Consider the following 56,404-nt stretch of genomic DNA (forward strand, 5'->3'; position numbering starts at 1 on the left):
CTCCCAGCAGGAGGACTACCAGGAAGGCTGCGGCGTGCAGGACCGCGACCACGCGCAGGGGACCGACCCGCTCGGCGCGCGGGATGCTGCGCGGGTCGCTAACTTTTCCCGAGCGGGTAAGGAAGGCGAGGTAAACGAGAGAGAGCCCGCTCGTGAGAAGGACGCACAGCAGGGCCCAGAGCAGGCCTTCAGTGCCGGCCGCCTCCGCGCCGACGGCGAAGAAGAGCGGGACCGCCAGCAGGGGCAGGCGGGTTACGGCTGAGACGAGGTGGGCGATCCTGTCGGGGCGCAAAGCCGGTGGATTGTACAATGCCGGTCGTGACCCGTGCGCGCGACATCATCGAGGCCGTCGAACGGGTAGCGCCGCCCTCCCTGGCTGAGGACTGGGACAACTGCGGGCTGCAGGTCGGGAACGTAGACGCCGGGGTAAATCGGGTCCTGGTCGCGCTGACGCCGCTCCCCGAGGTCTTCGAGGAGGCCGCCGAGGTCGGGGCGGACTTCTTGCTCTTTCACCACCCCCTGATCTTCTCCCCGCTAAAGAGCGTGGATACGAAGTCTTATCCGGGAAACCTGCTGGCCAGGGCCATAAACGAAGGCCGGACCGTCTACGCCGCCCATACGAGCTACGATGCGGCCCCGGACGGCGTCTCCGTTGTCCTGGCAGAGACACTCGGCCTGCGCGGTCCGTTCGGGATCGTCTCCCCAAGAGGCGCCCTGCGCAAGTTGGTAGTCTTCGTGCCGGAGGGGCACGAGGACGCAGTGGCCGAGGCGCTCTCGGGGGCCGGGGCCGGCGTGATCGGGGACTACACCCAATGCACTTTTCGGACGCCCGGTACCGGCACCTTTCTCCCGGGTGAGGGTAGCGACCCGTACCTGGGAGAGAAGGGCACGCTTCAGAGGGAGGCCGAGATCCGGGTCGAGACGGTGGTCCCCGCCCACCTGGCGCGCGCCGCCGCGGAGGCGGCGACAGCCGCGCACCCCTACGAGGAGGTGCCGATAGACACCTACCCCGTCGAGGGCTTCCCGCAGGGCTGCGGTTACGGGAGGATCGGGGACCTCCCTGAGCCCCTGACGGCGGAAGGCCTGAGCCGGCGCGTCTCGGCCGCTCTGGGCTCCCCCGCCCGCCCGGTGTCGGACCCCGCCCCGGAACGCGAGGTCGGGCGCGTGGCCGTGCTGGGAGGGTCGGGCGGCTCGTTTATCGGGGAGGTCGCGGCCTCGGGCGCCGGGGCATACGTGACGGGCGACCTCGACTACCACGACGCGTTGCTCGCCGAATCGCTGGGCCTCGCCGCGATCGACGCGGGTCACGCCGCCACGGAGCTCCCGTCCCTGAAACCTCTCGCCCGACGGCTCGCGGAGATGGTTGATGTGCCGGTCTCGGTAAGCCGCATCAGGCGCTGAGGGAAGCACGCCCCCTTCGGGGACTCTCAGCGCGCTTCGGTCTGCTTCGCAGACCTCGCTTTCAGCTTGTCAGCTTTTTCTGCGGTTCGAAACTGGAATCCGTGGTGCCGGAAGCCTTGGACGGGTTCACGGGCGGCATCGGCTACTTCGTATCGGTCTGCGGGGGGTTCCAATCAGCCCTTCGATATGAGCTCGTCGAGTTCGTCTTTTGTGGGGAGGGCTCGCATGGCGCCGAAGTCCGTGCAGGCGAGGGCGCCGGCCGCGCAGCCTCGGAGCGTCGCCTCGCGGACGCGTTCTTCTTCGTCCAGGGGGCCGTCAGAGAGGTGGACCAGGGTGGCGGCGAGAAAGGCGTCACCGGCGCCGGTCGCGTCGATGATCTCCCCGACGTCGAAGGTCGGGACCTCCCCGCTAAAGTCGCGGGTCGCGTAGTAGGCGCCGTCCGGGCCTTTGCTGATCAGGACCAGCAGGACGCCGCGGTCGAGCAGCGTCTTCGTGGCCTCTTCGGCGTCGTCCGTGCCGAGAAGCGGCTCGAGCTCGCCGTCGCCGAGCTTCACGATGGTGGATAAGTCCAGCAACGGGTCGACGGCCTCGCGGGCGGCCTCGCGGCCCTCCCACAGGTGCTCGCGGAAGTTGACGTCGAATGCGACCGGGACGTCGTGTTCGCGGGCCAGCTCGGCGATGCGGCGGGTGGCGGAGCGGACGGGCTCCCGGATCAGGGGTATGCTCCCGAAGTTCACGAAGGAGGCGCCGGAGACGAGGTCTTCGGTTATGTCCTCGGGCGATAGAAGCTCGTCCGCCGCGGGGCTGGAACGGTAGAAGGTGAACTCCCTGTCCCCGTCTTCGCTTATCTCGACGAAGGCGAGCGAGGTGCGGGTCGGCTGCTTCTGGCGCCGGACGCCGGCCGTTTCGACGCCTTCGGACTCGAGCGCCCGCAGGATGAAGTCCCCGAAAAGGTCCTGGCCCACGCCGCCGACGAAGGCGGCCTCAGCCCCGAGCCTGGAGGCGGCGACCGCGACGTTCGCCGGCGCCCCGCCGGGCCGGGCGACGAAGCCGAGCTCGACATCCGACAGCTCCTCCCCCCTGTAGATGTCCGAGACTACCTCGCCGAGCGTAACTATCTTCCCCAAAGCTCTCCCCCGAATCCTCCGCCAACGCGGTTAGACTTCCACCTCGCCGAGGCCCCGGATCTCCCCGTCCGAGTGCCCCGCCTCCCGCAACGGCCCGACGACGTCCTTCTCCAGATCGGGAACGTAACAAACCACCACGCTCGCCTCCCCGTCGGGGACGACCCCGACCTCCCCGATCGCGGCCGGCAGGATGCAACTCTCGGCCCGCCCGAGCGACCCGACCCCGCCCCCGTACCGGAGCTGCACGCTGCCCTCCCCAACGTTCGAGAGGATGAGAGAGCGATCCGGACGGGACGGCGCGCTGTGGGCCTCCCGGAGCGTCCAACGCTCCAGGGCGAAGTGCGGCCCGGCGCAGCAGAAAACCCTCCGGTTCGTCCCGTCCTCCAGCGCGAGGCCGGGGTTCGGGCGGGGCATGAAGTCCGTCTTCAGCTCGTCCAGGGTGGCTTCGATGTTGGCGTTCCACTGGTCTTCGTCCAGGCGGTTGCCGTATAGGTCTTCGGGCATGACGAACTGGCCGAGGTCGGAGGTCTGCTGGACCTCGCAGATCAGGGTCCCGGGGCCGAAGGTGTGGAGGATCCCGCCAGGCACGTACACCGTGTCGCCGGTCCGGATGCCGTACCGCGGCATCACGGCGTCGTAGTCCTGGCGTTTGAAGGCGTCGAAGAGGTCGTCCCTGGAGAAGCCTTCTTTTATGCCGGCCAGGATCGAAGCGCCGGGCTCGGCCCAGAGGATGTGCCAGGCCTCGCTCTTGCCGTGCGGCTCGCCGTGTTTGGTCCTCGCTGTCTCGTCGTCCGGGTGGAGGTGGACGGGGAGCATGTGCGAGGCGTCGAGGAACTTGAACAGGATCGGGAAGTGCGGCCCGCGCCAGCCCTGTCCCACGAGTTCGTCCGGGAACTCCCCGGCCAGGTCATGGAGGGTCCTGCCGGCGTAGGGGCCGTTCGTAACGGTCCCCGTGGTGTCGCGGTAGTCGCTGATCTCCCACGTCTCCGCGACCACGCCGTCGGGCAGGTTCTCCTTGCCGAGCTTCTCCGGTATGAGCCGCTCCCCGAAGGAATACTCGCGCACGTGGTAGGTCAGCTTTATGGGGTAGGATTCCATCTCTCCCTTTCCGCCACGCTCTCACTTCCCCGATGTTTCCATTCTACAGGGGCGCGACCGGCGGTTCTTCTAGAACGGTGCCGATGCCGGCACACCCGGGATCGAGCCAAAAAGAAAAGTCGCGCCCCGGGGCGTGGCCCCGGAGGCGTCCAGATCGAGACGGTCGGCCCGGCGACACCCTTGCGCTTGACGCAGGCGTGGCATGGGGCTAGTGTGTGATCTATTACCGGTAAAGGGGTGCCGGTAAGGGTGAGGGACAGTGGAATACTGGTTGCCGTCGCACGTCGCGTTGGCGTGATCGGGAGGAGTTCGGGATGGATCGTTGGGTCGTCCGGGTCGCCGGGCTAGCCGTCGTCGTGGCCCTGGTCTACGGTTGCGGGGGTGGCGGCGGTCTGCTGACGCTGGATCGCATAGGCAGGGAAGACGCCCCGAACACGATGACGGTGCAGCTAAACAACAGCTACACGCACCAGTCCTCCACGCCGAGCTGGGCGGACGGGTTCGAGAGGCTCTTCACCAGGTTCGCCGAGGACCACCCGGACTGGCGGTTGGACCTGAAGATCGTCCCGGACGAGCAAAGCACCCAGGCGCAGGCGCGCCTCCTGGAGCAGGCCAGGGCCGGGCGGGCGCCCGACTGCGCGAACGTGGACTCCTTCGTGGTCGCGCAGTTCATCGAGCAGGACGCCCTGCAGCCCATGGACGAGCACTTCGAGCAGAACGATATAGACGGCCTCTTTCCCTTCGTCAAGGACGTGGTCGTCGGGGACGACGGCAGGCTGTACGCGTACTGGTGGGCGACGGACCTGAGGCTCCTGTACCGCAGGACCGACCTCGTCCCCGAGGCCCCGAGGACCTGGGACGAGCTCATCCAGGCCGCCAAGGAGGCCGAGCAGAAGGACCAGAAGGTGGACGGCTACCTCTTCAACGGCGGGCGTTGGGAGGGGACCGTCTTCGACAACCTGGCCCACTTCTGGAGCCAGGGCGGCGAGCTGGTCGACGATCAGGGCAGGCCCATCTTCAACGAGGGACAGAACCGCGAGTACATGCTCAACACCGTAAAGTTCCTCAAGGAGACCGTGGATTCCGGCGCCTCGCCCAAGCGGGTGGCCACCATAAAGGACTACAGCGAGTTCGAGTCCGCGGCGCAGGCCGGGACGGTCGCGATGTTCCAGGGCGGGGACTTCCAGTACCCGCCGCTCAAGGAGACGCTGCCCCCCGAGGAGTTCAAGAAGTGGGAGGTCTCCTTTATCCCGACTATGAACCGGAACGATCCCCAGAGGACCGGCACCGGCGGCTGGACGATGGGCGCCTTCTCAGACGATCCGAAGAAGGTGGAGATGTGCGCCGAGTTCACCAAGGAGGTCTTCGTCGGCGCGGGGAACCAGGTCACGGGCCAGTTGCCGACCAACCCGGAGATCTTCAACACCGAAGACAGGTTCCAGGACCCGATCTACGACACCTTCCGCGAGGGGCTGAAGGAGGGCGAGGCCAGGCCCGGCGTCCCCGTCTACCCTGAGATCTCCAACCAGCTCCAGATCGCCATCGGCACCGTCCTGACCGGCGAGGCGACGCCCGAAGAGGCCCTCGATAACGCCGCGGAGGCCTCGATGAACGCCTACGAGCAACAGAGCAACTAGGGACTGGCCGGGAGCAGGCATGACGCCAGCTACCAAGAGAAGGTTCTCGCCGCGGGGGCTTATGGGCGAGAACCGCCCGACGCTCTGGTTGGCGCCGCTCCTCGCCGTCGTCACGCTCTTCTACCTGTACCCGGCCTTCGAGGTGCTCCGCTACAGCATCACCAACGCCTCGCTCCTCGATCCGGACTACGAGTACACGCTGGAGACCTTCACGCGGGTCCTTGGCGACCCGGTCCTGTACAAGGTGTTGCGCACCACGGCGATCTTCGTCGTCGCCAGCATAGTGTTGCAGCTTCTCTTCGGGCTCGTGATAGCGGTCGCCGTCAACCGGGCGAGCAAGCGGCGCCTGCCCGGCATGGTCTTTATGCGCTCTTTGGTCCTCTCGGCGTGGGTGATGCCGGGCGTCGTCATCGGCATCGTGTGGGCGATCATCCTCAACGACGCCGACTACGGGCTCGCCAACCTGCTCCTCGGCACGGTCGGCCTCGGCAGCGTGCCGTGGCTCTCGACGCCGAACACCGCGTTGATGTCGGTGATCATCGCCAACGTCTGGCGGGGGACTGCTTTCAGCATGATCCTGCAGTACGCCGGTCTCCAGTCCATCCCGGAGGAGCTGTACGAGGCGGCCGAGGTGGACGGTGCCGGCACACTCCAGTCGTTCTGGTACATCACGCTACCGCAGCTACGGCCCATACTCATGATCAACATAATCCTAATCACCATCTTTACCCTGAACACGTTCGATATGATCCTGCCGCTCACCGGCGGCGGGCCAGGCCAGGCGACGGAGGTACTCGTCCTTAGGACCTACAACGTCATCTTCCAGAACTTCAGCCTCGCCGGCGGCTCTGTGCTCGCCGTGGCGATGCTCGCCATAGCCATGGCCCTCACCCTTATCTACCAGCGCCTCCTGCGCTCGGAGGGGTCGCTGTGAAAAGCCGCAAAGCCCAGAACCGCCTCGGCGACGCCATGACCTACCTGGTCTTCCTCTTCGCGCTGCTCTTCTTCGGCGGGCCGCTTCTGTGGCTGCTCTCGCTCTCGATAAGGACGCAGCAGGAGATCTTCATAACCTCCCTGCGCCTGATTCCCGAGGACCCAACCTTCGAGAACTACACCGAGGTGCTCTACACCGCCCAGTTCTCCGTCTTCCTTATCAACTCGCTCAAGCTCGCCCTCGCCGGGAGCATAGGGGCGCTGGTGGTTTCGGCGCCCGCGGCGTACGCCTTCTCCCGCCTGACCTTCCGCGGCAACAAGCTCTTCCTCGTCGGGGTGCTCGGGCTGCAGATGATCTCGCCGCTCGTGGTCGTCATCCCGCTCTACCGCTACTTCGACCGGCTGAACCTGGTCGACTCGCACTTCAGCACCGCGATGGTCTACATCGCCATCCTGATACCGCTCGCGACCTGGATGCTCAAGGGCTTCTTCGACGGCGTCCCCCCCGCCCTCGACGAGGCGGCGATGGTGGACGGCTGCACCCGCTTCGGCGCGTTCCGGCGGGTAACGCTGCCCCTGATCCTGCCGGGCCTCACCTCCACGTTCGTCCTGACCGCCATCCTGGCCTGGGGCGAGTTCGTAGTGCCCTACGTGCTCCTCAGCGAACCATCCCTCTTCCCCATCTCCATCGGCATCTTGAATTTCCAGGGCAACTACGCGTCCAACTCCACGAACGTCCTCGCCGCGGGCGGAGTGCTGGCGATGCTGCCCGCCATCGCCACCTTCGTCATCCTGCAACGCTTTATAGTTCGCGCCCTGACCTCGGGGGCCATTAAAGGCTAGAGGCTTCAGGCATCAGGTTTCGGGTAGCCGGCGAGGGTCCGTTGGCGTTGCCGGGGGGGATTGTTGGGGAGGATCTGTTTTTTGGCGGGTTTGGGGGAGGCTCTTTGATAGTTCACATGATCGGCAACGCGCATATCGACCCGGTCTGGCTGTGGCGCTGGCAGGCGGGGGTGGACGAGGCGCTCGCCTCTTTCCGCTCGGCGGCCGACCGCTGCGACGAGTACCCGGAGTTCGTCTACACCCGCGGGGAGGCGTGGCTCTTCGAGCAGGTCGAGAAGATAGACCCGGAGTTATTCGAGCGGGTATGGCGCCACGTAAAGGAAGGACGCTGGCACATCACAGGCGGCCAGTACCTCCAGCCGGACCTCAACGCGCCGACGGAGATCGGGTTGCGGCGTCAGATCCTGCGCGGCCGGCGCTACTTCGAGCAATGTTTCGGCGTGAGCCCGAAAGTCGGCTACAACGTGGACTCCTTCGGCCACCCGGCTACTCTGCCGGACATACTCGCGGACTTCGGGTACGAGGGGTACGTCTTCCACCGTCCGGCGGCGCACCAGGTCGAGCTTCCGGCGCAGACGTTCCGGTGGCGGGGGAGCGGCGGCGGGGAGGTGATCGGGTTCAGGATAGCGCCAGCCTACGTAACCCGGACCGACGACCTGTACGGCCAGATCACCATAGCCCTCGACGCCGCGGACCGGAACCTCGGACATACTATGTGCTTCTACGGCGTCGGCAACCACGGCGGCGGCCCGACGAAGGGCAACATCGAGTACATCCTAAAAAATCGGCACTCCTTCCCAGACGCCGAGCTTCGCTTCTCCACACCCCAGGCCTTCTTCGACGCGATATCCGACCGTCGCGAAGACCTGCCGGTCGTTACCGAGGAACTCCAGCGCACCTTCCCCGGCTGCTACAGCGTGATGCACGACGTAAAACAGGAGCAACGCCTCGGCGAGCACCTACTCGACCAGTCGGAGCGGATCGTTGAGAACCTGGTCGAAGACGAAAACGAGAAGCGGGACCTTCTCGGCCGGATCGACGTGGCCTGGGACGACCTGCTCTTCACTGCATTCCACGACATTCTGGCTGGGACGAGCATACCGGCGGCCTGGAGGTCGGTGCGGGCGATGCAGGGGCGGGCCAGGATCGTCGGCGAGGAGGTGGCCGTGGAGGCCACGCGCCGGTGGGCCCGGCGCGCGCTGCCGCCGGTAAACCAGCAGCAGATCGTGGTCCTGAACCCGGACGAAGGGCCGTGGGAGGGCCTGGTCGAGCACGAGCCTTACCTGGACTTCGACGCCTGGGGGAACCGCTGGTTGAGCGATACCGGAGGAGGCCCTGTGGACTTCCAGCTCATCCAGCCCGAAGCCGGGGCGCACGTGGAGCGCATGATCTTCCCCGCCTCGATCCCGGCCCGCGGCCACGCCCAGATCCTGGTCCGCGACGACGAACCGCCAGCCCTCTGGAAACCCCTAACCGACCTCGAAGCCTCTCCCGACCACATCTCCAACGCCCACCTGCGGGCGGATCTAGACAACTCGGGCATACGAGCCTTGACGGTGGACGGACGAAACCCGCTCGGCGGGGGCGGCATGAGGCTGCACCTGCGCGAAGACCACACGGACACCTGGACCTTCCACACAAACCGCTTCGACGGGCCGGTATCGGGGGTCTTCGAGGGCGAGGGATGGGTCGTCGAGGAATCTGGCCCCTTGAGGGCCCGCGTCCGCCTCGACGGTACTCTGGGTGGGTCGCGGGTCCGCTGGACGCTCACCCTGCACCGCGACGACGCGCGGCTGCGGGTCGGGATCGAGGTCAACTTCAACGAGCGCTTCGAGCTACTGCAGATGCCGGTGCATCTCGCAGACCCGCCCGCACGCCGCACGGACGGCCTGGCCGGCGGGCAGGTGGACCGCGCCCCCGGACCGACGGAGTGGCCGGTGCAGGGATGGTCCAGGGTGGACGTGGCGGGCGGGCAACTCGCGCTCGTGACCGCCGACGCCTACAGCCTGAGCGGGGACGGCGACCTGTGGCAGTGGACTCTCTTGCGCAGCCCCAGGATGGCGTGGGGCGGCGGGGAGCCGCTCGTCTACGGCGGCCGCGACTGGCACACGGACCAGGGGCCGCACGCCTTCGAGTTCGTGCTCCTCACCGGGGAAAGCCTGGACGAGATCGCGCTGCGCGCCACGGCGCGCCAGCAGGCGCAGCCCCCGATCTTATTCGACCGGTACGAGGGCATGGACCGCCCGCCGTGGGGCAACAGCCCGCCACGTGGCCTGTGGCTCGAAGCGGAGGAGCGGGCCTTCGCCGACGGTAGACTTCCCGAACTGAAAGACAGCTTCGAGGCGGGCGCGGCAAGGCCCCTCTTCGAGAAGACCGAGCAAGATAGGGAAGGATGAACAGCTTGCGCGTACTCCTCACCGGCGCCACCGGTTACATCGCGGGTCAGCTCCTGCCGGCCTTGCGAGAAGGCCACGATCTGCGCCTGATCGACGTCCGGGATACCGATGGTTCGGGAAATAGGATCGAGGGCATCGAAATTCTCGACCTCCTCTCCGCGGACGAAGCGGAGCTCGCCCCCCTCTTCTCCGGCGTGGACGCGGTCGTTCACTGCGGCCACTCCAAGCCCGAGGGTGAGTCTCCCCGGGCCCAATACGAGGGCGAGCGGCGCAACCTGGACATGATGCAGCGCGTCTACCAGCTCTCCCTGGACAACGGCGTCCGGCGGGTGGTCGCCGCCAGCACCAACCAGGCCGCGAAGTGGTACGAAAATCCATACTACGCGGGCCTCAAGGACCGCGTGGGCCCGGAGGACTACCCGCGCCCCGATTCGTTCTACGGCTGGGCCAAGGCTGCCTGGGAGCCGCTCGGGTTCCTGTACGCCTGCGGCAGCCTGGGACGCAAGCTAGAAGTCGTCCAGATCCGGATAGTCGTCCCCCGCGAGATCGACGCGTCCATCTTCGAGGATGCGCCACCCGAACGCTACGTCCGCGAGCTGGCCGGCTACATAAGCGAGCGGGACATGCAGCAGCTCTTCCTCAAGTCCATCGAGACGCCTAACATAGAGGACGAGCACGGCGTCCCGTTCCACATCTTCTACGGCGTCTCGAACAACGCCCGCCGGTTCTGGAGCATAACCAACGCCCGCAAGGTCATCGGCTACGAGCCGCAAGACGACTCCGAGGTCCGCTTCGCGGACGACATCGCCCGCCTGCTACACGGCAAGACCGGCGCGTAGAAATCCTCGAAAAGCAGGATGCTATCAGACGATCACAGACCTCATGGATCTCCCTGACATACTACCCCTTCCCCATCTTCGGGCGACACTTACGATCCTCCCGCAACAACACCCATGCAAGGCGTACCCAATATCTCGACCAACGCGAGCAAAGCTGAAAGCTGACGGCTGAAAGCCAATAGCTCGGTTCGCTATCCGAACCGCTAACGCCGGGCCAGGTAGATCCCGAGCAGGATCACGGCCCCGCCGATTATCTTGTTCCATCCCAACGTCTCGCCGAAAAAGACGACCCCCGAGGTGACGCCGACCAGGGTGATGAGGTACTGGTAGACGAGAACCCTGTTGGCCCCGACGCGGCTGATACCCCTCTGCCACGCGGCGAAGGCGAAGGCCGTGGCGAACACGGCCGCGTAACCCACGGCCAAAAGCGGCCAGACCCCGACTTCCCCCCATCTCATACCGACGAGTTGCGGCGACGAGAGCAGCAGGAGCATGGGGGTTCCGAAGAGTACCGGGTACGTTGCCACCGCAAGCGGCGAGTGGCGCTCCAGAAGCGGCATGGAGAGCACGGCGTAAGCCCCGACGCACACCGCCGCCATCAGGACGAGGCCGTCGCCCAAAAGGTTCGTGTTTCCCGATCCCAGCCCTTCCGAGACGATGGCGGCGACCCCGGCGACGGAGAGGCCCACGCCGAGGACGTTCCTCGTCGTCGGCCGTTCGAGGCCGAGCAGGGAGCCGAGCAGGAGCCCCCAGACGGGGGCCGTGGCGAAGATCAGGCCCGTGCTGGCCGCGCCGGCGAGGCTGACCCCGAAGGTGAACCCGGTCTGGGCGGTCGCCACCCCGAAGCACCCGAGCGCGGCCATGGGCAGCAGATCCTTTTTCGAGAGCCGGCTCTTCGGCTCGAGGAGGCGCAGCACGCAGTAAAGCAGCCCTCCCCCACCGCGAAACGTATGCCCACGAGCACGAGCGGCGGGATGGAATCCGCGGCGTACTTGGTCGCGGCGAAGTTGAGGCCCAGAAGACGGCGGCGAAGACCAGCGCGACCTCGGTGACGACGGCCCCGCGGTCCATCCCTGGGGCTTCGGAGTCCAAGCGGGCTACTGGTCTTCTTTTTTGCCCGGCTTTTTGGCCCAGGCGCGGAACTCGCGGAGCACGTCCTGGAGGTGGTCGGCGGAGGTCTTGGACTGGGGCCGGCGCAGGACGGTGTCGAGGGTCTTTCCCACCTTCTCGCCGGCCCTGTAGCGGCTGGACCTAAGGAGGGCCTGGATGCCGTCGTCGAGCTGGCGCATCCAGGTCGTCAGGCGCTCCGCGTCGACGAGGGGCTGGTTGGCGGAGATCCTGGCGAGCCTCTCCTCCGTCCTGGCCGTCCTGCGCTGCAGCTCCGCGTACCGCCGCTCCAGAAGCCCGTTCTCGTGGCGTAAAGTGTTGTGTTCCCGGAGCAACTCCTCGTAGCGCTGCTCGGACTTTTGCAACAGCGGCGAGCGCTCCTCGAACGCGAGCTGCTCGTTGTAGCGGCGCTGGAGGTCCTCGTACTTGGCGAGCAACAGCCGGTTGCGCTCCTCGGCCGACGCGGGTTCGGGGGCCTCGCGGTTCGGGGCGTTCCGTAGTGGCACGCGGGCGCCGGCCTTCTTCAGGGCGCTCCTGGTCGCTTCGAGGTAGGCGCGACCGTGTTCGAGGTCGGGCTCGAGGTAGGTGCCCTCGCCCACTCGTTCCAGGCGTTGACGAAGACCAGCTGCTCTTCGGGGTCGTAGGCGGAGGCGGTCTTGCGGACCACGCCTTCGAGCCAGGCCCCGTAGAGCTCGGGGGTGGAGTTACGGATCATGCGGGCCCCGGTCGCCTTCCAGCGGGCCGTGTTGTCCCAGTGGGGTACGACGCAGGGGAACCGTTTGTGGTCGGGCCATGGGCGTTCGAGGTGGTTCGCGACGAGCTGGCGGTACTCGAAGATCTGGTTCTTCTCGTAGACCTCGCCGGGCTCCCTGACGCGCTGGATCATGGTCTCCACCGCGTGCGGCCAGAACTCCACCGACGCGTCGCAGCCGAACTCGGCCGGGTCCCTGAAGTCCCCGAAGGAATCGACCTTGCAGATGAAGGGCTCGGCCACCCCGGCCTTGCTCGCCTCCTCCCGCCACAACGCGAAGGTCCGCTTCGGGTCGGGGATGGAGGCGGTCCAGTAGATCAGGAACAGGGGGCGTCCGTTTACCTTTATGTACCGCTCGTCCTGGAACGCTTCGAGGAGGTAGCGGATGTGCTCCCTGTCGTCCTCCTCGCTGTAGTCCATCTCCTGGAGGCGGCCCTCCAGGCTGTGGTCCCGCTTCCAGGTCCAGCGGTGGTTGGCCCAGCACAGGCAGAACGGAAAGTCGGGCTCGCCGGTCCTCAAGACCTCCTCGAACGGGCGCTCAAGCAGCCGCCGGCCGTCGAACCAGTAGTGGTAGTAGACGAAGCCGTGCAGGCCGTGCGCCCGGGCCAGGTCCGCCTGGGCCTGGCGCACCTCGGGCAGCCTCAGGTCGTAGAAGCCGAGGTCGGCCGGGAGGCGGGGCTGGTAGTGGCCGGGGAACAGCGGCCTGGCGCGGACGACGTTCGCCCACTCCGTGTAGCCCTCGCCCCAGAAGGCGTTGTTCTCCGGGGTCGGGTGGAACTGCGGCAAGTAGAAGGCGAGCAGCCGCGGCGAGACCCCGCGCGCCGATCCCTCCGCCGGTCTCTGCGCCGGTCCGTCCATCTACGAATTCCCTCTCTTCTTGCCTAACGGGGACACAGCGCGCAAGTGTATCAGCACGTGCCCTTCGGGCACTTTCAGCCCGCTCCGGCTTCGCCTCCGCTCTCAGCGCGCTTCGGCCTGCTACGAGCAGGCCTCGCTTTCAGCTTGTCGGCTTTTTGGCGCTTCGGCGAACTGCTCTATACTCTCATGCGGTCTAACAGGACGCTTCTGACACACCGATGGAGGTAATCCGATGCGCGGTTCGGACGTGGATCTTCCCGCCAAAGCCTGGGACCCGGTCTGCGTGACCGGCATGCACGGCTCCGGCGGGCCGATGGTGGCCCAACTGCTGTACCGGCTCGGCCTCGACCTCGGCGACGCGCCGCTGGTAGCAGGCCCGGCCGACCCCGAGACGCCCTGGAGCAGCGAGGCCTTCGTCCGCGTCAACGAAGGCATCCTCAGGGCCCGGGGCGGCGATTGGGACGTGCCCCCCGCGCCGGGACGGGGGCAGGAAGAGGGGATCGGGGCCTTGCGGCGAGAGGCGGAGAGCCTTATCGGGGGGTTCTGGGGACGGGAGCCTTGGGGCTGGGAGGACCCGAGGAGCAGCCTGACGCTTCCCTTCTGGTTGGATCTCGTGCCGGAGATGAAGGTCGTGGTGTGCGTCCGGAACCCCCTGGAGGCCGCCGACGCGCTGCGCGAGCAGGGCGTAACGTCGCTCGCCTTCGGCCTCAACCTGTGGAAGGCGTACAACGAGCGGCTGCTCGAAGCCCTCCCCGAAGGAAGGTACGTCGTGACCCACCACGACGCCTACCTCTACAGGCCGCAGGCCGAGATCCGGCGGGTCCTCGACTCCCTCGGCATGACCGCCTCCGACCAGCTCATCTCCCTCGTCCGCTCGAGGGTGGTGCGGCGGTCCCGCTACCGCTTCTTCTCGCTGGAAGAGCTCGAAAGCTTCGACCGCACCGGCCGCCTGAAGGAGCTCTACCTGCAAACGTGCGACGCGGCCGAATGGAACCCCGACCCCACCTCCTCCCCCGTCTTGGCACGATAACTACCCGCGCCATCAGCTATCAGCCCGCTGCGGCCTGCTCCGCAGGCCTCCGCTCTCAGCGGTCAGCTCTTTTTGCCCTTGCTGATAGCCCCGATCTCAGGAGTAGCCGAAGTCTTTCAGGTTTACGCCGATAAGTTCAGAGGTGATCGCGTTGCTCTCGACGTAGCGGTCGCCGACCTCCTGGTCCACGAAGTCCCGCCAGCGGGCCTCGTGCTTTTTGAGCAGGTCCGCCGGCGCCACCTCGTCGAAGCGCCTGCACGCTTTGTGGAGGGTTTTGTTGATCCCCGGGCGCTCGAAGAGCGGCGCCGGGTTGAGGGCGTCCCTGACGAGGAAGCGGTTGGCCCTGCGCTTCAGCGCGAGCGAGAGGGCCGAGGGTGAGATGTTCGACCGGCTCGACGGCGGTTCCGCGTCGGGCAGCCCCAGGAGGCCCGTTATGTTGCCCAGAAATTCCGCGGGCCGCGTTCGGAGAAGTTCGTACGGCTGCGCGAGGACGTTCTCGGCGCCGAAGAGGCTCTTGTAGTAGCCGATCAGGTGCTGGTACTCGAAGAAGTCGTAGCGGAAGACCGGAACGCGCCCCTCGCCCGACACGGCGTTCAGAAACTGCCAGAAAGACGCGGCCCCGCCCCACCTGAGGTACTGCTTGTAGACGGACAGGATCATGCTCCGCTGCTCGCGGATCGTGACGAGGATCCGGGCGTCGGGGAACGCGGCGGCCAGGCGGTCGGCGGTGGCCTTGCTGTCGTGCCCGCCGGCGTAGGGACTACCCGAGAGGCGTTCGTGGGAGAAGACCGGGACGAGGCCCCGCTCCCCGGCCTCCTTCATGCTCCGCCGAAACCTCAGGCGCACGCGCGAGGGGTCGAAGCCGAAGGAGTTTATCCCCACGAACCAGAACCGCACGGGCAGGGGCCCGGCGACGAGGGAGAACCCGATCTCCTCGTCGATGAACACGTTCTTCTGTAGCCAGGTGGTGCCGGTCTTGTGGTAGCCGATATGCACGAGCGGCCGCACGGGCCAGCCGGTCTCTCCGGGATGCGTGGGTCGGTCAGGGTCCGTCATCAGGCCGGGATTCTAAACTAGCGGAAGCCGACGAACCAGGGGACCGGGGCCCGGACCGTTCCGCGAAGCCTTCGACCTCCGGGAGCACGGGGCGCCAGAGGCCTGTCAGGGGGTCGACGCGGCCGAGGCCGACGGTGCCCGCTCGCCTGCCCTCATCGACTATCCTGGCCTTCGCCTCTTCCGGCAATCTCTCGTACTCGACCTCGGGCACTCTGCGCGTTACGAGGTGGTCGTAGAGGATCTCGCGCAGCTGGTTTTGACCGACTTCGGGCGTGGGGTTGAGCGTGAAGTACAGGTCTTCCCAGCCCGTCGCCACGAGCGGCACGTCGAAGAGCTGGGGCTGCTCGAAGCCCACGAAGAAGCTCAGGTCCGGCACCGGCACCCCGTAGTACGCCTCGATGAGCGTTCCGCGGTCGGGCACCTCTGCGTTCTTTCGGAACGATTCGACGGCCAGGCCGGCTATGTTCTGGTAGGGGCCGTCCGCGAAGAGGCCGAAGAGCAGGAGCGGCCCCTCCCCTTCAGCGGTGGCGGCCATGATCTCGTCGCACGCCTCGACCATCGGGCGGTACTCGGGCGCGGCAAGCGCCCGCCGGTAGTCGCCGTAGAAGCGCACCCGGACCCCGCGCCGGAACAGCTCCTGGTAGACCTCGTCCGTCCCTATGCGGAGCAGCCCACCCAGCGCGTGACGGGCGTACTCCTCGCCGCGCCTGAGGTTCAACTCCCCGAAGCTCGGGGCGAGGATCGCGGCGACGCCGTGGTCGAGGACCATCCGGTAAAACTCCGCCTGACGGCGCACGAGCGTGGAAAGGTAGTCCTCGCGGCGCGCGCCCCTGTGGCCGAGGAACCACCGCCGCGTCCCGTTGAACGGCCACCCGGCGACCAGGGGCCCTGGGTGGTCGGCAACCCACCCGGCCACGCGCTCCGTGGGCCAATCGAGAAACTCCGGCAGGCCCGAAGGCGGGCTAGGCATCTCTCCACTCCAAACTTTCTACCTCGGTTCCGGCGGGTCTCCCTGACCGGCCAAGACTAGATGGCGTCCGGGGCGAATACAAGCGTCTATCGGGCACTGTTTCAGACGCGCGGGTACAATCCTGCCACTGGGCTACGGGCAAGAGGGGGCCAGTCACCCATGACGGAGCAGTACAGGCGAGAGCTCGGGCTCAGCCCTAACGACAACGGAGATCGGGGCGTGGTACCCGAAGACGAACGCCGGGCCGTTGCGCGGCTGATCGAGCGCGGCCTCTCCCGGCCCCTGCAGGCGACGGACTACGACACGTCCTGGGCCCTTCGCCTCTCGAACGCCAACGGCACCCCCGCGTACCCGCGCCTGCTCGGGCCGCTGCTGGACCGCCAGCGCGAAGACGGGAGCTGGGGGGGTCAGATACACCACGGCCACGACCGCCTGCTCACCACGCTCGCGGTCGTAATAGCCATATCCGGCCTTGCCGACCCCAGGGCCGAGGAGTCCCGCGACGCGGGCGTGCTCTACCTCCGCCGGCATTCCGAAGACCTCGACCCCGAAACCGACAGAACCATAGGGTTCGAGCTGATCTTCCCCGCCCTCCTCGAGGAGGCGGCCGAGATCGGCCTGGACCTGCCCCTCGCCGCCCCGCGGCATCTCGAACGGGAACGCGAGGCAAAGCTGAATCTCCTGCCGAAGGACGGCATCTTAACCTCCCACACGACCGCCCTGTTCTCCCTGGAGGCCTTCCGCCCGAACCTGGACGTGGAAGAAGCCGCGGGGCTCTTGCTAGACAACGGGTCGATGGCGAACTCACCGTCGGCCACGGCCTGCCTTCTGGGCCAGATCCCCGACTGGCGGGACAGGCTGCCGCGGAGCGCGGCCTACCTGGACGCCCTCCTCGCGCCCCCGGCCTCCGGCCTCCCCGCCGCCCACCCGTGCGACGTGTTCGTCCGGGCCTGGACTTTGTATTACATGCAACACGGCGGCCTCTTCGAGGCAAACAGGGACCTGCTCGAACCGTACCTGGAGCATCTCTGGGGCAGCGTCTGGCCGAAGGGCGTCGGGTTCGCCTCGACGAGCGGTTTCGTGGACTCGGACGACACCGCCATGACGATGCTGGTCCTGCACCGCGCGGGTTACGAGGTGGACGGAAGCCTGCTGCTCGCCTTCGAAGAAGACCGCTGGTTCTCGGTGCACAAGCACGAGAGCAACCCTTCGGTAAGCGCGAACCTGCACATCCTGGAGGCGTCGCCGGTAATCCCCGAGAAAGACCGGGGGCGCGTGAGGGAGAAGATCCTGGCCCACCTCTTCGCCATCCGGCGGGGTGGCGCCTACTGGCGGGACAAGTGGCACGCCTCGGTCTACTATCCGACCACCAGGGCACTCGCCATCCTCTCCCGGTACGAGCGGTCGCGGCTTGAGCCGACCGTGGAGTGGCTACTCGCCAACCAGCGTTCGGACGGCTCGTGGGGCGAACATATGCCGACGACCGAGGAGACGTCGCTGGTGCTGCTCTCTTTGCTCCAGTACCACAGGACCGCGCGGCCCGTCCCCAAGGAACCGATGCGCCGGGCGGCGGCCTACCTTTTAGCCGCGGACGGGCCTACGGATCGGGGTTTCCCCGAGTTGTGGATAGGCAAGTCCCTCTACGCGCCGATCTTCGTCATCGAGGCCGTCAGGCTCTCCGCGCTTACGCTCTACAAAGACACCTTCGGAGAAGCGTAATGGGCTGGCTGCTCAAAGTAGGCAGCCAGGACCCAGACCTGCGCCAGAAAGGCCGCATACTCGCGATCATCCTCTGGGGAATGGTGATCACCGCGATCGGCCTCGCCGTGTTCAACCTGGTCAGGCAAGAGTTCGTCTACAACTTCTCCAACGCCCTTTCCATAGCGATACTCCTTCTCCTGCTGCTGGCGAACCGGCTCGGGTACGTGCTGCCGGCCGGGATGGTCGCGATGCTGATCATGACCATCGGCCCGTTCGTCTTGTTCGACAAGAGCGCGACCGAGGCGACCTACGTCATCCTGGCTTTCCCGATCTTTATAGCGGGCTTCCTGATAGCCCCCTGGGCCAGCCTCGCGGTCGTCGCCGTGATAGGCGCGATCTACGTGGTAACCGGGGTGGCGGCCCTGATCTCCTACATCCCGCTCCTGGTCTTCTTTATCTTCGCCGTGATCGTCTACCTCTTCGCCCAGAGCGTCCGCCAGGCCGAGTTCAAGTACCGCTCGATCTTCGAGAACGCGACCGACGGTATCTACCAGTCCACGCCCGACGGACGCCTCACCACGGTCAACCCGGCGATGGCCCGCATCTTCGGCTACGACTCGCCGGACGAGATGATCCAGGCCGTCTCCCACATCGGCCGCGAACTCTACGCGGACCCGTCGGAGCGCCAGAAGACCCTCAACCGGGTCGCGGAGGAGGGCACGGTCTCTAACGTGGAGAGCGTGGGGAGGCGCAGGGGCGGCGAGGAGGTCTGGCTCTCCTGGAGCGCCCGCGCGATCCGGGGCGCCGACGGCCGGATCGAGGGCTACGAGGGAACGGTCGAGGACATAACGGAGCGGAAGCGCGCCGAGGCCGAGCTGCGCAACGCCCAGACCGCGGCCGAGGCGGCGAACCGGGCCAAGAGCGAGTTTCTGGCGAACATGTCCCACGAGATCCGCACCCCCATGAACGGCGTCATAGGCATGACGGGTCTCCTCCTCGATACCGACCTCACGCCCGAACAACAGGGCTACGCAAGGACCGTCCGCTCTTCGGGCGAGGTGCTTCTGGCCCTCCTCGACGACATCCTCGACTTCTCCAAGATCGAAGCCGGCGAGACCCGCATAGAGCGCCTGGACTTCGGCCCGCACGAGGTAGTAAACGAGGCGGTCGCCCCCTTCGAACGCAAGGCCAAGGAGAAGGGCCTCGTGTTTAGCTACCGGATCTCCGAGGACGTCCCGGCCCTGCTCGAAGGCGACCCCCTGCGCATCAGGCAGGTACTAACGAACCTGCTCGACAACGCCCTGAAGTTTACGCACGAGGGCGGGGTCTCCCTGAAGGTCGAGAGGACAGACACCGCGGACGACGCGGCGACTATCCGCTTCGAGGTCTCGGACACCGGAATCGGCATGACCGAGGAGCAGAGGGGCAGACTCTTCCGCTCGTTCTCCCAGGCTGACGCCTCGACGACGCGGCGCTACGGGGGCACGGGCCTGGGCCTCGCCATAAGCAAGCGCCTGGTCGAGCTCATGGGGGGCGAGATAGGCGTACAGAGCGAGCCCGGCGCCGGCAGCACCTTCCACTTCTCGCTGCCCCTCGGTCTTTTGGAGGAGGCGGTCTCGCCGCGTCCCGTCACCAAGACGGTGCCCCCACCGGAACAGAACGGCCTCACGAACCACGAGGGCCAGCGCCTGCTCGTTGCCGAGGACACGATGGTGAACCAGATCGTCGCGGTCGAGCTCCTCAAGAGGCGCGGTTACGAGGTGGACGTGGTGGAGAACGGGTCGGAGGCCGTCGAGGCCGCCGCCCGGACCCGGTACGCGGCGATCCTCATGGACATCCAGATGCCGGGCATGGACGGCTACGAGGCGACGGCGGAGATCCGGCGCAAAGAGCCCCGGGCCGCAGGACCCCATCGTCGCGATCACGGCCCACGCCCTCCACGGCGACCGCGAGAAGGCCATCGAGGCCGGCATGGACGACTATATCTCCAAGCCCATCAGGCCGGAGGAACTCGACCGGATACTCGACACCTGGCTCTCCCCCACCCCCACGCCCACCGGTCACCACCGCACGAAGCCCCCTCCCCTCCACGGCCCGAAGGTTCCCTCGACGGGGAGATCCTCGCCGACCTGCGCACCATCCAACGCGAGGGCGGGGGCGAGATCGTCACCGAACTCCTGCGGGCTTTCTTCGACGAGACCCCACCCCTCATGGAGACGCTCCACGGGGCCGCCAGAGAAGCCGACGCCCCCACCCTCAAACGCGCCGCCCACGCCATTAACGGGATCGCCCGGGCCGTCGGCGCGAGACGGATGTCCGAAATCTGCATGGAACTCGAAAACCTCGCCGACGAGGGAGACTTCTCCCGTATACCCGACCAACTGGAAGAGTTGGAGAGCGAACAGAGCCGGGTCAACGCCCTCCTCGCAAAGGGACTGGCTTAGAGGTTTCAGGCATCAGGTTTCAGGTATCAGGGGATTCGGAGAATGCTTCCTGCGTTTCCGACGCTCATGGTCGAGACTGAACCGCCTCTTCCATGCGTATCAAGACGCACACACGTACAAGAACCCATGTCAGTCCAACACCCACCTGAAACCTGATGCCTGATGTTTACCCGTATTCGGGCAACGGTCCTCCGGCATCCCTCAGCACGTAGCCTTCGTACATCCTTTTGACGACGTCGGGGTTGTTGGCGGCTATGTTCCGGTTCATCTTTGGATCTTTCTCGAGGTCGAAGAGCTTGGCGTCGGAGCCGTCGTCGGCGGAGAACATGGCGTAGCGGTCGTCGCGGGCCCAGACGTGGTCGTGGTAGCCGAGGGTGAAGTGGGGGCGCGGCTCGGGCTCGCCGCCGCTGAAGAAGGTGGTCAGGTTCTGGCCGGTCATCTGTTCCGGGGGTTCGATGCCGAGGTGGCCGAGGATAGTCGGGGCGACGTCGTGGGTGGAGGCGAAGTAGTCGCTGGTCTGGCCGGCGGAGCGGCCTTCTGGGTGCCGGATCATGAACGGCACGTCCGTCGTCTCCGGGTAGAGGGCGTAGTGGGGCTTGCCGACGAGGCCGTGCTCGCCCAGGATCATGCCGTGGTCCGATAGCAGCAGAACGAGCGTGTCCTCGAAGAGGTTCAGCTCCTCCATCTTGTCCATGAACCGCCCGAGCCAGCGGTCCATCATCGTCAGCTCGCCGGCGTAAAGGGCGTTCATCCGGTCGAGCTGCGCCTCCGTCAGGTAGTCGCTCGGGCCGTAGACCGGCGCGTAGGGCTCGGGACCGTCGTGCCCCTCGGAGTACATGTTGGTGTACTTCTCCGGCGGGTCCCAGGGGGCGTGCGGGTCGTAGACGTCGATCGTCAGGAAGAAAGGTCCGACGTCCCTGGCCGACTCCAGGAACTCGGAGGCGCGGTTGAAGACCCGCGGGGCGAACCAGTCTTCCTCGTCGCGGCGGTCGGCCGTGTTGGCGAAGTACTGGGCGAAGTACTGCTCGCCGCCCGTTCCGGAGTCGGGGTTGGCTATAAAGGCGCCGTTCAGCCTCTCGGGGGGGCAGGTCCATATCGGGCGGTACTTGTCCGTGGTCTGGCCGCGGAAGAAGTCCCAGACGTCGAATCCCCGGTGCATGTTGTAGGCGGGCTTGTACTGCTGGAGGTTGTCCGAGACGAAGAGGTTGAGGTAGCCGTTCTGCTTGAGGACCTCGGCCAGGGTTACCTGATCCAGGGGAATAGGCTGCCACCCCCGAAGTGAGATGTTCTCCCCCTCCGGCGGGTCCCAGTTCCTAAAAGGCCAGGTGCGCGTTCCGGTATGGATGGCCCTCCTGGCGCAGATGGTGGGCGTCGACTCGGGATAGGCCCGCGTAAACCGCAGGCTCTCCCCCGCCAAAGCGTCAAGGTTCGGCGTCCGTATCCAGCCGTTGCCGTAGGCCCCGATGTGGTCCTTACGCAAGGTGTCGACGACGATCAGGACGACGTTCTGCCCCCCGTCGACGCCGCCTGGTCTCCGCGGCGGTTCCCTCTGCACGCCCTGCTCCGTGCTGCAGGCGTTCGCGCCGAGCAGGGCCATCCCGGCCGTGCCGACCCCCGCCGCTTTCAGGAAGTCTCGTCTGGTAAACGTGCGCCGCAGGGCTACCCCTTTCAGATCTCGGAGAGTCTTCGACGCACGCGAGGATATCAGAACGGGCGGGGAAGGGACCGAGAGGCCCCGCCCCCGGAACGGACGCGCTCGCCGGTTAGAAAAGGAACTTCTTCCCGCGATCGGCCGACGCCGAGATCCTCTCGTAGAAAACCCTGTCGACACCCGGCCCGCAACCCGCGGAGTCCGGCAGGTCGTCTTCGCCACGTGGTGGCTGCGTCCTCGGGTGCGGCCCTTGCATCCTGACATTCGCCGGGCGGCTCACGACGAGCTTCGCCGTAGGTGGGATCTAACAGGTCACATCGTCTTCTTGAACGTGAGCAGGAGCTTTTGGGCGCGGGAGGGCTCCCCGGCGAACTCTTCGCCCGTCAGGGGGGAGTTCAAGAACTCGCTGTAGCCGGGGATGGACTGGGTCTCCGGCGAGTGGAGGTCGCGGAAGCCCATCGACCAGTCGGGGAATTGCCGCGATTCGGTGAAGCCTTGCTGCAGGGTGATCTCACCCTTGTGACGGGGATCTGCCGCGATCTTGTCGTATAGCGCGCGGACGGCCCCCTCTTCTCCTTCGAGGACCTGCATGAAGTTGCCGTCCTTGTAGAGCAGCATCCCCGTGATCCCGGCCCGCGCGTTGTTGTCGCGGCTCGTCGCCAGAAGATCGGCCAGGTCCGACCGCGAAAAGGGCCTGGCGGCGGAGCTCACGTAAACGAGAAAGAACAACGACACCCCCAAAGAACGCTCATCGAGAGGGCGGTTTGAACAGGTCCGAGTACGCGCCGAGCGATTGCTGGACCACCTGCTGGAAGGCTTGCTGCTGGGCTTGCGCCTGCTCCATCCACTGCCGCGACATCTGCTGGAACGTCTGCTGCTGTTTCTGGGCCAGATCCATCCACTGCTCGGAGGCCTGCTGGAAGGCCTGCCCCGTCGCATTCTGCCCCTCCCGCTGCGGCTGCTGGGAGACGTAGAAAGGCGGAGTATTCAGCAGTTGGACGTAGCTGCTCATCTGCTCCTGCATCAGCTGCTGAAAGGTCTGCTGCTGCCTCAGGAGCTGGTCGCCCATGGACTGCATGGAGGCCATCCACCTGCGGGCCACCTCCTCCGCCGCCTGCTCTCCCCTGCTCACGCTATCGCTCACTTGCCCTTCCTTGTCGTTTGGCGTTCCGTGCCACGAGACTACGATATTCCCATCCCGGGACGACCCCGAAACCAAGAGGTTGACCCTGATCCGCCCACGCCCTGTAGGGCTTCAGGAGATGGCCGAGTGAAAGGGCGGGCCCGGCAGGATTCGAACCTGAGACACACGGCAGCGGAAACCTTCTGCGCTATCTCGTGATTGATCCGTACCCTTACCCCCCGCCCGAAAGCGTCCGTCTTACAGTAGGTTAGCTGGTCACCTCGCCGGTTTGCGCGGAGGAGGCGCCGGCTCTCTCTCGCAGGTCGGCTTCGATCTTCTCCAGAGTGCGACCCTTGGTCTCAGGCATAAGGAAGTACACGAAGGCGAGCGCGCCGATGGAGATAACGCCATAGCCCCAGAACACGGTGGTCTCCCCGACGGCGCTTATAAGGGGCAGGAACGTGAGCGAGACTAGGAGGTTGGAGCTCCAGTGCAGGATGGTGCACACGCTCATGGCCGAGCCGCGAACCTTCAGCGGGAATATCTCCGGCAACACCACCCAGAGCACCACGCCGAAGCTGACCGCGAAGGATGCTATATACAGGATCAAGCCGGCGAACGTAACATAGGCGACCGCTCCCGCGAGGCCCGGCAGCAGGTAACCGAAGCCCAGAATCGCCAGGCTGAGAATTATGCCGGTGAGCCCGACCAGGAGGAGCGGCTTGCGCCCCACCCGGTCTATGATCAGGAGCGACACGGCGGTGAAGATCACGTTCACGATACCGACTCCCAGCGTGGCCAGGATGGAGACCGAGGCGTCGAGACCCGTGGCCTCCATGATGGTCGGGGCGTAGTAGATAATGGTGTTAATGCCCACCAACTGCTGGAGCATGGCAAGCCCTATACCGACGACCAGCATCGGCCGGATCCAGGGCTTCGCCAGCTCGCCGAAGCCGGCTTCCTCGCGGCGCTCGGCCTCCTCCATCTCCTCCATCTCGGTGTTTATCTCTTCCTCGGAATCGCGGGCGCGCTGGAGGACTGCGCGGGCTTCATCGTAGCGATGCTGGCCGACGAGCCAGCGAGGGCTGTCAGGGAGCAGCAGCATCCCGACGCCCAAGACCACCGCCGGAACGGCCCCCAGGCCAAGCATCCAGCGCCACGCCTCGGCCCCGGCCAGCGCGTAGCTGACCAGGTAGGCCAACACGATGCCGAGGGTGATCGCCAACTGGAAGAGCGCCGCCAGGGTACCGCGGATCGGAGGCGGGGCGATCTCGGCGATGTACATCGGCACGATAACGGTGGACGCCCCGACGGCGAGTCCCAGCACGACCCGCGCGGCGATCAAGATCTCCACGTTCGGCGCGAACGCCGAGCCGAGCGCCCCTGCTATGAAAACGAGGGCACCCACTATTGCCATCTTGCGCCGCCCGAAGCGGTCGGCCAGGGGTCCGGTCCCCCCGGCACCGATTATCGTACCGACCAGGATCGCGCTTACCACCACGCTTTGCAGGAAAGGCGAAAGTCCGAGGTCCTCCCGGATGAACAACAGCGCGCCCGAGATGATGCCCGTGTCAAAGCCGAAGAGTAGCCCACCGAGCGCGGCGACCCCCGCGGCGATGTACACGAACCTGTTGTAACCTGCCAACGAAGAGAACATTACGAAGAGTCCCCCATTCCTGTTACCCATTCGGCCCGACTTTATTGCATTCCCCGTGCAAGTGATCGCGTGGCTTCCTATCAGGATAGGAGTATTTCACATACTCGGGTGTACCGCTCGGCAGGTTGAGAGCCTTGCGCAGTTGCGATGGGGTACGACGTCCTACTAGTGGTTCCTCCTGATCCCGCCACCGGCCCACCTTGCCTTGGACTGCCTGGCACCGCACATGAAACTCGGGCAGAGGGAGCAGGGCGATGAGCGCAACGGGGAACGAGGGTAGGGAATCCAGCAGGGAATTAAGTCGCATAGTCAACTTCAGCGACGGGGTCTTCGCCATCGTCATCACCTTGCTCGTTCTGAGCATACAGGTCCCCGAGATACCGTCGGCATTGGTTGCCCAGGGGCTTCCGAGCCGCTTACTCGCCTTGGGACCGAAGGTTCTCAGCTACGTGATGAGCTTCCTGGTGGTGGCCGTCTACTGGATGGCCCATCACAGGGTCGGCCGATAAGGGCTACGACCCAACGCCGCTGTGGCTGAACTTCGTGTTCCTGATGACCATCTCGTTCCCGCGGTTCCCGACCTCGCTGCTCGGCGAGTGCGGGGACCAGCAGCTCCCGGTGGTGCTCGGTGGCAAGCCTGCTGCTGACGCTGATCTCGTGGTACGCCACGAACAGGAGCCACCTAACGGGCCCGGATCTGGACGAGAGGGCCGTAAGGCAGGGGCGGGTACAGGGGTTGGCGGTGCCGGCGGTCTTCCTGCTCTCCATCGCCGTCTCGTTTTTCAGCGTGGCAGCGGCCATGTACTCCTGGCTACTCCTGCTGGTAGTCGGTCCCCTCCTCCGGCGAATATGGTCTCGTTAGACCAGTCACCACGATGACCAGGAGCGGAAAGGTCCAGAAGCCGTTGCCAGTCTCCCGAAGAAACGAATCGTCCATCTCTAGGCCGGGCGACTATCACACGCTCGACGCCTACTACCGGGGCGAGTACACGGCAGGCATGGCGGGTGAGTAGGGCTTTTCGCACCGCGCGGGTCCTCGTAGGTTAAGATCAGACCCACGACCCAGAAGCGAGAACGAAGGAGTCGAGGACCGAGATGAGCGAGCGACCGTCCTTCTGGCAGCGCATCTTCGGCCGCGAGGGGGGCACTTCCCTCTCCCAGAGGCAGCAGCGGGTTCTCGAGTACATCATCGAGCGCATGGACAAGGGTGGCGCGCCTCTGCAGGAGGTGCTCCAGGAAGACTACGTGCTCCGCAACTGCTCCAGGACAGAGGTCCGACAGATCTTGAGCAACCCGGCGTTCGTCCAGGCCGCGAGGGAACGGCTCGGGGAGTCTTTCAGGTCGGAGGAGTTCAGGATCTAGGCGCCCGTCGACGCCCGGCCCCGCCCCGATGGAACAGGCCCACAAGCGGGGGTAATACCTCTACAGGAATATTCCATGGCCGTTTCCCCAAAAGGGGAACGTTTTCGGGTTTAGCGCGAAGCATCGTTCTGGCAACTACTTCTTCAACCAGTCCGCCATCGAAGCGAGAGAACCCCCAGAGAAAGGAAGCCGAATATCGGGGCCTGCTCAGTCGTTTTGGTGTGCCACCGATACGGGCTAGTGGCAGTTTCGGAGGGCGGGCCCGGCAGGATTCGAACCTGTGGCACACGGCCCCGGAAACCTTCCGCGCTACCTACGGATGGAGCGAAGAGCCCATTCCTATGCGGTTCCTCAAGCATCGTCCGTGCGCCATTTCGTCGGTATTTGCTGTCAACTACTGTCGGAAAGACCGTCGAGGTTGCCCCGGTGCGCGACACCCCGGTACGCGGAGTTCAGGAACTCTAATGCCCCCTCGGGGGGCAGCGGCCTGGAGAAGTGGTAGCCCTGGCCGAAGTCGCAGCCCATCTCCCTTAGCAGCGTCTCCTGCACATCAACCTCCACGCCCTCGGCCACCACCTCCATCCCTAAGATGTGGGCCAGGTCGACGACCGTCTGCACGATGGCCGTGTCCTCCGCCTCCAGCCCGAGGCCCTTCGTGAAGGACTTGTCCACCTTGAGGATGTCCGCCGGCAGGCGCTTCAGGTAGGAGAGGGAGGAGTAGCCGCTGCCGAAGTCGTCCAGCGAGACGCGCACCCCAAGGGCCTTGATCCGATCCAGGGCGGCGGTGTTGGCATCCATGGCACCAATGTAGACGGTCTCGGTGATGTCCAGCCCAAGCGACGAGGCGGAGAGGCCGCTTTCTTCGAGGGCCCGCCGTATCACGTCCTGCAGGTCGGGACGCCTCAACTGCCTGCCGGAGAGGTTCACCGACACGGCCAGCGGGGGGGTGCGGGGTAGCTCCCTCTGCCACACTACGGCCCGGCGGCAGGCCTCCTCTAGCACCAGCTCGCCCATGGGCACCACCAGCCCGCTCTCCTCGGCCACCGGCACGAACTCGTCCGGGTCCAGCAGGCCCCGCTCCGGGTGGTCCCACCTCACCAGCGCCTCCATCCCCCACAGCTCCCCGGTCTGGAGGTTGACTATGGGCTGGTAGTGGACGGCGAACTCATCCTCCTCCACGGCCCGCCTCAGGTCGTTCTCGAGCTCCAGACGCCCCAACGCCCGTTGATGCATTGCCGGGTCGAACATCTCGTATCCCCCGCCCGCCTCCTTGGCCCGGTACATGGCCGTGTCGGCGTCCCTGAGGAGGTCCTCCGGGGTCTTGGTGCGGGCGTCTCCCATAGCTATTCCTGTGCTGACCCGGGCGTAGAGCTCCCGCCCGTCCAGCCGAAACGGGCTCCTGAACCCGTCTGCGATCCTCTCGGCGACCCGCACCGCCTCGTCGGCGGCCTCCACGTCCTGCAGCAGCACGACGAACTCGTCGCCCCCGAAGCGGGCCAGGGTGTCCTCCGGCCTGAGGCTCCTCCCGAGACGCTGGGCGACGACCGTGAGGAGCAGGTCCCCGGCATCGTGGCCCAGGGAGTCGTTGACGCCCTTGAAGTTGTCCAGGTCCATGAACAGCACCGCCACCTTGAGGCCCTTTTGCCTCCTGGTCTTGCCGAGCGCGTGACCGAGGCGGTCCACGAAAAGGCCGCGGTTGGGCAGGCCGGTGAGGGGGTCGTGGAGCGCCTGGTGCCTCAGGCGGTCCTCCAGGGCCCTGCGCTCGGTGACCTCCTGGAACTGGGAGACGAAGTGGTGCGGGTTGCCGTCGGCGTCCCGCACGAGCGAGACGTTGAGCATCGCCCACACCACCCGCCCGTCCGAGCGGACGTAGCGCTTCTCCAGGGTGTACTTCGAGCCCCCCTCCTCGAAGAGCCGCTCCATGCGGGCCCGGCTCTTCTCCAGGTCCTCGGGGTGGGTCACGTCGGGGTGGTCATGGAGAGCAGCTCCTCCTCGGAGTAGCCGAGCATCTCGCAGAGGGCGGGGTTGACCCTGAGGTAGCGCCTGTCGGCCTCGGGAGAGGAGGAAGGCAGGCCAACGAGGGCCACGCCGATGGGGGCGTCCTCGAAGGTGCCCCTGAAGCGCTCCTCGCTCTCCCTGAGCGCCCGCTCGGCGTCCTTGCGCTCGGTGATGTCGGTGAGGATGCCCTGCACGAACAGGGGCTCGCCCCCCTCGCCCCGCACGAGGACGGTCTCCTCCCTCACCCACACCGCCCTCCCGTCCTTGGCCAGCAGCCGGTACTCCTCGTCGACCGGCTCGCCGTCCCTGTCGAAGCGCTCGTCGGAGCGGAGGACCCGCTCCCGGTCTTCCGGGTGCAGGCGCTCGCGCCACAGCCTGCCGGCCATCCACTCCTCCGGGGCGTAGCCGAGCATTCCCTCCACCTGGGGGCTCACGTAGACGGGCTCCTCCGAACCCTCGGCCCGATCCACGAAGGTGACGGCGGGGATGCGCTCGACGAGCGTGCGGTAACGCTCCTCGGCCTCCCGCAGGGCCTCCTCGGCCGCCTTGCGCTCGGTGACGTCCCGCACGGCGGTGACGCGCACGCTGCGGCCCCGGTAGGAGTAAGCCCTCCCCCGGACCTCGAGGTCGATGCGCGTGCCGTCCTTCCTGACCCCTACGAGATCGTAGGGGTCCTCGGAACCCGAGGCGATCTTCCGGCGCGCCAGGTCCCGGTGCTCGGGGACCACGAACTCCAGCGCGGATCTGCCGACCGGCTCCGCCAGGGCGTACCCGAACATTTCGGTCAGCGCGCGGTTGGCTTCCAAGATCACGCCCCCGTCGGCTATGAGGAGGCCCTCGAAGGCCGCGTCGGCCAGGCCCCGGAGCCGCTCCTCGGCTTCCCTGAGCCTTTCCTCCGCCTCCCTGTGCTCGGTGATGTCGTACACGAGCCCCTCCAGGGCGACCACCTCGCCGCCCTCACCGTAGACGCCCTGCCCGTACTCGCGCACGTGCCTGATCCGGCCGTCACTGCGGCGGATGGCGTACCTCAGCTCGAAGCCGCGGCCTTCGGCGATCGCCTCCTGGACCCCGTCCCAGACCCTCTGGCGGTCCTCCTCGACTATGAGGTCGCCTAGCTGGACCTTGCCCCCGACAAGCAGGTCCTCGGGCGGGTAGCCGGTCAGTTCCAGGGCGTAGTCGCTGGCGTACTCGTTGGGCCAGCCGGGCTCGTTGAGGCAGCGGTAGGCGTAGGCGTGGGCGTTGGAGATCACCGACGCCAGGCGCCGCTCGCCCTCCCTTGCAGCCTCCTCGGCCTCCCTACGCCCCGTGACGTCCCTGACGTTTACGACGATCCCGCGCACCTGCGGGTCGTCGAGCAGGTAAGTGCCCACGCTCTCCACCCACCTCCACGAGCCGTCGGCGTGCCGGAAGCGGTACTCCGCCACGTTGCTAACCACGCTCTCCTCGGCGAGGGCCCTCTCGGTCGCCTCCAGCACGCGGGGCAGGTCGTCGGGGTGGACGTGGTCCAGCACGTTCATGGTGCCCACCGTCTCCGCGGAATCGTAGCCGAGAACCTTCTCGAAGGCGGGGCTGGCGTAGCGCAGCGTGCCGTCCGGGTCCACGACCTTTACGATCTCCGAGGCGTTCTTTAGTGCGGAGCGCAGCCACAACACGTCTTCTCCCGGCCGCCCCCCGTTGGCATGCGTGGGTTCGTGATCGCCGCTCCGGGCACCGCTATGCAGCTCGTTCCGGTCGTGATCCGAGGGATCCACGTCCTCCTCCCGCTTCCGTCCCCGATAACGGGGACGAGTATACCGTCCCATGATCGCGGAGCGCTACCCACGCGATTCGGGCAACCCTTGGCGGGTTTTAAGCACGAGCTGGACCTGCGATCGGCCCAAGGTGGGGACTGCAATCAACCGCCGGGGGGACCAGCGGGGTTGCCACGAGCTACAGGCTTGAAAGGTACACGCTCGACCATACTGCTCGGAACCCCTCGGTGGCACAAGAAACACGGACCCGGAAACCGTGCCGACGGCCCCCCATCTCCCCTCGACGCCGATAAATAGGCCCTTTCCTTCCCATCGAGTTTGAACGATACTTACGGTGATTGGCTGCCGCAACTGTCAGAATCACTGTCAGCGTGGGCTGGCTCATCGGGGAGGATTCGACGCTACGGGGGTGATGCCGTGGGGAGAGTTGGGGGCAAGCAGGCAAGGTGGTGTGGTCGCTGTCAGCGGCTGCTGAACGCCCCTCAGCATGCCGAGAACGGCGCGGGCTACCACCCACCGTGCCCCCGGCAGGCGGAAGCAAGGCTCAGAACGGCCCTGAGAGGTTGTGTTAGAGGAGGTTGATCGGTGGAGAGTCAACACGAGAGGCTGAACGCCCTTTACTCCGAGGCTACCCAGGTGCTCCTGGACTGCACGGGCAACCTGGAGGCTGCTGAGGAGTTGGTGGATGGCATTCCCGACAGGCGCGCGGCCCTGGAGAGGCGTCTCGCCCCGTTGCTGAAGCGCCGCGACGAAGCGTACGAAGAGCTTGAGCGCGTGAGACTGAAACGTTACTCCGAAGACGACTACGACTACGTGAGCCCGGAGGAGAGGGTGGCCGAAGACACTTATCAGCGGGCGCGCTCGGACGCCTACCACGCCAGCATGGGAACTGGGGGCGACGACTTCGACTTGGAGAATCGCAAGGCGGTCGCCCGCCAGTTGGCGTCGCTGGTGCGCGAGGACTCCGAGCGCAGGCTGGAGGCCATAGCCAAGCGCGGCGGAGATCCCGAGCTTAGAAAGTACGTCGCCGGGTGCAAGGACGAGGTTTTCAGGTCCACCTACCGCCTCATGCGCAGGTTCGCGGAGGCGAGAAGCCTTCTGCACGAGGAAGTGAGGACGACCCGTGCCGAGGCCAATAACATCTTCGACCGGCTCAAGAACCCTCCGGTCGAACAGTAACTAGCAGGCCGTAGGCAAAAGGCCCGGCGCGGGGAGAATGGGAGAACGCGCTGGGCGTCTCGCCCACACTACTGCACGAGCCTCGCGTCCACAACGACAGTTTTCGCTCACCGTCACGATAATGGGTTACTCTTCTGTTTGAGTATGCATCGCTGTAGCAGAGTCATACAAGAAAGTCTCGGCAGGTAGTTTGAGGCCCCTTGAAACGAACTATCGAGGATGCCGCTTTCGAAGCAGGTTGGAGGCCCGTTGGGCGGTGTTCTTCGATGCCCTCGGGATCAACTGGTGGTACGAGCCGGAAGGGTTCGCTCTCCGGTTCGATTACGAGAATTTTGCCGCCGAGTGGGACATGGCGGAAGACGAGCTTCTGGAGTGGCGCGTTCCCCAAACTTTCGAGCATCTTGATGGTAAGGAGTACTGGTACTTGCCTGACTTCTACCTCCCGGAATTGAACTTTTGGGTCGAGATCAAAGGCCCCAACCCGACCAGGGAGGAGATAGAAAGGGCATTCATTCTCAGCAGTATGGCTAGCGATGCGGGAAGGACGAAGATGCGAGAGGCGGAAACGGAAGCCGAGCGGTCGAGCGCCTTCGAAGACTTTCTGCAACAGGGCGTGTTCATAATCTATGGGGACATCCCTTGGCCGTTCCCTCGGGAGGGGAACATTTTTGGGTTCGGTGCTAGGCATCATTCGGGCAGCGACTTTTTCGACGAGCCCATTCCGTATTCCTACGGAGCGGAAGAGTTTGAAAGGAAGGAAAACGAGTTTCGGGGCCTGCTCATGGGACAACGCAAGTTGTGCTGGCAGGAGTGCCCATTGTGCTCGAAGGTTGGCGTGGGGGTGCTCGGCGAGCCCTACTGCAGGTCTTGCCACGACCGCGTGGCAGGGCACATATGGACTCATCTCACGGAGTACCGGGGCGTGAGCGATGCGGGGAGAACTGAAGCGACCAAGGGCTTGCTGAACTCCGGGTTCTTCGCGTCGGGGCACAAGTCACCGAAACTACGGGAAGCTTACAGCGCGGCAAGATCGGCTCGGTTCGAGCACGGGCAATCCCCTGAGTAGTTAACCTGCGCATTTCCTACACGTTCTGATCATCGCGCCGTGCATCCGAACCTCCCAGAAAGCATACTCTACGCAGTTCGGTGAATAGGGGGAGATAGGTGCCGCAGTTCTTGGGCAGGGCGCAGGATTGGTTCGTGGCACGCGGCAGGGGACAGAAGGCCGGCATCATCGTGCTCGCCTTCATCGTTGTACTCGTCGCCAGCCGCGTGTTGGCCAGTATGGCCATGCTGGCGTTCTTCGCTGGCGTGGTCGTCATGATCGTCCAGTTGTTTCGCCGGAGGCCGGTCAAGAAGTCGGCCGTAGCCGCCGTCGGGTCGCTGGCTATGGTGATCTTGTTCTCCAGCATCGCCGGGGCAATCTACGGCCCTCAGAACTGGCAGGGCGGCCGGGCGGAGACGGCCGAGAAGCGGGCGGCGGAGCCATCACCGCCGCAGCCCGAGAAGACGCAGCCGGAGAAGGCGCAGCCCCCACCACCGAAGGAACCGGCCGAGAAGCCCGAGGCGAACAGACAGCCGGAACCAGACCCTACAGAGCATCTAGTAACTGCCGTCGAGTACCACCAGTTGGGCGCATCGGAAGATGACTCATCGGAAGGTGACTACCTTGATGAGCACATCCTGAAAGGTGGACTCAAAGACTGTATCGACGCCAAGTACAAGGACATGTACGGCGGAGATGCGTGGGGTGAAGTCATACGAGGGTACAGAACTGAGGCTGACTCTCCCTACGGGATGGATGCACCTGAAGTGCTGATGATAGAAGAGGGCGCAGGCTGTACCGTCCAAGAAGGTATTGACCAGCTAGGAAACTGGACTGACTGGGAATGGCGACAGGCAAACAAACATTTCAAGGACGGACTCTAGGATCCCCCTTGCTCTTGTCTGACGCCCTATGCCTCCCAGAATTCGGCGCGGATGACCTCATCGCGCATACGGAAGATGGGCCGTATCGTGCGGCCCATTCTCACACGCCGACGCAGGCACGGCAGGTTCCCCGGTACACCTCCTTCACCAGCGCCCGGCGCACGGCAAGCTCGCGCGGGTTCATAAACCCGTCGCACTCGTCGCAGCGGACCGTGACGGGGCCGGGGACGATCCAGACCCGCTGGGCGAGGAGTGCATAGCAGGGGTCGCACACCGGGAAGGTCTCCAGCGCTGAGATGATGACCGACGAGGCTGCCAGTGGCAAGATCGTCATTACCGAAGTTTGCATGTTTTGTACAAAAGTGTCAAAATATGCCGAAGACCGGCATCGGGATCGAGAACGACAGCGAATCAATCCTGATGACAATTATCACTGCGGCGATGAAGGAGACGATGGCGATGGCCGAGCGAATTACGGCAAGCGAGGCGAGGAAGGACTTCAGGGGTACCCTCAACCGGGTGGTGCGTAACAACGAGCGTTTGGTCGTCACGCGGCACCACGACGACGAGGTTGCCATGATCCCCATCGAGGATCTGCGCCGTTTCGAGATGCTGGAGCGTCAGATGGAGGACGCCATAGACGCCGAGGCCGCCCGGTGGATTCTTGCCGATCCCGACGAGGGTCGCGAGTCCTGGGAGGACGTAAAGAAGGATCTCGGCCTCTAGGGCTTGGCTTACCGGGTAGAGCTCTCCACTTCAGCGGGAAGGGAGCTACGGAAGCTCAGGAAGCGCATCCAGCCCAAGTTGATGAAGGGCATCGGCGAGCGTATCAGCGCCCTGGCCGAGAACCCAAGACCGTTTGGAGTGGAGAAGGTCGAAGGATACGACGACCTCTGGCGCGTCCGTTCCGGGGATTACAGAATCGTCTACACCGTCGAAGACGACGTGCTGCTCGTAGTCGTCGTGAAGATCGGGCACCGCAGGGAGGTGTATCGGGGGCTCTGAGTAGAAGCGGCGGGCCCGGCAGGATTCGAACCTGCGACACACGGCCCCGGAAACCGTTGCTCTATCCCCTGAGCTACGGGCCCGCGTAATGAGAACCGCCAACGGATACTACCCCACAGGACCTGCCGCTTCAATCGGGGTTTCGGGACGTTTGCAATCGTGCGTGCGATGTATAAACTACGCCGCACCCTATATGTACGCGGTGATCTCTGACATCCACGGGAACTACGAGGCGCTGGAGGCCGTCCTCCGGGATATGCCCGGCGACATCGAGACGGTCTACTGCCTGGGGGACGTCATAGGTTACGGGGCGAGCCCCAACGAGTGCTGCGACGCGGTCAGGAAGCTCGGGATGCCGACGATCACGGGCAACCACGACCTCGCCGTGACGGACCTCTCGACCGACCTGAACTGGTTCAACCCCGTGGCCGCGGCCGCCGTGTTGTGGACGCGCGAGCGACTCAGCGAGGAGAACGCCGAGTTTTTGCGCTCCCGCCCGCGCATGATGCAGACGCGCGGGGCACTCTTCGTACACGGCTCGGTCAGGGACCCTGACGAGTACATCATCAACAGCATCTCGGCCGAGGAGAACCTGGAGGTGCTCGCCCGGGAGTACCCGAACGTGCCCGTCTGCTTCTACGGCCACACGCACGTGAAGGCCGTGGCGCCCTCGCCGAACGGGGCGATGAACGGGGGGCACACGCTCGACCTCCGCTCTGGCGGGCCCTATCTGGTCAACCCGGGCTCGGTGGGGCAGCCGCGGGACGGGGATACGTTCGCCTCGTACGTGCTCGCCGACGAGGGCAGGATCGTCTACCGCTTCGTCGAGTACGATATAGCGCAGGCGCAGACCAGGATCCGGGCCGCAGGCCTCCCTGATATGCTCGCCGACCGCCTCGCCGTCGGCCGCTAGGGAGCCCGGGGGCGTGCAACCCGCCTTCCCGAAACTCTTCACCGTAGAAGAGGCCAACGACCTCATCCCGAAGCTCATGGAACTGCTTGAAGACGTCTCCGTCCACCGGGACGCCATGCGCGAGAAGGCGCCGCACATGGAACCCATCCTGCGCGCGGCCGGCTCGAACGGGGGCGGCAAGGTCGGCGCCGAGTACGGCGTGGAGGCGTACCGGCTCTACCTGGCGATAGAGGCCATCAGGGAGGAAGGCGTCTTGCTGAAGGATCTCGATACCGGGCTGCTGGACTTTCCGCACGAGCGGGAAGGGCGGGTGGTCTTCCTCTGCTGGCACCCGCCCGAAGAGAGCGTCGGGTTCTGGCACGAGATCGAGGCCGGCTACCCGGGCCGCCAGCCACTCTAGAGCCCGTGAAGATCGTGCTGCAGAGGGTCAAACGCGCCTCCGTCACGGTCGGGGGCGAAGAGGTCTCGAGTATAGGCCCGGGCCTGCTCCTCCTCGTCGGCGTCGCCAACGGGGACGCCGAGGACGAGGCGAACTGGCTCGCGAAGAAGGTCTCGGGCCTGCGCGTAATGGCCGACGACGAAGGCAAGATGAACCGCGGCGTGATCGAAGCCGAAGGCGAAGTCCTCGCCGTCTCCCAGTTCACCCTCCTCGGCGACGCGAGAAAAGGCCGCCGCCCGAGCTTCGTCGAAGCCGCGCCGCCGGAAGCCGCACAGCCCCTCTTCGACCATTTCTGCGAGAAGCTGCGCGAGTCAGGCGTCAAGTCCGTGAAGACCGGACGCTTCGCGGCGATGATGGACGTGGCGCTCGTGAACGACGGGCCGGTGACCGTTCTGCTGGAAAGGTAGGTATCAGGCCTCGGGCATCAGGTTTCAGCCTGGTTGGACGAACGTGGGGGTTGGAGATTGGGAACCACGCGTCTGCTGAACTCGGGGGTCATCTGCGCGAGGCAACGACCGGTGGTCGGGTCTGGCCGCCCTGGAGGACGGCACCGTTGGCCGGCGGTAGACCTCGAATGTTTCGTGTCTCAGAAGCCCGACTCCCTCCTAAAGCGGTCTGCAAGGAGGTTGGGCCTCTTTGCAAGGCTGTCAGCTTTCAGCTCTCAGCAAGAACAAAAAGCTGATAGCCGAGAGCGGAGGCGAAGCCGGAGCGGGCTGACAGCTGATCGCGCGGATCGTGGAGGCGATGCCTCCACGATCCGCTTTAGCGAGGGTCTTGTGCCTGCTTCGGCAGCTCCCTGACCGGCATGATCGCGAGGTCGTGCACCCGCCAGTCGAGGTCCAGGACTTCCTCGAGGGCTTCCTCTATCTTCTCCGTGAGGTTGGAGGGGTCCGAGGGGACGACGAAGGCCTCGCCGAAGTAGACCTGGCCCTCTTCGCGCATGCGCACCTCGGCGCCTGCGACCCAGGGGAGCTCGTTCAGTTTCGCGGCGACCTTGTCGCGCAGGGGGTCGGTGTCGTCGTGGGCCACGGTGGTCGGCGTCTGGTCCATAAGGTCGTTGACGGCGTGGCGGAGGTTCGAGAGGCCGTCCTTGGTGATGTCCAGGGAGATAAGGGCGGCCGCGGCCGCATCGGCCCACCAGATGCCGAACCCGATCCCAACGACGCCCACCATCGCCGCCGCCGCGGTTAGCCAGTCGGCCTTGTTCATATCCGCGTCGGCGTAGAGGACCTTGTTGTGAAGGTCCTGGGCCAGCGGCATCTTGGCGCGCCCGAGAAAGACCGCCGGCAGGCCGCTCCAGAGCAGGGCGGGCAGCATCAGCCAACCGAGCCAGAAGGTCTGGCCGAAGAGGGTCACGGCGCCTATGGTCGGGTGCTCGGCGGCGATGAGCTTTACCACGGACTCGACGAGAAGGTAGCCCCCCATGGCGAACAGCGCGAGGGCGGCGCAGAGGTGGCCGATGGAGACCAAGCGGTGAAAACCGTAGGGGAAACGCCCGGTCGGGGCCCGCGAGTTGTAGCGCGCGGAGACGAGGAAGGCTATCGGGGGGATGAGGCTGAGCAAATCCTCGAACCAGGCGGTCTTCATGGCCTGGGAGGAGCCGAGCACGAGCGCGAGAAGCCCAACCGCCGAGACGAGGTACGCGATGGTGAGCCACTCGAGCCTGCGGGCCCTGCGAAGCGTCTCCCGACGCTCCGGCGGTAGCTCGCGGTCCCTCGCCGCCCTCACCCGGACGCTCCCTGCCGTAACAGCCTCTCCGCGTCCCCGCGGTGAGCCTGGAGAAAGCGCTCCAGCCTGAGCAGCCAGCCGTTCTCGCCCAGCGGGACCGCCACCACGTGCCTCTCCTCCGGCAGATCCAGGCCGGTCGGCTCGAAACCCCAAGCCTCAAGCTGCCACCCGTAGGCCGCGACGGGCAGGCCCGCCTCGGAAGGATCGTCTACCCGCACGGGGACAGCCCCCTGCTCCTTGAGGTGCGCGGCGTTCGCGTCCACCTCCCCGACGGCAACCTCGAGGCCGGCGAGGTCTTCCGGTTCCTCTTCCCCCGGAGGTACCCCGACGACGGGCCGCGTGACGAGGTACGGGCGTGTGATCCCGGCCTCCTTCTGCTCCCGGATGCCCGGAGACTCGTCGGTGAAGCCGCCGACCACGACGTCCACCTCACCCTGCCTCGCCGCCTGCAAGAGCTCGGGCGTGGTGCCCCGCACGTGGACGGTCTCGGCCCGCAGTTCCCCGGCGAAGTCCTCGATCAACTCCACCTCCACCCCGGAAGGCTCACCGTTTGCCCTGGTCCACGGCTCGTTGGCGACGACGCCCACGCGCATCTGCCCGCCCCGCACCCGCTCCAGCGTGCCCATCGGGTCCCTCGGGAAACCGCAGCCGCCGGACGAGATGGCGACGAGCGCCGCTAGACAGATCCAACCTGCAAGCACGAACCCGCGCATGACTGCATTGCACTCTCCAATACGGCCCACAGAACGACCGGGACGCGCCCGGCCCCGGGCTACGGAACGGCCTGTCCCAGCCGATCCCTGGACCTTCTCCAGTCGCTGTACCCCCCCCCGTGGCGGGAGACTTCGCCGTCCCGGACCTCCAGGGTCGTGTCCGAGATGCGGTCGAGAAAGTAGCGGTCGTGGGAGACGAAGACCACGGTGCCTGGGAAGCGTTCGAGCTCGGATTCGAGGACTTCCAGGGAGGCTATGTCGAGGTGGTTGGTCGGCTTGTCGAGGATCAGGAAGTTCGGCTCGCGGAGCATCAGGAGGAGGAACTCGAGGCGGGTTCGCTCGCCGCCGCTGAGGGAGTCGACGGGGGAGCGGGCCTGCTCGTAGCGGAAGAGGAAACGGCCGAGGAGGCTCACCGCGTCGCCCTCGTAGATGGGTTTGGTGTCGCGCACCAGGCTCAAGGGGGTGGCGCCCGGGGCCGGGGCGTGGTCCTGGGCGAGGTAGCCCGGGGTTATGGAGGGGCCGATCCAACGCGCCCCCTCGGTCGGCGCCAGTCGTCCTGCCAGGACCTTCGCCAGCACGCTTTTTCCGGCGCCGTTCGGGCCGACGACGCCGACGCGCTCGCCGCGCGAGACGGTCAAATCGGTCCCGATCAGGACGGGTTCGTCCCCGAAGGCCACCGCCACGTCCCGAAGCTCGACGACCTTCTGGCCGCCGCGGACGCCCTCGCGGAAGCTGAGGCCGATCCTGCGCCGCTCCAGCACCGGCTTCTCGACCTTGTCCATGCTCTCGATCTGCCTCTGCTTGACCCGCGCCTGCCTCGCGTGACGCTCGTCTTCGGTGTTGTGCGCCCACTGCTTGAAACGCTGGATGGCCGCCTCCAGGCGGGCTATCTCTTTCTGCTGGGTGACGTAGAGCTGCTGCTGGCGCTTCTGCTCCAGCTCCCGGGCCAGGGCGTAGGCCGAGTAGTTGCCGGGCCAGAGCCTCGTCTTCCCGTTCTCCAGCTCGGCTATCCCGTTCGCCGTCTCGTCGAGCAGGTAACGGTCGTGGGAGACGACGACGACCGCGCCGGGGAACGACCGGACGATAGCCTCGAGCCGCTCCCTGCGTCCCGCGTCGAGGTGGGCCTCGGGCTCGTCGAGGAGCAGCACGTCCGGCCGCTTCGCGAGGCAGGCGGCAAGCACGGCGAGCTTGCGCTGCCCCCCGCTCAACTCGCGCATCGGCCTGTCCGCGTCTTCCCTGACGAAGCCGAGGTCCGCCAGATAGCCGCGGGCCTCGCCGTCGAACCCGTTGCCGCCGAGCTCCGTGAAGCGCTCCAGCAGGCGGCCGTGGCGCTCAAGTACCCGCTCCATCTTGCGCATGTCGGCGGTTACCTCCGGCGCCCCGAGGCGTTCCTCGCAGGCTTTCAGTTCCTCCCTCACCCGCGCGAGCTCCGGCCGGGCGGCCCGGATGACTTCGAGCGGCGTCCGGTCCTCCGCCGCGACGCGCTGGGGGAGGAAGGCGGCGCGCAAGCCCCTGCGGCGGACGACCTCTCCCCCGTCGGGCTCCTCCAGGCCCGCGAGGAGGCGCAGCAGCGTGGATTTGCCGGCGCCGTTGCCGCCGACGAGCCCGATCCTGGCCCCCTCCGGGACGGAAATCTCGAGGCCGCGCAACACGGCCCGCCCGCCGTAGAACTTGTCCACGGACCGAACCCCGACCAGGGTCAAGAATGCCTCCCCTCAGGTGTCCGCGGCACGTCCATCCGGCGAATGATGCCGCCCCGCCGCCCCCCACGCATCACCCTTTTGGACGACTTATCTTCGGCCACCCGCGACCGTCCCCTCGACGTACACGGTCGCGGGCCGCGTGTACCCCTCGCGCCCCACGCGTTCCCGCAGCGCTTCGCGGCGCCTCCTCCAGCCTTGCGCGACCTCGGGGGGCAATCCGGGTAGATCGGCCGGCTCGGGTTCCGCGAGGACCACCTTGTCCAGGTGCCGGATCCGGAACGGCCGGGAGACCCGCCACCAGACGTCGGAGAGGACCCCTTCGTGCAGGGCGACGATCCGCCCCGGCGCCCCTATGCCAATGAGGCTCTCGCCGGAAGACGCGAGGGCCAGGTCGGCGTCGAGCTTCTCGTCTTCGAGCTGCGCGGCGGGGACGGTGTCCACGAAGTCCTCCGTCGCGACCCTGCCCCCCGGCCTCACGACGGACGCGAGCGCAAGCAGCGCCTCCTCGGCGGTCCTCTCCGACACGTCGAGTTCGTGGAAGAGGCCGGCCGAGTAGACGAGGTCGAAGGAGCCGGGGCCGAACGGCGGCCGGAAGACGTCTCCGGCGACGAGCCGAACCGGGGCCGGCAGGTCGGCGTCCGCGAGGTTCTCCCTCGTCGCTTCCACGCGTTCCTCGTCCGCGTCCAGGGCTGTGACGGAGCCGTGTTCCCCGACGCGCTGGCTGAGGCCCTCGACCCAGAGCAGCGAGGAGCCGCCGGCGTAGAGGACTTCGAGGCCGCTGACGTCGCCGAGCCCGTCGAGCCCGCGGTCGGAGAAGGAGACGAGGTCGTCCTCGAACTCCTCCCGCTCTTCGGGGGTTAATGGATCTTGCCGGTATAATCCCTCCGTCATGAAGGTAATTGTCGCAAGCAATCTCGTTAAGTACCACGGCGGGGACGTGAAGGTCCTCTCCGGCGCGACCCTGTCCATAGAGGCCGGGGAGAAGGTGGGCCTCGTCGGGCGCAACGGCGCCGGCAAGACGACGCTACTGGAGATACTCGCCGGAAACTCCCGCCCCGATGAGGGCTCCGTCGAGTACCCGGGCGAGGCGAAGGTCGGGATGACCGCCCAGAAGCTCTACGCGGGCGAGCGCGGCGGGCGTTCGATAGAGGAAGAGATCATCTCAGCCTTCGAGCCGATCATGCGCCGCGAGGAGGAGCTGGAGGACCTCGGCGCCCAGCTCTCCGAAAATCCCTCCGACGCCCTGATGGAGCGTTACGGGCGGCTGCAGAGCGAGTTCGAGCGGGACGGCGGCTACGAGTACCGGGCGAAGGCGGCCTCGACGCTGTCCTCCCTCGGGTTCGCGCCGGAGGATTGGAAGCGCCCGGTGGGGTCTTTCTCCGGCGGCGAGCAGAGCCGGGTGGCGCTCGCGCGGCTGCTGCTGGAAGAGCCGGACCTGATCCTGCTAGACGAGCCGACGAACCACCTCGACCTCCAGGCTATAGAGTGGCTGGAAGGCTTCGTAAAGAACGCCAGGAGCGCTGTCCTCGTGGTCTCCCACGACCGCTACTTCCTGGACGCCGTCTCGGGCTCTATCCTGGAACTCGAAGACGGCGCCATAAACCGCTACACCGGCAACTACAGCCGCTACGTCGAGGAGAAGAAGGCCCGCGCCGAGCAGCTCTCCCGCCGGGCGAAAGCAAACGCGGACCGCCGCGCCCAACTGGAGCGCTTCGTCGAGAAGAACCGCGCCAAGGCCACCAAGGCCGCCCAGGCCCGCAGCAAGCAGAAGCTGCTGGACCGCATGGAGAAGATAGAGGACCCGAAGAGCCGGGCCAAGAACGTCAAGATGGACCTCGGCGGCGAGACCCGCCGCGCCGGCCGCGTCGTGATGGAGATGGAGGGCGTCCGCTACGCCCACGACGACTCGGACAAACCCCTGCTCGACGACCTCGACCTGATCGTGGAGCGCGGAGAGCGCGTCGCGCTGCTCGGCCCGAACGGCACCGGAAAGAGCACCATAATGCGCCTCGCCACGGGCGAGCTTCGCCCCGAGGGCGGCCTCGTAAGGCTCGGCAACAACGTCTCCCCCGCCTACCAGGACCAGCAACTGGCCCGCCTCGACGACCGCAAGACCGTCCTGCAGGAGGCGATGGCCGCGACGGGCCTCGACGCCCCCGACGCCCGCGACCTCCTCGGCGCCTTCCTGTTCTCTGGGGGCGACGTCTTCAAGAAGGTCTCGGCCCTCTCGGGCGGCGAGCGGAACCGTCTTAGCCTCGCCGAGATAGTAGTGAGCGGCGCCAACCTCCTCCTGCTCGACGAGCCGACGAACAACCTCGACATCCCGGCCCGCGAGGCCCTCGAAGAGGCCCTCCTCGAATACCGCGGAACCATGTTCTTTATCTCCCACGACCGCTACTTTCTCCGCAAACTAGCCACCCGCGTCGTCGAGCTAGAAGACAAGAAGCTGACCAACTACCTCGGCGGCTACGACTACTACCGCGCCCACCGCCGCCTCGACGAGGGAACCAACAAAAACGGCAAACGCCGCCCCCGCCGCCGCGTCCGCCCCGGCCAGAGCAAAGAAGAGAGCATCCTGGCCAGCCGCCTGGTCGCCGTGGAAGGCGAAATAGACGCCACCGAGCGCCGCCTCTCACGCCTCGAAAAAGAACTCGCAACCTCAGAACTCTACTCTGACGGCAAACGCTCCCGCGAAGTAGTAACCGAGCACCGCCAGCTGAAAGGTGTCCTCGACGGCTTATACGCCGATTGGGGGGAGTTGCTCGAAGAGGCAGAGGAAGTAGGGTTGTAGGTTTCAGGCATCAGACTTTAGGTTTTCTGGGGTCCACGGCACCCCGTTGCGACCACGTGGGGTCGTTCGCGTGGTGGCGCCTACGCGAAGAGTACCGACAACCAGGTACTCGCTGATACCTGTAGCCTATCTTTTCGCCAGGTACACGCCGGCGACAATGACGGCGGCGCCTATCAGTTGCTGGGGGCCGAAGCTCTCGCCGAGGACTACTATGCCGGTGCTGACCCCGACGAGGGTGATGAGGTACTGGTAGATGAGGACGCGGTTGGCCCCGACGCGGGAGACGCCCCAGCCCCAGGCGGCGAAGCCGAAGGCCGAGGAGAAGAGCATGGAGTACGCGGCGGCGGCCAGGGTCGTCGAGTCCACGGCGGCGAGGTCGAGGGGCCGGGGGTCGAAGAGGGATAGCGGGAAGGCGATGAGGCCGCCGAGGATCATGGCGTAGGCTGCGAGCGTGATCGGGGGGTAGCGCTCCAGGAGTCCTATGGAGAGGACCGTGTATGAACCCCAGAAGACGGCGGCCGCGAGTATCAGCGCGTCGCCGGCGAGGCTCGTGCCCGCAAACTCCAGGCCGCCGTAGACTATGAAGCCTACCCCGACGAGCGAGAGGCCGATGCCGAGGACGCCGGCGAGCCGCGGTCGCTCGATGCCCAGGGCGAAGCCGAGGAGCATCCCCCACACGGGGCTCGTCGAGTAGACGAGGGCCGTGTTGGCCGCGGTCGTCAGGCTGACGCCTATGGTGAAGACGGTCTGGGTGAGCGTTATGCCGACGACGCCGAGGCCAAGGATGGGGAGTACGTCTTTGCGCCGCAGCCGGTTCCCGGGTTCGGCAAAGCGGGAGATAGCGAACAATATGAGCCCGGCAAGTGTAAAGCGGGCGGCGGCGAAGAGGACGGGCGGCACATCCGCCACGACGAGCTTCACGGCCGTGAAGTTCGTCGCGAAGAAGAAGACCGTGAGGAGCAGGGACGCCTCGACGAGCGCGGGGCTCCGGCGTCCCTCTTTTCCCTTCGTCTCCGTAACCGTTCCGGCGGTCTAGCGGACGAAGTCCGCGTCCGCGTCGAGGCCCTTGATGTAGGCCGCGATCACGCGGGCGCAGTTCTCCACGTCGGACAGGTCGACCACCTCGTTCGGGGAGTGCATGTAGCGGTTCGGGCACGAGACCAGGCCCGTCGCGATGCCCGCCCGCTGGAACTGTATGGCGTCCGCGTCGGTGCCCGTCGAGCGGGAGTCGGCCTGGAGGGTGTAGGGGATCTCCTCTGCCTCCGCCGCGGCGATGAGACCGTCCGAGACGAGCGGACTCAAGTTCGAGGCCCGCGCGATGACGGGGCCGGAGCCGAGGTCGTGATCGCCGTTCTCGTTCTTGGAGACGCCGGGGGTGTCGGTCGCGTGGGTGACGTCCACCGCGATGGCGGCGTGCGGGTCGAGGCCGAACGCGGCGCCCCGCGCCCCGTAGAGCCCGATCTCCTCCTGCACGCAGGCGACCGCCACGACTTCGGCGTTCACGTTCCCCTCTTCCGACAGGAGACGAAGCGCCTCCAGCACCACGAACGCGCCCATGCGGTTGTCCACGGAGCGGGATGCGATGCGGCCGTTCGGAAACTCGACGAGATCCTGGTCTAGAACTCCCGCGTCGCCGACGCGGACCCTCTCCTTCGCCTCGTCGGCGTCTTTGGCGCCTATGTCGATCCAGAGGCTCTTGATCTCGGAGACCTTCTTGCGCTCCTCGGCCTCCATGACGTGGATTGCCTTCTTGCCGATCACACCAACGACCTCGCCCGTCTTGGTCTGAAGCCGCACGCGCTGGCCTACGAGGACCTGCGGGTCCCAGCCGCCCACGCCCGTGAACCGGATCAGGCCCTTATCGTCGATGTGGGTGACCATCAGCCCGATCTCGTCGACGTGCCCGGCGAGCATGACCCGAGGCCCCCCGCCGGCCCCTATCGTGGCGAGCGAGTTCCCCATCCGGTCCCCCCGAACATCGGCGAACTTCCGCGCCTCCTCCCGCCAGACCTCGGCCGCAGCCCTCTCGTAGCCGCTCGGCCCGGGCGTCGAAAGCAGCCTCTTGAAGAACTCATAGGATGCGTCTCTCATGCGGTCCTCTCTAAAAAGTGGTCTAGATACGTGACACCGCCGAATACTCTATCAGCCGCGGGCCGCCGGGTCGGTAACTTTGGAGCGGACTGCGGGGGCATCGCCCCTGCAATGCGCGCTGTCAGCTTTCAGCACGCTCCGGCCTGCTACGAGCAGGCCTCCGCTCTCAGCCTTCAGCTCTTTTGCTCTGGCTGATGGCTGACAGCTGATGGCTGACAGCCTTACAGCCCTCTGCTAACCGCTCTTGCCGGTGATCCGGAACTCCAGAACGCCGTCCCCGGCCAATTCGCGGTCCTTCCCGACCTCCCTGTACGGCACCGCGACATCGAACGGTTCGGTGAGCGGGAACGGGTCGAGATTAACCGAGTCCCCGCTCCGCCACGAAAGCTCGTACCTCGTCCCGTCGAGCCGGAACCCGTCGGGGGTGGGGGGAGGGTTGCCCCCTTCACCAGGCCCATAGAGGAACAGAAACAACGAGAGCCCGTCGCAAAGCCGCAAGAACCGGAAGTTGCGCTCCAGGTTCTCCGACTCCTCCCCGGACATACCCTCACGAAGGCGCTCCTGCCGCGCCGCCTCCCTCTCCCGAAACTCGACCTCCACCGGCTTCTCGGACTTCAGCAAGAACCGGGCGTAGTGCATGCTGCAGAGACAGCCCGCGTAGGCGTCGCCGCTTTCGACCAGGTCGATCCCACGTAGCTGCGCGGACAACTTCGGCCCGGGCGGATAATCCAGAAAAGAATAAGGACGCCCCGACGCCTCGTTCCAGAGCACCTCCCGGTCGGGTTCGCGCCACGCCACGTCGTGGTTCTCCACGGCGTACAACGTAGATTCGCGGGGAGACGGGCCCCTCACCCACCGCCGGGCAAACTCCCCCGAGACGAGCGCATGTTCGTGCTGCTCGACGAGAACAAAAGAATCGGCCAACTCGCGAACGATCACACGCCAAGCTTAACAGCTTGGCAGCACGTTGCGCCCTTCAAGCTCCGCTTGTCAGCCCGGCGCTACGCGCCTCGTCAGCACGCATCGGGCCTTACGGCCCTCGCTTTCAGCTAGTCAGCCAGTCGTCTGTACTCGGTACTCCTCCCGAAACCCTAAACGCTTCGCCGGACGCTGGCCGGTCGGGATTTGCGCGGCAAGAAGCTGACGGGCTGAGAGCGAGACCTGCTCGTAGCAGGCCGAAGCGTGCCGAGAGCGGAGGCCTTAGGCCGAAGCGTGCTGAAAGCCCGCGAAGCGGGCGTGCTACTACGCTACCGGTCTGCGGTCGATAGCTTGCGGTGCGAGCAACGTCGGGTCTTCGAGGAAGGCTTCTTGCGCCCCGTCGAAGAGGTCGGCCGGGACGGTTACGAGGGAGAGGGCGAAGCCGCCGGCGAAGGCGGCCTGCCACTCTTCGGCCAGCCTCTCGGGAAGGCCCATGCGGAGGACCTTCTTCTCCAGCTGCGGGCGGCGATGGTAAATGACGAGGCCGACGATGGCGGCGAGGGTCATAACGGTCTGGACCGCGAGACCGGTTGGGAGGTGGACGGCGCCCATCAGGACGCTCACGGCCGTCACGCCGAGGTAGGTGCTGAAGAGCTCGAACCACTGGGTCCGGGAGAGCCCGGATTCTACGGTGCTCACGCGCGCGCCAGGCAGGGTTACGCCGACCAGCGGCTCGTCGCGGCGGCGGGTGAGCACCAGGTGCGCCTCGCCCGAAACGCCCAGGCCTTCGAGCCTCTCGTCCAGGGCCTTCAGGGAACGCAGGTCCGGGGCGACGGCCCCGATAGTGTAGTAGCGCGGTACGGGCATGGGATGTTTCTACCGCGCCGCCGGGACGACGCCGGTAAGCCGGTTCACGCCAGGGAGCCGGCCACGGTGAGGACCAGGATCGCGGTAACGACGCCGATGGCGACGCCCGCGAGCACGTCCACGGGGAAGTGAACGCCGAGGTAGACGCGGGAGAAGACTACGAGAGAGCCGGCCAGAAGCAGGACCGGGGCGAAGGCGGGGTAGACGACCGAGAGCGTAAGGGCGCCGGCGGCGGCGGTGGCGGAGTGGCCCGAGGGAAAAGAACTGGAGGACGGCGTCTTTACGAGGGGGGCGATCCCCGTGTCCCAGATAAAGGGACGGGCGCGGTCGAAGAAGTACTTCGCACCCTCCGCCAGCGTCCACGAGCCGGCGACCGCGGCCCAGGGGATCAGGAGGTTCGGGAGCCGGAACCCGGTGAAGACGAAGGCGGCTGCGGCGAAAGAACCCCAGATAAACCCGGCGGTGCCGACGAGGGTAAAGAAGCGCAGCACGGCCGTCAGCGGCGGCCACTTGAGGCCGAAGATAGCCCGGAAAGCCGCCCTGTCCAGGTCCCTGATCCCTCGTGCCAGGCCCTTCAAAATCCCCCGTCGGTAATCTTCTACGTCCGGCGGACATTGTAGACGACGCGGCCGGGCTCTCCTACCGGGCTGGTTTTCTCAAGTAGAATGGGAGGGAATACGAGAACGCGAATTTTATAGCGAGGAGCAAGGCACATGAGGAAAGAGCTAATACAGGAAGCCATACAAGAGGCCGAAAAAGAAGAGGCGAACCTGGTGATCTGGGACCGCCGCGACACCTTCACGGTCGAGCCTGACGACGTGAAGGAGATCGAGTCGAACGAAGACCACCTGCGCGTCAAGATGCAGGACGGCAAGGCGACGGTCTTCGTCGAGTACGATTCGATCTACAAGCTGGTCGTGGACAAGGAGCGCGCCGGCAGGGGACGCTCGGGCTCCCGCGCCGGCTTCGGCGCCACGGGGTAGCGTTTCAGCTTGTCAGCACGTCAGCGTTTCAGCCTGTCAGCGCGCCGGCTTTCCGGGCGGATCGTCCGGAAAGCCGGCATGGCTTATAGTTCGACGGTATGACCGACGCCCGGCCCAAGCGCCTGAACGAGATGGACGATTTGCGGGACATGGGGCGCTTTCCGGTTCCCGTCTACGTCGGCGCCACGTCGAATATTTTGTTGACGATCTGCCTGACGTATTTGCTGAGGGGGCGTTACGAAAGCCCCCTGATGTTGCCGGCATGGGCGGTCGGCATCATCTCCGCGAACTTGATGCCCGTGATAGTGCTCCGCTCGCGGATGGACGATGGGACGAGCTTTCCCGAGATCGAAGAGATGGATTTCTTCGGCGACCAGCACAAGTTTTCGAGCTGGGTGTACGCCGTGGCCTCGGGGAACATGCTTTTCTGGATCTTGCTCGCATGGAGCGTCTTCTCGCGCCGACGGGACCGCAAGACGCTCGTCGGGGTGCTCGTCCTCGCGTTCGTGTGTACGTTTTTTCCGGCGTGGGTCAGGTTGTTCCGCGGGCGTTAAAGCGGATCGCGGTGGCATCGAGCCACCGCGATCCGCGCGGTCAGCTTGTCAGCCCTGCGAAGAGGCTGGGCCCGTGGCGAACGGGCCACGAGTTACGTAGGTTTTCAGGTTCCAAGGCTTTTAGGCTTTCAGGGGCGGAGGGTCGGGGCTCCCTCTTCGTTTCGAGACGCACCCCTCAGGACCTCAAAACCTCACCAGCACCAAGGTTCAGTCCTTATGCAACCCGCCTTAGGGACGTATTCCAAACCCGCCCCACGGACGGGGCGCGGTTTTACGTTTCGATGGTTCGGACGCCGTTCTGGTCGGCGATGACGGCGGCGCGGGCGAGGCCTATGAACAGGCCGCATTCCAGGGCGCCGGGGATGTTCTTTATTGCGGCTTCTAAAGTTGGTGGGTCCTGTATCGGGCCGAAGGCGCAGTCGGCGGTGTAGTGTCCTCCGTCGGTGACGAAGGGGCGCCCGGGCTCTGCGCGGTCCATCCTTAGCCTGGGTTCGCAGCCCAAAGAGGCGAGGGCTTCGAAGGTGGCCTCCCAGCCGAAGGGGTCGACCTCGACGGGGAGCGGGCCGCGGGTGCCTAGAGTGTCTACGGCCTTCGAGCCGTCGGCCACGAGAACGAGGCCGTCGAGGGAGGCCGCGGCGACTATCTTCTCTCGCAGGAGGGCGCCGCCGAGGCCCTTGATGGTGGCGAGGCGGGGTCCTATCTCATCGGCCCCGTCGAGCGTGAGCGTGGGGCGTGCCTCCGAGAGGCCGACGAGCGGGATGCCCGCCTCCCTGGCGAGGGCCGCCGTGCCCTCGGAGGTCGGCACGCCGCGCACGCCCCGGAGCTCGCCGGCGGCCAGCTTCTCGCCGATCCGCTGTACCACGAAAGCGGAGGTGGTGCCCGAACCCAGGCCGAGCGTAGCACCACTTTCGACGAAACGATCCACGGCCGCGTTGGCGGCCTCCCGCTTCAGCCGGTCGGTGGGCTCCACGGGGTCCCTACGTGTCTTCCGGGCGGGTGTCCACGGTCAGCTCGACCTCGCGCTCCCCCTCGTTCGGGGTGACGACGGTAAGCGAGATACTGTCGCCCGGGTCGCTGGCGTTGACGGCCTCGATCACGTCGTCCGAGGCGACGACCTTCTCTCCCTCGACGGCCGTGATCACATCCCCCTCGACCGGCACGTCGGGGACGCCCTCGATCTCTTCCCTCCCGCCGCCGCTTATGCCCGCGTCCTCGGCCGGCCCCCCGCTCGTCACGCCGCTCACGAGAGCGCCGTTGGGCGGGAGCCCGTACCTATCGTTCAACTCCTCGAGCGAGAGGCCGGTGACGGCGGCGATCTCGTCTATCCCGTATTGGAACATCTGGACCCCTATAAAGCCGTGGACGACCTCGCCCGTGGTTATGAGCTCCTCGACGGCGTCTTTGGCGGTGTTTATGGGCACGGCGAACCCGACACCCTGGGCCACGCCCTCGGAGCCGGCGGAGGCGACCTGGGAGTTGATCCCGATAACGGTCCCCCTGGCGTCGAGCAGGGGCCCTCCGGAGTTGCCCGAGCTTATGGCCGCGTCGGTCTGGATGGCGTTGTCTATCGTGTACTCGTTGGGGGCCGTGATCGGCCGCCCAAGCCCGCTGACTATCCCGGTCGTCACGCTGATGCCGACGTTGAGCGGGTTGCCGATGGCTACGACGGGCTCCCCGACGCCAAGCGCTTCCGAGTCCCCGAGCGTCAGGGGCTCGAGCAGGCTCCGCGGCGCCTCTACCCGGATCACGGCGACGTCCGTGGACGGGTCCTCCCCCACGACCTCGGCCGTCTTCCTGGCACCGTCCGCAAACCGCACCGAGATGTTCTCGGCCCCGTCCACGACGTGCTGGTTGGTAACGATGTGCCCCGTCTCGTCGAGCACGAACCCGGATCCACCCCCGGGCCCCATCTGCGAGGAGGTCACGTCCACGCTCACGACCCCCGGCGCATCCTGCCGGTAAACGTCGCCGACCGAGAGCCCTTCACCGCCGATAGGGGCCGTCCCGGAAGGCTCGCTCGGCGCCGGCGCCTGCTTTATGGTGACGTTCCCCGTGTCGTCGCTACCACCCCCGGCGCCCCCGTCCAGGCTGCTCCAGAGGCCGATGATCAGGAACAGCGCCGTGACGAGCCCCCCGATGATCGCGGATACCAACGCTGTCAATGCGGTTTTCAGGACAGTTCCCTTCCGTGATTCACGCGGCCACGAAGTCCAAACTGCTTATCTTCCACTCGTCGCCCACCCGGACGAGACTGGCCGTTCCGGTGCGCCTGTCGATCCGATCCGAATGATAGGCGACGGTGCTGGCAGATACGGTAGCAGTATTATCGTTGGCCTCCGTCGTCGTGGGGCCTTCCGTAAACTCGATTCTCTCCAACGTATCGAAAGTCCCGGCGAAGGTGGCCTGCGAAGGCCACGTACTCTGCCGATAAGCGTCGGTCAGAAGCTGCGAGGACCTCTGGTAATCTCCGTCGGCGGCCGTCTGGTAGAAATCTTCCACCGTCTGAGCCGCGGCCTCCTCGGGAGATTCTCCACCAGATTGCTGCCCGTCCTGCCCTGAGCCGTTTCCCGAAGGCGCGGGCGTCTGGTTCGAGTCGCCGGTGTTCTGGGTAGTCGGCTGCGGCGTGTTCCCGGCGGCGGCGCCGTTTTCCTGAGACCCCTGGTTCTCGTTGCCGCCGTTGCCCGCGTTCGCCCCCCCGGCGTTCGCCTGTTGGTTCTGCTGGGCGTCGTTCTGTCCGGTGTTCTGTCCGCCGGGGAGAAGGTTTGGCAGGGCGAGGGCCCCGATCACGCCGAGCACGGCCACGACCGCCAGCGCGGCGAGGACGGCGCCCATCCGGCCCCGGCGTTGGGTTCGTCCCCCCAAGGAGGCGACCGTCGGGGCCTCGCGCGGCCGTTCGCGTTCCGGTTCCCCGGGCTCGGCCGGGGTCGTAGGGGGATGGGAGCCACGGTCGGGCGGCCGAGGCGAAGCGTTTGAGGGCCTCTTCCGTGCTCGGGCGGTCGTCCGCGTTCTTGGCGAGGCAGGCCAGGATCAGGGCCTGCAACTCCTCCCCCACGCCGGCCCCGCGTCCGTCCATCGGCGGCGGCGGCTTGGAGACGTGCTGGCTGGCCACCTCTATGGGCGTCCCCGTGAAGGGCGGCTCGCCCGTCGCCGCCTGGTAGAGCGTGGCCCCCAGCGAGTAGACGTCGCTCTTGGGCGTCACCTTGTACCCCTGGAGCTGCTCGGGCGAGGAGTAGAGCGCGGTGCCGAGGTAAGCACCCGTCCTCGTCGCCTGCGTGGTGTCCAGGGCGCGCGCGATCCCGAAGTCCGAGACCTTGGCCCTACCTTTCTCGTCCAGCAGGATGTTGTGCGGCTTTATGTCCCGGTGGACGACGCCCCGCCCGTGCGCGTGCGCCAGCCCCGCGCAGACCTCCTCGCCGAACCCGGCGAGCTCCGCGGCTGGCAAAGGCCCGCGCTCGTCTATGCGCTCCTTCAGGTCCCCGCCCGAGAGGTACTCCATAACTATGTAAGAGACCTCGTCGCCGTCGAGATCCCCCTCCCCCGCGTCGTAGACCTGCACGATGTTCGGGTGCGAAAGACGCGCGGCCGTGCGACCCTCGCGCCGGAAGCGCGCCGCGATGTCCGTCTCCCCGTGCATGGGCTTCAAAACCTTCACCGCAACCGGGCGGTCGAGAACCTCGTCCCGGCCGAGAAAGACGCGCGCCATGCCACCGGAGCCTACCTCGCGCTCGAGTACGAACCTGTCAGCAAGCCTCCTCACGCGCGTGATTATACGCTCCGGCTACGCCTTCGCAGCACGCTTGCTCCCTTCGGTCGCGCTTGTCAGCCTGTCAGCTTTTGGCCGCCCAAAGCCCCACCGGGCAGCGCGATGCGCGACGGTTCGAGTATCGCGAAACGTAACGCACCCAGACGACTGGCTGAGAGCCTCCGAAGGAGGCGCGCTGAGAGCGAGGCCCGCGGAGGCGAAGCCGGAGCGGGCTGACAGGCTCTACTAGGCAGGCGTGGTCCGCTCGTCTTCGAGGCGGTCCAGCTTCCACTCCCCGTCTTCCACGACGCACACCCAGGTGCCCGAGAGGACCTCGGAACCCCACGTGTGGTCCAGCCTCGCCTCGAACGATACCCGCGCCTCGTCGCCGGACGCGGTGGCGGCCGGCAGCGTAACGTATTCCATGTATTCGAACGTGTAGAGGTCCTCCTGCTCGGCCCACTCCTGGGGGGAACCTATTTCGTCTTGCAGGCGACCGGAGAGGGCGGCCCACGTGGCGTCGACCCTCTGGAAGGACTGGTCCACGTACATGTCGAAGACGGCGCTCTCGGCCTCCGCCAACGGCGGCGCGGGGCCGGGGTCTTGCGTCTCGCCGCCCGCGTCGTCGCCGGACGACCCGCCTGCGGAGTCCTGGCCCGACTGGTTCTTAACCGGCTCCTGCTCGGGGGCCGCTACCTGTTTCTGTTCGCCTGCGCCGCCGCTCGCGGGCTCCGTCGTTGGGGCGCTGGGGTCGAGCATCGCCCAGGCCGCCGCGCCGGCGAGGAGCAGGAGCAGGACGGCCCCGATCAGGAGCGCCGCCGTCGTCCTCTGGCGCGAGCCGGATCTGAAGGTCCGCGTTGGGAGGCTCACGGTCTCGTCCGGCGGGCCTTCCACGCCGCGGGAACCCCTGCTCTCCAGCCTGCGCCTGACGGCCTCGAAGCCCGAGAGCCCGGCCGACCTCGCGGTCCCGACGGCGCGGGAGAACCCCGCGGCCCCGGCGGGTTTCCTCGCCTTGGCCGGTTCCGGCTGCGCGGCACCCGCGCCGATGCCCCTCTGGAAGAGCTTCTCGTGGACGCGAACCGCGTCCGGGCGTTCTTCGGGGTTTTTGGCGAGGCAGGTCAGGATCAGGGCCTCCAGGCCGCCGCCGATGCGGGCGCCGCGCTCGCGCGGGGGAGTGGGCTCCTTTAGGACCTGCTGGTTCGCCACCTCTATCGGGGCGCCGGAGAACGGCGGCTCCCCCGTCGCGGCGTGGTAGAGCGTGGCGCCCAGAGAATAGACGTCGCTCTTGGGCGTGACCTTGTGTCCCTGGAGCTGCTCTGGGGAAGAGTAGGCGGCGGTTCCGAGGTAGGAGCCCGCGCGCGACTCCTCGGTCGTCTCGAAGGCGCGGGCGATCCCGAAGTCTGCCAGCTTCGGGTTGCCGCGCTCGTCCAGGAGCACGTTCCGGGGCTTGACGTCGCGGTGGATCACGCCGCGCTCGTGGGCGTGGGATAAGGCCGCGGCCACGTCCGCGCCGACCCGCGAGAGCATCCCCTCGGGCAAGGAGCCCCGCCGGTCCATCAGCGCCTTCAAGTCCCCGCCGGGCGCGTACTCCATCACTATGTACGAGACCTGCCGCCCGTCCAGCAGGTCCTCGCCCGCGTCGTAGACCTGGATGATGTTGGGGTGGGAGAGCCTTGCCGCGGTGCGGCCTTCCTTACGAAAAAGGGCGCCCGTCTCCTCGTCGTCGAGGTCTGGGTGCAGGATCTTGACTGCTACCGGACGGTCGAGCACCTCGTCGCGGCCCAAGAATACGGCGGACATCCCCCCGGACCCGAGCTCCCGCACCAGGACGAACCTGTCGCCGACGCGGCGCACGGCGCTCCCCGGACCGGACGGGACTAGATGACCTCCCGGCCCATCGCGCCGGCGAAGGGCGAGAGCTCCTCCTTCAGGCCAAGCAGCGCCTCGACCGGCAGCGCCTGCTCCCCGTCGCAGAGCGCCTCCTGCGGGTCGTGGTGGCTCTCGACCATCAGGCCGTCGGCCTCGGCGGCGACCGAGGCCTTGCTCAAAGGCACCACCAGGTCGCGCCGGCCCGCGGCGTGGGACGGGTCCACGATCACGGGCAGGTCCGTGAGCCTCTTCGCCACGATCACGGCCGACAGGTCGAGCGTGAAGCGGGTCGCCGTCTCGAACGTGCGGATGCCCCGCTCGCAGAGCACCACGTTGTCCCCGCCCTCAGCGGTGACGTACTCGGCGGCCAATATCCACTCCTGCACCGTCGCCGAGAGCCCGCGCTTGAGAAGCACCCCGTGGTCGGTGCCGGCGATGGCGGCGCCAATTCGCTTCAAGAGGGAGAAGTTAGCCATGTTCCTGGCGCCGATCTGCAAGACCTGGGCGTGCTCCATCACGAGCTCGATGTCGTACGGGTCCATGACCTCGGTGACGACCTTCAGGCCCAGCTCCCCGGCGACTTCGGACATGATCTTCAGCCCCTCCTCGCCGAGACCCTGGAAGGAGTAGGGGGAGGTGCGGGGTTTAAAGGCGCCGCCGCGGACGTACTCGAAGCCGGCCTCCTTCACGGCCTTCGCGGAGGCGACGAACTGGTCGTAGCTCTCGACCGTGCAGGGGCCGGCGATCACCCGGAAGGTGTTCGGCCGGATCATGCCGTTCTGGGTCTTTACGTCCGTCTTTACGGTCTGAGAAACGTCCATGCCTACCTCTGAAACTCCCCGCGTTGTATCTCAAGGTCGCGGATGCGGTGCAGGATCAGCTCGAAGATCTCGCGCATGGACGAGTCGTAGATGGGACCGGGGTTCTGCTCCACGACCCTCCGCAGGATCTCTTCCTCGCGCTTCGGGTCGAAGATCGGGACACCGGCCTCGAACTTTATCCGGGCGAGGTCCTGCACGATCTGCGCCCGCTCGCTGAGGGCCCGGATCAGCTCGAGGTCCACCTCGTCGACCCGCTCCCGAAGCTCTTGAATCTTCGCCTGTCTCTCCGCTTCCGTCATAGGGGTGGGATTGTAGCAGCGCAGGCTTCAGGTTACAGGCGTCAGGCATCAGAAAGTTTCGGGCAACCGATTCTCGATCTGCAACCCGGGGGCCTGTTGAAAGAACGCAACAAGAAGCCTAGTCTTTAGCGGCTGGGATCCGTCCACCACAATCCGAAAGCTGAAGCCTGAAACCTGATGCCTCCAACCTTTAGATCCGAACTCGATTCGCTCAAGACCTACGTCCCCCCGAAGTCCTGGCGGATGGCCGCCGAGGGTCGGGCCGACGACTACGCGAAGCTGACCTCCAACGAGCTCGCCTTCGGTCCGCTCCCCGAGGCCGAAGCCGCCCTCACCGGGGCGCTGCCCCGCGCCAACCGCTACCCGGACAGCCACGTCTCCCGGCTCCGGCAGGTCATCGCGGAAGCGAACGCGGGGGTCGAGACGACCAACGTGATGGTCGGCAACGGGTCGAGCGAGGTCCTGCTGAACGCGCTCCAGCTCCTGCCCGCTGGTGGCGAGGTCGTCTTCCCGTGGCCCTCGTTCAGCCTCTACCCGATGCTCTGCGCCGTGCTTGGCATGACGCCGCGTCCGATCCCCCTGGAAGAAGACAACGGGTTGCCGGCCGAGGGGATACTCTCGGCGGTGACGCAAGAGACGCGCGCCGTGATCCTGTGCAATCCCAACAACCCTAGCGGCACTTACTTGAAGCTGGACGAAGTGAAGAGCCTGGCCGAGGAGTTGCCCGAGGATGTTCTCCTGATCCTGGACGAGGCGTACGTCGAGTTCGTGGATGACCCGCTTTACAAGGACTCTCACGCGCTCGCCCTCGAAAACGAGAACGTCGTAGTGGCGCGGACTTTCTCCAAGGCGCACGGGCTCGCGGGGCTCAGGGTGGGGTACGGGATCGCGCCCGAGAGGCTCGCCGACTACGCGGAGCGGGTCAGGTTCCCCGTCTCCGTGAACCTGGCCGCCCAGGTCGCCGCCACGGCCTCGATGCTCGCGAGGGAGAAGGTCGGGGCTCGGGCGGAGTTCGTGATCCGGGATCGCGGCAGGCTACAGCGGGCGTTCGAGGCCGCGAACCTCGACTTCATCCCCTCGCAGGGCAACTTCGTTATGGTCCGGTTCGGGGCGGACGAGTTCGAGAAGTCGGGCATCCTCGTCAGGGAGGGAGCCGCCCTCGGATATCCCGGGTGGAGCCGGGTGACGGTCGGCAACAAGGAGGAGAACGACCGCGTGATCGGGGCGATCTCCTGACCCGCGCGCTCGGCATCGTTGGGGTTGGCCTCGTCGGCGGCTCCGTCGGCCTCGCGGCCCGAGGGGCCGGCTGGGAGGTCGTCGGCGTGGACCGGCCTGAGGTTCTCGAAAGGGCAGTGGATCTGGGAGCCATAGATCGCCCCTCCACCCTCAAGGAGGTCCGGGGCACGGACCTCGTCGTGCTGGCGGCCCCGATCTCGAAGGTGACGGCCCTGATCTCGGACCTCGCCCCCACCGACGCCCTCGTCACCGACGTCGCCAGCGCGAAGAACGCCATAGTGCGCGAAGCGGAGGCGAACTCCCTGCGTTTCGTCGGCGGGCACCCGATGGCCGGGAGCCAGCTCGCCGGCGTCGCCAACGCGAAGCCCGACCTCTTCCACGGCGCCCGCTATTTCCTGACGACCACGCAAAACACGGACCCCAACGATTACAGGGAAGTCTCGAACTTCGTGCGCGAGCTCGGCGCGGTGCCCACCGCCGTCGACCCCGAGAAGCACGACCTCCTGATGGCGGCCCTCTCCCACCTGCCGCACCTCATGGCGGCGGCCCTCCTGAAGGTCGCCTCGGACATCTCGCCCGAGGCCCTCTCCTTCGCCGGGCCGTCCTTCCGGGACCTGACGCGGGTGGGGGCGTCCAACCCCGGGCTGTGGTCGGACATCCTGGCCGAGAACGCGCCGGCTCTGGGCGAGGCCCTGGCCCACTTCGCGGGGGCGATGGCGCAGCTGGGGAGCGAGATCCAGGACAGAAAGGCCATCGAGAACCGCTTCCTGGCGGCCCGCGAGGCCTACGACGCCCTGGGCGGCATCCTGGTCGAGAAAAGCGGCGAGAACGCGGACGTCGCCATACCGGTCGAGAACCGCCCCGGCGTCTTCGCCGAAGTAACCACCCTCA

The 56,404-nt window shown here is 66.4% G+C and carries 54 protein-coding genes, 1 tRNA gene and 4 pseudogenes (2 of these 59 running past the window's edge); 27 read left to right on the top strand and 32 right to left on the bottom strand.

Annotated elements, in window-relative coordinates; translation table 11 throughout:
• Positions 1-292 carry the 5' portion of a hypothetical protein gene (locus GBA63_RS14945; RefSeq protein WP_166177316.1) on the bottom strand. The gene continues 284 nt to the left of window position 1, outside the view, so only the first 292 of its 576 coding nucleotides appear in the window; the start codon lies at positions 290-292; the stop codon falls past the left edge of the window.
• Positions 293-318: 26 nt separating this feature from the next.
• On the opposite strand from GBA63_RS14945, the gene GBA63_RS14950 reads away from it, so the two are divergent.
• The gene (locus tag GBA63_RS14950) at positions 319-1,401 is read left to right on the top strand and encodes a Nif3-like dinuclear metal center hexameric protein (protein ID WP_166177318.1); all 1,083 of its coding nucleotides are present in this window, start codon (positions 319-321) and stop codon (positions 1,399-1,401) included.
• A 173-nt stretch (positions 1,402-1,574) separates the two neighbouring features.
• Here GBA63_RS14950 and GBA63_RS14955 read toward each other — a convergent pair whose 3' ends face one another.
• A complete protein-coding gene (locus GBA63_RS14955; RefSeq protein ID WP_166177320.1) occupies positions 1,575-2,528 on the bottom strand; it encodes a carbohydrate kinase family protein in 954 nt (317 codons plus the stop codon).
• A 30-nt stretch (positions 2,529-2,558) separates the two neighbouring features.
• Entirely contained in the window at positions 2,559-3,626 is a 1,068-nt protein-coding gene (locus tag GBA63_RS14960) for a type I phosphomannose isomerase catalytic subunit (RefSeq protein WP_166177321.1), read from the bottom strand.
• Positions 3,627-3,940: 314 nt separating this feature from the next.
• Between GBA63_RS14960 and GBA63_RS14965 the strand changes: the two genes are divergently transcribed.
• The 5 genes from GBA63_RS14965 (at position 3,941) to GBA63_RS14985 (ending at position 10,274) form a co-directional block, all read left to right on the top strand.
• A complete protein-coding gene (locus GBA63_RS14965; RefSeq protein ID WP_166177324.1) occupies positions 3,941-5,263 on the top strand; it encodes an extracellular solute-binding protein in 1,323 nt (440 codons plus the stop codon).
• A 19-nt stretch (positions 5,264-5,282) separates the two neighbouring features.
• Positions 5,283-6,197: a carbohydrate ABC transporter permease gene (locus tag GBA63_RS14970; protein WP_166177326.1), complete on the top strand. Its 915-nt coding sequence runs from the start codon at positions 5,283-5,285 to the stop codon at positions 6,195-6,197.
• Positions 6,194-7,039 (top strand): carbohydrate ABC transporter permease, encoded by an 846-nt coding sequence (locus GBA63_RS14975; RefSeq protein WP_207956816.1) that lies wholly within the window; start codon positions 6,194-6,196, stop codon positions 7,037-7,039. The genes GBA63_RS14970 and GBA63_RS14975 overlap by 4 nt, the downstream gene beginning before the upstream one ends.
• Positions 7,040-7,143: 104 nt before the next feature.
• Positions 7,144-9,435, top strand: a complete 2,292-nt coding sequence (locus GBA63_RS14980) for a glycoside hydrolase family 38 N-terminal domain-containing protein (RefSeq protein WP_166177328.1) — start codon at positions 7,144-7,146, stop codon at positions 9,433-9,435.
• The gene (locus GBA63_RS14985) at positions 9,432-10,274 is read left to right on the top strand and encodes an NAD-dependent epimerase/dehydratase family protein (RefSeq protein ID WP_166177330.1); all 843 of its coding nucleotides are present in this window, start codon (positions 9,432-9,434) and stop codon (positions 10,272-10,274) included. Before GBA63_RS14980 ends, GBA63_RS14985 begins: the two co-directional genes overlap by 4 nt.
• A 203-nt stretch (positions 10,275-10,477) precedes the next feature.
• Here GBA63_RS14985 and GBA63_RS14990 read toward each other — a convergent pair whose 3' ends face one another.
• The 3 genes from GBA63_RS14990 to GBA63_RS14995 form a co-directional block, all read right to left on the bottom strand.
• Positions 10,478-11,203, bottom strand: a complete 726-nt coding sequence (locus tag GBA63_RS14990) for a DMT family transporter (protein ID WP_266096323.1) — start codon at positions 11,201-11,203, stop codon at positions 10,478-10,480.
• Positions 11,204-11,371: 168 nt separating this feature from the next.
• A complete protein-coding gene (locus GBA63_RS23310; RefSeq protein ID WP_207956817.1) occupies positions 11,372-11,980 on the bottom strand; it encodes a hypothetical protein in 609 nt (202 codons plus the stop codon).
• Positions 11,905-12,990, bottom strand: coding sequence for a glycoside hydrolase family 99-like domain-containing protein (locus tag GBA63_RS14995; protein WP_207956818.1), 1,086 nt, complete (start codon positions 12,988-12,990; stop codon positions 11,905-11,907). Before GBA63_RS14995 ends, GBA63_RS23310 begins: the two co-directional genes overlap by 76 nt.
• A gap of 232 nt (positions 12,991-13,222) precedes the next feature.
• On the opposite strand from GBA63_RS14995, the gene GBA63_RS15000 reads away from it, so the two are divergent.
• Positions 13,223-14,020: a hypothetical protein gene (locus GBA63_RS15000; RefSeq protein ID WP_166177334.1), complete on the top strand. Its 798-nt coding sequence runs from the start codon at positions 13,223-13,225 to the stop codon at positions 14,018-14,020.
• 96 nt (positions 14,021-14,116) lie between these two features.
• Here GBA63_RS15000 and GBA63_RS15005 read toward each other — a convergent pair whose 3' ends face one another.
• Both GBA63_RS15005 and GBA63_RS15010 read right to left on the bottom strand, forming a co-directional pair.
• A complete protein-coding gene (locus GBA63_RS15005) occupies positions 14,117-15,076 on the bottom strand; it encodes a sulfotransferase family protein (protein ID WP_166177336.1) in 960 nt (319 codons plus the stop codon).
• Positions 15,063-16,046: a hypothetical protein gene (locus GBA63_RS15010; RefSeq protein WP_166177338.1), complete on the bottom strand. Its 984-nt coding sequence runs from the start codon at positions 16,044-16,046 to the stop codon at positions 15,063-15,065. Before GBA63_RS15010 ends, GBA63_RS15005 begins: the two co-directional genes overlap by 14 nt.
• Before the next feature lie 159 nt (positions 16,047-16,205).
• Here GBA63_RS15010 and GBA63_RS15015 point away from each other — a divergent pair, with 159 nt between their 5' ends.
• The 4 genes and pseudogenes from GBA63_RS15015 to GBA63_RS24455 all read left to right on the top strand — a co-directional run.
• The gene (locus GBA63_RS15015; protein WP_166177341.1) at positions 16,206-17,765 is read left to right on the top strand and encodes a prenyltransferase/squalene oxidase repeat-containing protein; all 1,560 of its coding nucleotides are present in this window, start codon (positions 16,206-16,208) and stop codon (positions 17,763-17,765) included.
• Between the two features lie 239 nt (positions 17,766-18,004).
• Positions 18,005-19,627 (top strand): annotated as a pseudogene (locus GBA63_RS15020) (ATP-binding protein); the annotation flags it as partial.
• A gap of 40 nt (positions 19,628-19,667) precedes the next feature.
• Positions 19,668-19,712 (top strand): annotated as a pseudogene (locus GBA63_RS24450) (hypothetical protein); the annotation flags it as partial.
• Positions 19,713-19,930: 218 nt separating this feature from the next.
• A pseudogene (locus GBA63_RS24455) lies at positions 19,931-20,191 on the top strand (Hpt domain-containing protein); the annotation flags it as partial.
• 166 nt (positions 20,192-20,357) lie between these two features.
• Here the strand turns inward: GBA63_RS24455 and GBA63_RS15025 are convergent.
• From GBA63_RS15025 to GBA63_RS15040, 4 genes are all read right to left on the bottom strand, one after another.
• The gene (locus tag GBA63_RS15025; RefSeq protein ID WP_323127046.1) at positions 20,358-21,899 is read right to left on the bottom strand and encodes a sulfatase-like hydrolase/transferase; all 1,542 of its coding nucleotides are present in this window, start codon (positions 21,897-21,899) and stop codon (positions 20,358-20,360) included.
• 255 nt (positions 21,900-22,154) lie between these two features.
• A complete protein-coding gene (locus GBA63_RS15030; protein ID WP_228282585.1) occupies positions 22,155-22,577 on the bottom strand; it encodes a BLUF domain-containing protein in 423 nt (140 codons plus the stop codon).
• A gap of 13 nt (positions 22,578-22,590) precedes the next feature.
• Complete coding sequence (locus tag GBA63_RS15035) at positions 22,591-22,986, bottom strand: hypothetical protein (RefSeq protein ID WP_166177349.1); 396 nt, start codon at positions 22,984-22,986, stop codon at positions 22,591-22,593.
• 247 nt (positions 22,987-23,233) lie between these two features.
• Positions 23,234-24,652, bottom strand: a complete 1,419-nt coding sequence (locus GBA63_RS15040; RefSeq protein WP_207956820.1) for a sugar porter family MFS transporter — start codon at positions 24,650-24,652, stop codon at positions 23,234-23,236.
• A gap of 224 nt (positions 24,653-24,876) precedes the next feature.
• Here GBA63_RS15040 and GBA63_RS15045 point away from each other — a divergent pair, with 224 nt between their 5' ends.
• The 3 genes from GBA63_RS15045 (at position 24,877) to GBA63_RS15055 (ending at position 25,984) form a co-directional block, all read left to right on the top strand.
• A complete protein-coding gene (locus GBA63_RS15045) occupies positions 24,877-25,131 on the top strand; it encodes a TMEM175 family protein (RefSeq protein ID WP_166177351.1) in 255 nt (84 codons plus the stop codon).
• Between the two features lie 119 nt (positions 25,132-25,250).
• Positions 25,251-25,484, top strand: a complete 234-nt coding sequence (locus tag GBA63_RS15050) for a hypothetical protein (protein ID WP_166177353.1) — start codon at positions 25,251-25,253, stop codon at positions 25,482-25,484.
• Positions 25,485-25,717: 233 nt separating this feature from the next.
• The gene (locus GBA63_RS15055; protein WP_166177355.1) at positions 25,718-25,984 is read left to right on the top strand and encodes a hypothetical protein; all 267 of its coding nucleotides are present in this window, start codon (positions 25,718-25,720) and stop codon (positions 25,982-25,984) included.
• A 390-nt stretch (positions 25,985-26,374) separates the two neighbouring features.
• On the opposite strand, the gene GBA63_RS24050 is transcribed toward GBA63_RS15055, so the two are convergent.
• Together GBA63_RS24050 and GBA63_RS15065 are read right to left on the bottom strand one after the other, a co-directional pair.
• Positions 26,375-27,946, bottom strand: a complete 1,572-nt coding sequence (locus tag GBA63_RS24050; RefSeq protein ID WP_166177357.1) for a putative bifunctional diguanylate cyclase/phosphodiesterase — start codon at positions 27,944-27,946, stop codon at positions 26,375-26,377.
• Positions 27,943-29,634 (bottom strand): PAS domain-containing protein, encoded by a 1,692-nt coding sequence (locus GBA63_RS15065; RefSeq protein WP_166177359.1) that lies wholly within the window; start codon positions 29,632-29,634, stop codon positions 27,943-27,945. The genes GBA63_RS24050 and GBA63_RS15065 overlap by 4 nt, the downstream gene beginning before the upstream one ends.
• Positions 29,635-30,318: 684 nt before the next feature.
• On the opposite strand from GBA63_RS15065, the gene GBA63_RS15070 reads away from it, so the two are divergent.
• From GBA63_RS15070 to GBA63_RS15080, 3 genes are all read left to right on the top strand, one after another.
• Positions 30,319-30,912: a hypothetical protein gene (locus tag GBA63_RS15070; RefSeq protein ID WP_166177361.1), complete on the top strand. Its 594-nt coding sequence runs from the start codon at positions 30,319-30,321 to the stop codon at positions 30,910-30,912.
• 256 nt (positions 30,913-31,168) lie between these two features.
• On the top strand, positions 31,169-31,978 hold the full coding sequence (locus tag GBA63_RS15075; RefSeq protein ID WP_166177363.1) for a PDDEXK family nuclease: 810 nt from the start codon (positions 31,169-31,171) through the stop codon (positions 31,976-31,978).
• 98 nt (positions 31,979-32,076) lie between these two features.
• Positions 32,077-32,841, top strand: coding sequence for an O-antigen ligase family protein (locus GBA63_RS15080; protein WP_166177365.1), 765 nt, complete (start codon positions 32,077-32,079; stop codon positions 32,839-32,841).
• A gap of 100 nt (positions 32,842-32,941) precedes the next feature.
• Here the strand turns inward: GBA63_RS15080 and GBA63_RS15085 are convergent, their stop codons facing one another.
• The gene (locus GBA63_RS15085; RefSeq protein WP_166177367.1) at positions 32,942-33,175 is read right to left on the bottom strand and encodes a hypothetical protein; all 234 of its coding nucleotides are present in this window, start codon (positions 33,173-33,175) and stop codon (positions 32,942-32,944) included.
• 38 nt (positions 33,176-33,213) lie between these two features.
• Between GBA63_RS15085 and GBA63_RS15090 the strand changes: the two genes are divergently transcribed.
• Together GBA63_RS15090 and GBA63_RS15095 are read left to right on the top strand one after the other, a co-directional pair.
• Positions 33,214-33,567: a type II toxin-antitoxin system Phd/YefM family antitoxin gene (locus GBA63_RS15090; RefSeq protein WP_166177369.1), complete on the top strand. Its 354-nt coding sequence runs from the start codon at positions 33,214-33,216 to the stop codon at positions 33,565-33,567.
• 3 nt (positions 33,568-33,570) lie between these two features.
• Positions 33,571-33,846, top strand: a complete 276-nt coding sequence (locus GBA63_RS15095; RefSeq protein WP_166177371.1) for a type II toxin-antitoxin system RelE family toxin — start codon at positions 33,571-33,573, stop codon at positions 33,844-33,846.
• A gap of 10 nt (positions 33,847-33,856) precedes the next feature.
• Here GBA63_RS15095 and GBA63_RS15100 read toward each other — a convergent pair.
• A tRNA-Arg gene (locus GBA63_RS15100) sits at positions 33,857-33,929 on the bottom strand.
• A gap of 119 nt (positions 33,930-34,048) precedes the next feature.
• On the opposite strand from GBA63_RS15100, the gene GBA63_RS15105 reads away from it, so the two are divergent.
• Genes GBA63_RS15105 through dtd form a run of 3 tightly spaced genes read left to right on the top strand, consistent with a single transcriptional unit; the run spans position 34,049 to position 35,605 of the window.
• A complete protein-coding gene (locus GBA63_RS15105; RefSeq protein ID WP_166177373.1) occupies positions 34,049-34,759 on the top strand; it encodes a metallophosphoesterase family protein in 711 nt (236 codons plus the stop codon).
• Between the two features lie 13 nt (positions 34,760-34,772).
• Positions 34,773-35,159, top strand: a complete 387-nt coding sequence (locus tag GBA63_RS15110; RefSeq protein WP_166177375.1) for a DUF2203 domain-containing protein — start codon at positions 34,773-34,775, stop codon at positions 35,157-35,159.
• A gap of 5 nt (positions 35,160-35,164) precedes the next feature.
• Positions 35,165-35,605 carry a D-aminoacyl-tRNA deacylase gene (gene dtd, locus GBA63_RS15115; protein ID WP_166177377.1) on the top strand — a complete coding sequence of 147 codons (441 nt, stop codon included), beginning with the start codon at positions 35,165-35,167 and terminating at the stop codon, positions 35,603-35,605.
• Positions 35,606-35,960: 355 nt separating this feature from the next.
• Here dtd and GBA63_RS15120 read toward each other — a convergent pair whose 3' ends face one another.
• The 4 genes from GBA63_RS15120 to GBA63_RS15135 form a co-directional block, all read right to left on the bottom strand.
• Complete coding sequence (locus tag GBA63_RS15120) at positions 35,961-36,926, bottom strand: cation diffusion facilitator family transporter (protein ID WP_166177379.1); 966 nt, start codon at positions 36,924-36,926, stop codon at positions 35,961-35,963.
• On the bottom strand, positions 36,923-37,639 hold the full coding sequence (locus GBA63_RS15125; RefSeq protein ID WP_166177381.1) for a substrate-binding periplasmic protein: 717 nt from the start codon (positions 37,637-37,639) through the stop codon (positions 36,923-36,925). Before GBA63_RS15125 ends, GBA63_RS15120 begins: the two co-directional genes overlap by 4 nt.
• A 59-nt stretch (positions 37,640-37,698) precedes the next feature.
• Complete coding sequence (abc-f, locus tag GBA63_RS15130) at positions 37,699-39,342, bottom strand: ribosomal protection-like ABC-F family protein (RefSeq protein ID WP_166177383.1); 1,644 nt, start codon at positions 39,340-39,342, stop codon at positions 37,699-37,701.
• A gap of 87 nt (positions 39,343-39,429) precedes the next feature.
• A complete protein-coding gene (locus GBA63_RS15135) occupies positions 39,430-40,233 on the bottom strand; it encodes a class I SAM-dependent methyltransferase (protein WP_166177385.1) in 804 nt (267 codons plus the stop codon).
• On the opposite strand from GBA63_RS15135, the gene GBA63_RS15140 reads away from it, so the two are divergent.
• Positions 40,232-42,133: an ABC-F family ATP-binding cassette domain-containing protein gene (locus GBA63_RS15140; protein WP_166177387.1), complete on the top strand. Its 1,902-nt coding sequence runs from the start codon at positions 40,232-40,234 to the stop codon at positions 42,131-42,133. The two genes, GBA63_RS15135 and GBA63_RS15140, sit on opposite strands and share 2 nt — an antisense overlap.
• Before the next feature lie 126 nt (positions 42,134-42,259).
• Here the strand turns inward: GBA63_RS15140 and GBA63_RS15145 are convergent, their stop codons facing one another.
• The 5 genes from GBA63_RS15145 to GBA63_RS15165 form a co-directional block, all read right to left on the bottom strand.
• Entirely contained in the window at positions 42,260-43,054 is a 795-nt protein-coding gene (locus GBA63_RS15145) for a DMT family transporter (protein WP_266096276.1), read from the bottom strand.
• A gap of 111 nt (positions 43,055-43,165) precedes the next feature.
• Positions 43,166-44,224: a M42 family metallopeptidase gene (locus GBA63_RS15150; protein WP_166177389.1), complete on the bottom strand. Its 1,059-nt coding sequence runs from the start codon at positions 44,222-44,224 to the stop codon at positions 43,166-43,168.
• Between the two features lie 234 nt (positions 44,225-44,458).
• On the bottom strand, positions 44,459-45,148 hold the full coding sequence (locus tag GBA63_RS15155; protein WP_166177391.1) for a DUF3891 family protein: 690 nt from the start codon (positions 45,146-45,148) through the stop codon (positions 44,459-44,461).
• Between the two features lie 318 nt (positions 45,149-45,466).
• Entirely contained in the window at positions 45,467-46,009 is a 543-nt protein-coding gene (locus tag GBA63_RS15160) for a hypothetical protein (protein WP_166177393.1), read from the bottom strand.
• A 44-nt stretch (positions 46,010-46,053) separates the two neighbouring features.
• Positions 46,054-46,587 (bottom strand): phosphatase PAP2 family protein, encoded by a 534-nt coding sequence (locus GBA63_RS15165; protein WP_207956821.1) that lies wholly within the window; start codon positions 46,585-46,587, stop codon positions 46,054-46,056.
• 135 nt (positions 46,588-46,722) lie between these two features.
• Here GBA63_RS15165 and GBA63_RS15170 point away from each other — a divergent pair, with 135 nt between their 5' ends.
• Positions 46,723-46,992 (top strand): hypothetical protein, encoded by a 270-nt coding sequence (locus GBA63_RS15170; protein ID WP_166177395.1) that lies wholly within the window; start codon positions 46,723-46,725, stop codon positions 46,990-46,992.
• A 98-nt stretch (positions 46,993-47,090) separates the two neighbouring features.
• Positions 47,091-47,546: a hypothetical protein gene (locus GBA63_RS15175; RefSeq protein WP_166177397.1), complete on the top strand. Its 456-nt coding sequence runs from the start codon at positions 47,091-47,093 to the stop codon at positions 47,544-47,546.
• Between the two features lie 271 nt (positions 47,547-47,817).
• On the opposite strand, the gene rpiA is transcribed toward GBA63_RS15175, so the two are convergent.
• The 7 genes and pseudogenes from rpiA to GBA63_RS15205 form a co-directional block, all read right to left on the bottom strand.
• Positions 47,818-48,516: a ribose-5-phosphate isomerase RpiA gene (gene rpiA / locus GBA63_RS15180; RefSeq protein ID WP_166177399.1), complete on the bottom strand. Its 699-nt coding sequence runs from the start codon at positions 48,514-48,516 to the stop codon at positions 47,818-47,820.
• Between the two features lie 7 nt (positions 48,517-48,523).
• Positions 48,524-49,708, bottom strand: coding sequence for a S1C family serine protease (locus GBA63_RS15185; protein WP_166177401.1), 1,185 nt, complete (start codon positions 49,706-49,708; stop codon positions 48,524-48,526).
• Between the two features lie 31 nt (positions 49,709-49,739).
• Positions 49,740-50,408, bottom strand: coding sequence for a nuclear transport factor 2 family protein (locus GBA63_RS23710; RefSeq protein WP_228282131.1), 669 nt, complete (start codon positions 50,406-50,408; stop codon positions 49,740-49,742).
• A gap of 166 nt (positions 50,409-50,574) precedes the next feature.
• Positions 50,575-51,249 (bottom strand): annotated as a pseudogene (locus tag GBA63_RS24460) (serine/threonine-protein kinase); the annotation flags it as partial.
• Positions 51,250-51,534: 285 nt separating this feature from the next.
• On the bottom strand, positions 51,535-53,142 hold the full coding sequence (locus GBA63_RS15195; protein ID WP_166177405.1) for a serine/threonine-protein kinase: 1,608 nt from the start codon (positions 53,140-53,142) through the stop codon (positions 51,535-51,537).
• Positions 53,143-53,165: 23 nt separating this feature from the next.
• The gene (gene aroF, locus GBA63_RS15200) at positions 53,166-53,978 is read right to left on the bottom strand and encodes a 3-deoxy-7-phosphoheptulonate synthase (RefSeq protein WP_166177407.1); all 813 of its coding nucleotides are present in this window, start codon (positions 53,976-53,978) and stop codon (positions 53,166-53,168) included.
• Between the two features lie 2 nt (positions 53,979-53,980).
• A complete protein-coding gene (locus tag GBA63_RS15205) occupies positions 53,981-54,277 on the bottom strand; it encodes a chorismate mutase (protein ID WP_166177409.1) in 297 nt (98 codons plus the stop codon).
• A gap of 243 nt (positions 54,278-54,520) precedes the next feature.
• Here GBA63_RS15205 and GBA63_RS15210 point away from each other — a divergent pair, with 243 nt between their 5' ends.
• On the top strand, positions 54,521-55,513 hold the full coding sequence (locus GBA63_RS15210; RefSeq protein WP_166177411.1) for a pyridoxal phosphate-dependent aminotransferase: 993 nt from the start codon (positions 54,521-54,523) through the stop codon (positions 55,511-55,513).
• Positions 55,450-56,404: the 5' portion of a prephenate dehydrogenase/arogenate dehydrogenase family protein gene (locus GBA63_RS15215; RefSeq protein WP_166177413.1), read on the top strand. The gene runs 152 nt beyond the window's last position; only the first 955 of its 1,107 coding nucleotides appear in the window; it begins with the start codon at positions 55,450-55,452; the stop codon falls past the right edge of the window. The genes GBA63_RS15210 and GBA63_RS15215 overlap by 64 nt, the downstream gene beginning before the upstream one ends.

Source organism: Rubrobacter tropicus (assembly GCF_011492945.1).
Taxonomy (GTDB): domain Bacteria; phylum Actinomycetota; class Rubrobacteria; order Rubrobacterales; family Rubrobacteraceae; genus Rubrobacter_D; species Rubrobacter_D tropicus.

Bases quoted from the DNA above. Each gene is read 5' to 3' on its own strand.
- GBA63_RS15000 (WP_166177334.1), top strand. From the start codon at position 13,223: ATGCGCGGTTCGGACGTGGATCTTCCCGCCAAAGCCTGGGACCCGGTC.
- GBA63_RS15175 (WP_166177397.1), top strand. From the start codon at position 47,091: ATGACCGACGCCCGGCCCAAGCGCCTGAACGAGATGGACGATTTGCGG.
- GBA63_RS14960 (WP_166177321.1), bottom strand. From the start codon at position 3,626: ATGGAATCCTACCCCATAAAGCTGACCTACCACGTGCGCGAGTATTCC.
- GBA63_RS14965 (WP_166177324.1), top strand. From the start codon at position 3,941: ATGGATCGTTGGGTCGTCCGGGTCGCCGGGCTAGCCGTCGTCGTGGCC.
- GBA63_RS14995 (WP_207956818.1), bottom strand. From the start codon at position 12,990: ATGGACGGACCGGCGCAGAGACCGGCGGAGGGATCGGCGCGCGGGGTC.
- GBA63_RS15040 (WP_207956820.1), bottom strand. From the start codon at position 24,652: ATGGGTAACAGGAATGGGGGACTCTTCGTAATGTTCTCTTCGTTGGCA.
- GBA63_RS15015 (WP_166177341.1), top strand. From the start codon at position 16,206: ATGACGGAGCAGTACAGGCGAGAGCTCGGGCTCAGCCCTAACGACAAC.
- aroF (WP_166177407.1), bottom strand. From the start codon at position 53,978: ATGGACGTTTCTCAGACCGTAAAGACGGACGTAAAGACCCAGAACGGC.
- GBA63_RS15085 (WP_166177367.1), bottom strand. From the start codon at position 33,175: ATGACGATCTTGCCACTGGCAGCCTCGTCGGTCATCATCTCAGCGCTG.
- GBA63_RS14985 (WP_166177330.1), top strand. From the start codon at position 9,432: ATGAACAGCTTGCGCGTACTCCTCACCGGCGCCACCGGTTACATCGCG.
- GBA63_RS15125 (WP_166177381.1), bottom strand. From the start codon at position 37,639: ATGCGCGGGTTCGTGCTTGCAGGTTGGATCTGTCTAGCGGCGCTCGTC.
- GBA63_RS15055 (WP_166177355.1), top strand. From the start codon at position 25,718: ATGAGCGAGCGACCGTCCTTCTGGCAGCGCATCTTCGGCCGCGAGGGG.
- GBA63_RS15205 (WP_166177409.1), bottom strand. From the start codon at position 54,277: ATGACGGAAGCGGAGAGACAGGCGAAGATTCAAGAGCTTCGGGAGCGG.
- GBA63_RS15005 (WP_166177336.1), bottom strand. From the start codon at position 15,076: ATGACGGACCCTGACCGACCCACGCATCCCGGAGAGACCGGCTGGCCC.
- GBA63_RS15160 (WP_166177393.1), bottom strand. From the start codon at position 46,009: ATGCCCGTACCGCGCTACTACACTATCGGGGCCGTCGCCCCGGACCTG.
- GBA63_RS15090 (WP_166177369.1), top strand. From the start codon at position 33,214: ATGCCGAAGACCGGCATCGGGATCGAGAACGACAGCGAATCAATCCTG.
- GBA63_RS15170 (WP_166177395.1), top strand. From the start codon at position 46,723: ATGAGGAAAGAGCTAATACAGGAAGCCATACAAGAGGCCGAAAAAGAA.
- GBA63_RS15150 (WP_166177389.1), bottom strand. From the start codon at position 44,224: ATGAGAGACGCATCCTATGAGTTCTTCAAGAGGCTGCTTTCGACGCCC.
- GBA63_RS15135 (WP_166177385.1), bottom strand. From the start codon at position 40,233: ATGACGGAGGGATTATACCGGCAAGATCCATTAACCCCCGAAGAGCGG.
- GBA63_RS14970 (WP_166177326.1), top strand. From the start codon at position 5,283: ATGACGCCAGCTACCAAGAGAAGGTTCTCGCCGCGGGGGCTTATGGGC.
- GBA63_RS15010 (WP_166177338.1), bottom strand. From the start codon at position 16,046: ATGCCTAGCCCGCCTTCGGGCCTGCCGGAGTTTCTCGATTGGCCCACG.
- GBA63_RS15045 (WP_166177351.1), top strand. From the start codon at position 24,877: ATGAGCGCAACGGGGAACGAGGGTAGGGAATCCAGCAGGGAATTAAGT.
- GBA63_RS15210 (WP_166177411.1), top strand. From the start codon at position 54,521: ATGGCCGCCGAGGGTCGGGCCGACGACTACGCGAAGCTGACCTCCAAC.
- GBA63_RS15140 (WP_166177387.1), top strand. From the start codon at position 40,232: ATGAAGGTAATTGTCGCAAGCAATCTCGTTAAGTACCACGGCGGGGAC.